This is a genomic window from Laspinema sp. D2d (assembly GCF_025370755.1).
In the GTDB taxonomy this organism is placed as follows: Bacteria; Cyanobacteriota; Cyanobacteriia; order Cyanobacteriales; family Laspinemataceae; genus Laspinema.
Genome location: NZ_JAMXFC010000041.1, coordinates 1 through 56789, shown reverse-complemented (window position 1 = coordinate 56789; position 56789 = coordinate 1). Strand labels below are relative to the sequence as shown.

At 45.8% G+C, this 56789-nt stretch carries 49 protein-coding genes, 1 tRNA gene, 1 rRNA gene and 1 pseudogene; 24 read left to right on the top strand and 28 right to left on the bottom strand.

All coding sequences use genetic code 11. The features are described 5' to 3' along the window. Positions 1–108 (top strand): 5S ribosomal RNA (rrf, locus tag NG796_RS22295); the annotation flags it as partial. Positions 109–183: 75 nt separating this feature from the next. Here the strand turns inward: rrf and NG796_RS22290 are convergent. The 3 genes from NG796_RS22290 to NG796_RS22280 form a co-directional block, all read right to left on the bottom strand. Beyond that, entirely contained in the window at positions 184–1395 is a 1212-nt protein-coding gene (locus tag NG796_RS22290; RefSeq protein WP_261209342.1) for a M20 family metallopeptidase, read from the bottom strand. Between the two features lie 165 nt (positions 1396–1560). Further along, entirely contained in the window at positions 1561–2259 is a 699-nt protein-coding gene (gene bioD, locus NG796_RS22285; RefSeq protein ID WP_261209341.1) for a dethiobiotin synthase, read from the bottom strand. Positions 2260–2305: 46 nt separating this feature from the next. Then, complete coding sequence (locus NG796_RS22280) at positions 2306–4441, bottom strand: serine/threonine protein kinase (RefSeq protein ID WP_261209340.1); 2136 nt, start codon at positions 4439–4441, stop codon at positions 2306–2308. Between the two features lie 42 nt (positions 4442–4483). On the opposite strand from NG796_RS22280, the gene NG796_RS22275 reads away from it, so the two are divergent. Further along, a complete protein-coding gene (locus tag NG796_RS22275) occupies positions 4484–4693 on the top strand; it encodes a hypothetical protein (protein ID WP_261209339.1) in 210 nt (69 codons plus the stop codon). 21 nt (positions 4694–4714) lie between these two features. Here the strand turns inward: NG796_RS22275 and NG796_RS22270 are convergent, their stop codons facing one another. Together NG796_RS22270 and NG796_RS22265 are read right to left on the bottom strand one after the other, a co-directional pair. Next, positions 4715–5194: a hypothetical protein gene (locus NG796_RS22270; protein WP_261209336.1), complete on the bottom strand. Its 480-nt coding sequence runs from the start codon at positions 5192–5194 to the stop codon at positions 4715–4717. Positions 5195–5435: 241 nt separating this feature from the next. Further along, complete coding sequence (locus NG796_RS22265; protein WP_261209335.1) at positions 5436–5900, bottom strand: GatB/YqeY domain-containing protein; 465 nt, start codon at positions 5898–5900, stop codon at positions 5436–5438. Positions 5901–6378: 478 nt separating this feature from the next. On the opposite strand from NG796_RS22265, the gene NG796_RS22260 reads away from it, so the two are divergent. The 3 genes from NG796_RS22260 (at position 6379) to NG796_RS22250 (ending at position 9130) form a co-directional block, all read left to right on the top strand. After that, the gene (locus tag NG796_RS22260; protein ID WP_261209344.1) at positions 6379–7371 is read left to right on the top strand and encodes a ribose-phosphate pyrophosphokinase; all 993 of its coding nucleotides are present in this window, start codon (positions 6379–6381) and stop codon (positions 7369–7371) included. A gap of 253 nt (positions 7372–7624) precedes the next feature. Then, a complete protein-coding gene (locus tag NG796_RS22255; protein ID WP_261209334.1) occupies positions 7625–8008 on the top strand; it encodes a hypothetical protein in 384 nt (127 codons plus the stop codon). Between the two features lie 60 nt (positions 8009–8068). Continuing rightward, positions 8069–9130, top strand: a complete 1062-nt coding sequence (locus tag NG796_RS22250; protein WP_261209343.1) for a YgfZ/GcvT domain-containing protein — start codon at positions 8069–8071, stop codon at positions 9128–9130. A 132-nt stretch (positions 9131–9262) separates the two neighbouring features. Here NG796_RS22250 and NG796_RS22245 read toward each other — a convergent pair whose 3' ends face one another. Together NG796_RS22245 and NG796_RS22240 are read right to left on the bottom strand one after the other, a co-directional pair. After that, positions 9263–9544, bottom strand: coding sequence for a (2Fe-2S) ferredoxin domain-containing protein (locus NG796_RS22245; protein WP_261209333.1), 282 nt, complete (start codon positions 9542–9544; stop codon positions 9263–9265). Further along, on the bottom strand, positions 9534–10376 hold the full coding sequence (locus NG796_RS22240; RefSeq protein WP_261209332.1) for a class I SAM-dependent methyltransferase: 843 nt from the start codon (positions 10374–10376) through the stop codon (positions 9534–9536). Before NG796_RS22240 ends, NG796_RS22245 begins: the two co-directional genes overlap by 11 nt. 324 nt (positions 10377–10700) lie before the next feature. On the opposite strand from NG796_RS22240, the gene NG796_RS22235 reads away from it, so the two are divergent. Then, on the top strand, positions 10701–10967 hold the full coding sequence (locus tag NG796_RS22235) for a hypothetical protein (RefSeq protein WP_261209331.1): 267 nt from the start codon (positions 10701–10703) through the stop codon (positions 10965–10967). A 14-nt stretch (positions 10968–10981) separates the two neighbouring features. Here the strand turns inward: NG796_RS22235 and NG796_RS22230 are convergent, their stop codons facing one another. Then, positions 10982–11938, bottom strand: coding sequence for an MDR/zinc-dependent alcohol dehydrogenase-like family protein (locus NG796_RS22230; protein WP_261209330.1), 957 nt, complete (start codon positions 11936–11938; stop codon positions 10982–10984). Positions 11939–12027: 89 nt separating this feature from the next. Between NG796_RS22230 and NG796_RS22225 the strand changes: the two genes are divergently transcribed. Further along, positions 12028–12558 (top strand): heme-binding protein, encoded by a 531-nt coding sequence (locus NG796_RS22225; protein WP_261209329.1) that lies wholly within the window; start codon positions 12028–12030, stop codon positions 12556–12558. Between the two features lie 35 nt (positions 12559–12593). Here the strand turns inward: NG796_RS22225 and NG796_RS22220 are convergent, their stop codons facing one another. The 4 genes from NG796_RS22220 to NG796_RS22205 form a co-directional block, all read right to left on the bottom strand. Then, a complete protein-coding gene (locus tag NG796_RS22220; protein WP_261209328.1) occupies positions 12594–14969 on the bottom strand; it encodes a PAS domain S-box protein in 2376 nt (791 codons plus the stop codon). 70 nt (positions 14970–15039) lie between these two features. Further along, positions 15040–15456 carry a secondary thiamine-phosphate synthase enzyme YjbQ gene (locus NG796_RS22215; protein WP_261209327.1) on the bottom strand — a complete coding sequence of 139 codons (417 nt, stop codon included), beginning with the start codon at positions 15454–15456 and terminating at the stop codon, positions 15040–15042. A 20-nt stretch (positions 15457–15476) separates the two neighbouring features. Further along, complete coding sequence (locus tag NG796_RS22210) at positions 15477–16589, bottom strand: glycosyl transferase (protein WP_261209325.1); 1113 nt, start codon at positions 16587–16589, stop codon at positions 15477–15479. A 174-nt stretch (positions 16590–16763) separates the two neighbouring features. After that, complete coding sequence (locus tag NG796_RS22205) at positions 16764–17963, bottom strand: aminotransferase class V-fold PLP-dependent enzyme (RefSeq protein ID WP_261209323.1); 1200 nt, start codon at positions 17961–17963, stop codon at positions 16764–16766. 1045 nt (positions 17964–19008) lie between these two features. Here NG796_RS22205 and NG796_RS22200 point away from each other — a divergent pair. From NG796_RS22200 to NG796_RS22190, 3 genes are all read left to right on the top strand, one after another. Then, positions 19009–20499 (top strand): TM0106 family RecB-like putative nuclease, encoded by a 1491-nt coding sequence (locus NG796_RS22200; protein ID WP_261209321.1) that lies wholly within the window; start codon positions 19009–19011, stop codon positions 20497–20499. Positions 20500–20636: 137 nt separating this feature from the next. Further along, on the top strand, positions 20637–21791 hold the full coding sequence (locus NG796_RS22195; RefSeq protein WP_261209319.1) for an esterase-like activity of phytase family protein: 1155 nt from the start codon (positions 20637–20639) through the stop codon (positions 21789–21791). A gap of 82 nt (positions 21792–21873) precedes the next feature. Beyond that, on the top strand, positions 21874–22590 hold the full coding sequence (locus NG796_RS22190; protein ID WP_261209318.1) for a Uma2 family endonuclease: 717 nt from the start codon (positions 21874–21876) through the stop codon (positions 22588–22590). A gap of 59 nt (positions 22591–22649) precedes the next feature. Here NG796_RS22190 and NG796_RS22185 read toward each other — a convergent pair whose 3' ends face one another. Next, positions 22650–23213 carry a Uma2 family endonuclease gene (locus NG796_RS22185; RefSeq protein ID WP_261209316.1) on the bottom strand — a complete coding sequence of 188 codons (564 nt, stop codon included), beginning with the start codon at positions 23211–23213 and terminating at the stop codon, positions 22650–22652. 236 nt (positions 23214–23449) lie between these two features. Here NG796_RS22185 and NG796_RS22180 point away from each other — a divergent pair. The 3 genes and pseudogenes from NG796_RS22180 to NG796_RS26610 all read left to right on the top strand — a co-directional run bounded on the left by NG796_RS22180 (position 23450) and on the right by NG796_RS26610 (position 25549). Further along, positions 23450–23523 (top strand) — tRNA-Asp (locus NG796_RS22180). Between the two features lie 94 nt (positions 23524–23617). Then, positions 23618–25048: pseudogene (gltX, locus tag NG796_RS22175) on the top strand (glutamate--tRNA ligase); the annotation flags it as partial. A 108-nt stretch (positions 25049–25156) separates the two neighbouring features. After that, positions 25157–25549, top strand: a complete 393-nt coding sequence (locus NG796_RS26610) for a CAAD domain-containing protein (RefSeq protein WP_263012290.1) — start codon at positions 25157–25159, stop codon at positions 25547–25549. A 220-nt stretch (positions 25550–25769) separates the two neighbouring features. Here NG796_RS26610 and NG796_RS22170 read toward each other — a convergent pair whose 3' ends face one another. Then, positions 25770–25994, bottom strand: coding sequence for a hypothetical protein (locus NG796_RS22170; protein WP_261209314.1), 225 nt, complete (start codon positions 25992–25994; stop codon positions 25770–25772). A gap of 270 nt (positions 25995–26264) precedes the next feature. Here NG796_RS22170 and ftsH2 point away from each other — a divergent pair, with 270 nt between their 5' ends. Next, positions 26265–28151, top strand: coding sequence for an ATP-dependent zinc metalloprotease FtsH2 (ftsH2, locus tag NG796_RS22165; protein ID WP_261209313.1), 1887 nt, complete (start codon positions 26265–26267; stop codon positions 28149–28151). 236 nt (positions 28152–28387) lie between these two features. Here ftsH2 and NG796_RS22160 read toward each other — a convergent pair whose 3' ends face one another. Beyond that, a complete protein-coding gene (locus NG796_RS22160) occupies positions 28388–28882 on the bottom strand; it encodes a universal stress protein (RefSeq protein ID WP_261209312.1) in 495 nt (164 codons plus the stop codon). Positions 28883–29392: 510 nt separating this feature from the next. Here NG796_RS22160 and NG796_RS22155 point away from each other — a divergent pair. After that, a complete protein-coding gene (locus NG796_RS22155; RefSeq protein WP_261209311.1) occupies positions 29393–29710 on the top strand; it encodes a hypothetical protein in 318 nt (105 codons plus the stop codon). Positions 29711–29881: 171 nt separating this feature from the next. Here NG796_RS22155 and NG796_RS22150 read toward each other — a convergent pair whose 3' ends face one another. Continuing rightward, positions 29882–30100, bottom strand: a complete 219-nt coding sequence (locus NG796_RS22150; protein WP_261209310.1) for a hypothetical protein — start codon at positions 30098–30100, stop codon at positions 29882–29884. 405 nt (positions 30101–30505) lie between these two features. Between NG796_RS22150 and NG796_RS22145 the strand changes: the two genes are divergently transcribed. Then, positions 30506–32557, top strand: coding sequence for a ShlB/FhaC/HecB family hemolysin secretion/activation protein (locus NG796_RS22145; protein WP_261209309.1), 2052 nt, complete (start codon positions 30506–30508; stop codon positions 32555–32557). Positions 32558–32670: 113 nt separating this feature from the next. On the opposite strand, the gene NG796_RS22140 is transcribed toward NG796_RS22145, so the two are convergent. From NG796_RS22140 to NG796_RS22100, 9 genes are all read right to left on the bottom strand, one after another. Beyond that, positions 32671–35649, bottom strand: a complete 2979-nt coding sequence (locus tag NG796_RS22140) for a type I restriction endonuclease subunit R (protein ID WP_261209308.1) — start codon at positions 35647–35649, stop codon at positions 32671–32673. A 34-nt stretch (positions 35650–35683) separates the two neighbouring features. Next, positions 35684–36001, bottom strand: a complete 318-nt coding sequence (locus tag NG796_RS22135) for a DUF433 domain-containing protein (protein WP_261209307.1) — start codon at positions 35999–36001, stop codon at positions 35684–35686. 34 nt (positions 36002–36035) lie between these two features. Continuing rightward, a complete protein-coding gene (locus NG796_RS22130; RefSeq protein WP_261209305.1) occupies positions 36036–37310 on the bottom strand; it encodes a restriction endonuclease subunit S in 1275 nt (424 codons plus the stop codon). 2 nt (positions 37311–37312) lie between these two features. Continuing rightward, positions 37313–37687 (bottom strand): PIN domain-containing protein, encoded by a 375-nt coding sequence (locus tag NG796_RS22125; protein WP_261209304.1) that lies wholly within the window; start codon positions 37685–37687, stop codon positions 37313–37315. Continuing rightward, positions 37674–37904 (bottom strand): hypothetical protein, encoded by a 231-nt coding sequence (locus tag NG796_RS22120; protein WP_261209301.1) that lies wholly within the window; start codon positions 37902–37904, stop codon positions 37674–37676. Before NG796_RS22120 ends, NG796_RS22125 begins: the two co-directional genes overlap by 14 nt. 19 nt (positions 37905–37923) lie before the next feature. Next, positions 37924–38139: a hypothetical protein gene (locus tag NG796_RS22115; protein WP_261209298.1), complete on the bottom strand. Its 216-nt coding sequence runs from the start codon at positions 38137–38139 to the stop codon at positions 37924–37926. 68 nt (positions 38140–38207) lie between these two features. Continuing rightward, entirely contained in the window at positions 38208–38732 is a 525-nt protein-coding gene (locus NG796_RS22110; protein WP_261209296.1) for a hypothetical protein, read from the bottom strand. Next, positions 38719–39831 carry an XRE family transcriptional regulator gene (locus NG796_RS22105; RefSeq protein ID WP_261209294.1) on the bottom strand — a complete coding sequence of 371 codons (1113 nt, stop codon included), beginning with the start codon at positions 39829–39831 and terminating at the stop codon, positions 38719–38721. The genes NG796_RS22110 and NG796_RS22105 overlap by 14 nt, the downstream gene beginning before the upstream one ends. Before the next feature lie 83 nt (positions 39832–39914). After that, entirely contained in the window at positions 39915–42251 is a 2337-nt protein-coding gene (locus tag NG796_RS22100) for an N-6 DNA methylase (RefSeq protein ID WP_261209292.1), read from the bottom strand. 619 nt (positions 42252–42870) lie between these two features. Here NG796_RS22100 and NG796_RS22095 point away from each other — a divergent pair. Continuing rightward, positions 42871–43167: a hypothetical protein gene (locus tag NG796_RS22095; protein WP_261209291.1), complete on the top strand. Its 297-nt coding sequence runs from the start codon at positions 42871–42873 to the stop codon at positions 43165–43167. Continuing rightward, positions 43164–43574, top strand: a complete 411-nt coding sequence (locus NG796_RS22090) for a type II toxin-antitoxin system VapC family toxin (protein WP_261209290.1) — start codon at positions 43164–43166, stop codon at positions 43572–43574. Before NG796_RS22095 ends, NG796_RS22090 begins: the two co-directional genes overlap by 4 nt. Before the next feature lie 205 nt (positions 43575–43779). Here NG796_RS22090 and NG796_RS22085 read toward each other — a convergent pair whose 3' ends face one another. Both NG796_RS22085 and NG796_RS22080 read right to left on the bottom strand, forming a co-directional pair. After that, positions 43780–44604 carry a DUF928 domain-containing protein gene (locus NG796_RS22085; protein ID WP_261209289.1) on the bottom strand — a complete coding sequence of 275 codons (825 nt, stop codon included), beginning with the start codon at positions 44602–44604 and terminating at the stop codon, positions 43780–43782. Between the two features lie 20 nt (positions 44605–44624). Beyond that, positions 44625–44807 (bottom strand): hypothetical protein, encoded by a 183-nt coding sequence (locus tag NG796_RS22080; RefSeq protein ID WP_261209288.1) that lies wholly within the window; start codon positions 44805–44807, stop codon positions 44625–44627. Positions 44808–45039: 232 nt separating this feature from the next. On the opposite strand from NG796_RS22080, the gene NG796_RS22075 reads away from it, so the two are divergent. The 3 genes from NG796_RS22075 to NG796_RS22065 all read left to right on the top strand — a co-directional run bounded on the left by NG796_RS22075 (position 45040) and on the right by NG796_RS22065 (position 48134). Then, complete coding sequence (locus NG796_RS22075; protein WP_261209287.1) at positions 45040–46734, top strand: transglutaminase domain-containing protein; 1695 nt, start codon at positions 45040–45042, stop codon at positions 46732–46734. Between the two features lie 107 nt (positions 46735–46841). Next, positions 46842–46979: a hypothetical protein gene (locus NG796_RS22070; protein ID WP_261209286.1), complete on the top strand. Its 138-nt coding sequence runs from the start codon at positions 46842–46844 to the stop codon at positions 46977–46979. 345 nt (positions 46980–47324) lie between these two features. After that, a complete protein-coding gene (locus NG796_RS22065) occupies positions 47325–48134 on the top strand; it encodes an ion transporter (protein ID WP_261209285.1) in 810 nt (269 codons plus the stop codon). A 393-nt stretch (positions 48135–48527) separates the two neighbouring features. Here the strand turns inward: NG796_RS22065 and NG796_RS22060 are convergent, their stop codons facing one another. Further along, on the bottom strand, positions 48528–48710 hold the full coding sequence (locus tag NG796_RS22060) for a hypothetical protein (protein WP_261209284.1): 183 nt from the start codon (positions 48708–48710) through the stop codon (positions 48528–48530). A gap of 23 nt (positions 48711–48733) precedes the next feature. Between NG796_RS22060 and NG796_RS22055 the strand changes: the two genes are divergently transcribed. From NG796_RS22055 to NG796_RS22045, 3 genes are all read left to right on the top strand, one after another. Beyond that, positions 48734–51226, top strand: a complete 2493-nt coding sequence (locus NG796_RS22055; RefSeq protein WP_261209283.1) for a PAS domain-containing protein — start codon at positions 48734–48736, stop codon at positions 51224–51226. A gap of 436 nt (positions 51227–51662) precedes the next feature. Beyond that, positions 51663–54836 carry an EAL domain-containing protein gene (locus NG796_RS22050; protein ID WP_261209282.1) on the top strand — a complete coding sequence of 1058 codons (3174 nt, stop codon included), beginning with the start codon at positions 51663–51665 and terminating at the stop codon, positions 54834–54836. A gap of 264 nt (positions 54837–55100) precedes the next feature. Continuing rightward, positions 55101–56561 carry a CHAT domain-containing protein gene (locus tag NG796_RS22045; RefSeq protein ID WP_261209281.1) on the top strand — a complete coding sequence of 487 codons (1461 nt, stop codon included), beginning with the start codon at positions 55101–55103 and terminating at the stop codon, positions 56559–56561. Positions 56562–56789: the final 228 nt, after the last annotated feature.

The window sequence follows — 56789 nt, the reverse complement described above, 5'->3', positions numbered from 1 at the left end:
ATGGCTTCGTGGCCCCACGCCGATTCCTTCCCGAACTCGGACGTGAAACGCGACTGCGGCGAAGATACTTGGAGGGTAGCCTCCTGGGAAAATAGCTCGGTGCCCGGTCACTTTTAAACCAAAAAGCCTCCTGTTTCTCTTCATAGAACCGGAGGCTTTTTGCTTTTTAGGGTGGCGTTGGAATTATGAACAAAACTGTTCGACACAGCGCACGAAGATTTCTACACCCATACTCAGAGCGGTTTCGTCAAAATTAAAGCGAGGATGGTGATGGGGATAGGCTAAGTTTTGAGAGAGATTAGCTCCGCCTAGAAAGAAGTAACAGCCGGGGACTTGTTGTAAAAAGAAGCTCATATCTTCCCCACCCATTGTTTGGCACTCTGGTACAATTCCGGCGGGAGTTTCAACGACATTTTCTGAGACCGATCGCACTAATTGAGCGATCGCCGGATGATTAATCACTGGGGGATAAAGTTTTTGGTAATCTAATTCATAGCTGGCCCCATGACTATGACAAACCCCTGCAATGATCTGCTCAATCCGTTTAGGGATAGTTTCTCCTAATTCTGGATTAAAATAGCGCACGGTTCCGCTCAAGTGGGCAGAGTCAGCAATCACATTTAGCGCCTTTCCAGCATGAAGTTCCCCCACGGTTACTACGGCGGATTCTAAAGGATTGACATTGCGGGCGACAATAGTTTGCAGGGCCTGAACGATTTGGGCGGCGACTAAAATTGAATCCACGGTTTGATGAGGCATGGCACCATGTCCGCCTTTGCCCTGAATATGACAGCGGAAAAACTCGGTTGCTGCCATTAAAGGACCGCTTCGCACCCCAACGGTGCCGAGGGGAAGGTTATTCCATAGGTGCAATCCAATGATGGCATCTACTGTCGGATTTTCCAAAACTCCGGCTTCAATCATGGGTTTTGCACCCCCTGGCCCTTCCTCTGCTGGTTGAAAAATAAATTTGACGGTTCCCGAAAATTGCTCTGGGTGTTGGGAGAGGTAGTAAGCGGTTCCTAGGGCGATCGCCACGTGTCCATCATGTCCACAAGCGTGCATTGTCCCAGGATGCTGTGATCGATAGGGAATCTCATTCTCTTCAAAAATTGGCAGTGCATCCATATCGGCGCGAATCCCCATCGCCTTGCCCGGATTTTTACCTTCAACAATAGCAACAATCCCTGTTTTAGCAATCCCCGTTTGATGGGTAATTCCCCATTCTTGCAATTTTTGAGTAATGAATTCAGCACTTAAGTATTCTTTAAATGCTAGTTCGGGACGTTGATGTAACCATTGACGCCATTCAACCAGTTGAGGCTGTAAAGCCTGGATTTCAGAACGAAGGCTAGATTGATTAATTCCCTGTGGATTAAGAGAGGTAGAAAACATGAGTTAAGCTTTTGACAAAAATAGAGGTTTGAACAATAATTTACGTTATTCACTTCCATCAAAAAATCCAAAGTTTTGTGGGAGTAAGACCCAGGAAATATTGTGGGTTTTAGATGAATAATTGGCTTAATTTAAAATTCTTAATATCCTTATTATTTGATTATTTTAATAATTTACTCTAGGTAAACGGGGTAGAAGTAGCTCCAGGTCGAGATTAGAGGCGACTTGAACCAGTTGGTCTAAATTCTGGGAATCCTCCAAAAAGGGAATAGTCCCCAAGATGCGAGTTTGAGTTAAAGATTCGATTAAATCGATCGGAGTTAAATCAGCAACTTCGGATTCTGAACAAGGGTGGACACAATTGAGGATAATTCCGAGTAGTGGGACTGCGGATTGTCGGGCGAGAGCAACATTAGCAACAGCAGCGGCGATCGCCCCTAATCTCACGGGGACAACTAACACGGTGGGAATGCGCCAATCGTGGGCTAAATCAGCTACGGTCAACTCCCAAGAAATGGGGGAACCCAATCCGCCAACGCCTTCGACGAGGACGAAGGAAGAACGCTTTTGCAGTCGGCTAAACACCGGCCAGAGTTCTTTGAGGTCTACGGAACGACCTTCCCTTTGGGCAGCTACGGGGGGTGCAAGAGGAGCCTCAAAATAGAGGGGCGTAATTTCTTCTGGGGATTGTTTTAACTCAAAAAGCCGTTGATAGAGTTCCCGATCGCCGGTTCCCGACTGGAGCGGTTTCATCAGGGCCAGGGAACCCTGGGGATAATACCGTTGCCAATAAGCGGCGATCGCTGTTGTCACCAGGGTTTTACCCGCATCGGTATCCGTTCCAGAAATCAGTAATGCGTTCAATTTGTTCTCCCAGTCTTTGCTCATCAGTTTGGCAATCCCTTACGTTCTAGTCGCTGATGCTAATCTCAATTTCATAGTTGATCCCGGCTCCTGCGGCTACATCAATTTTATAATCTCCAGGGACAGAAACTGGAGCTTGCCATTGCACTAGCATTGCACCGTCTTCAACCATTTGACCGTTGGGATCGTGGATATCGAGACCGATCGCCCCAGAAACAACCGATACCTTCAGAATCTGCCCGCTATTAACATTCACCAGATAGCGTTTCTGTTGGCTTGTCGTGCGTCCAGTTATTTGCCGACTACTCCCCCCTGAAACCTGAACTCGTTGAATTTCTATCCCCGGAGTTGGATCCGAGGTCGGTGTTGGGACAGGTATCGGTCTGGAATCAGGGGTGGGTTCGGGTCTGGACTGGGGACTTGGACTCGGAACGGGTTCGGGTCTGGACTGGGGATTGGGTCTCGGAGCCGGACTGGGGATAGATTCTAAGCTTTCTGGAGGAACAGGAGACGGCTCGGCAACGGAACCCGGAGGACCCGATTCCGGGATGGAGGCGGCGCGACTTGCCCGAGTGATCCGAAGCTGAAAATTACTGGGAGAGAATCCGGGCAAGCTAAATAACTCGATCTCGTATTCCCCAGTTTCTTGTAACCTTCCCGTCCATTGAGTGACCCCTCTGGATTCCCCAAGCGCCATCCGGTTGGGACCCCATACGTTCATTAAGATCCCTCGGTTGGCAAGGCTGGCACTCAACACTTCACCGGCAGTTCCTGGAACGATGTATTTAATAATTTCGTTCTCTTCCACGGTCCCTTCTACCGCAGTGGTTACTCCATTAGCAATATTCAGGGGAATGGTAGAAATAATGGGGTCTGCTGGGGGTGGGGGTTCCGTTTGTTGGGAACCTGGGCGGCGAATGCCGGGAATAAGCAATGGGTTCGAGGAGGTTGCAGGACGAGAAGGGGTGGAGTCCGGATTGGGTGAGGGGGTTGTAGGGGAGTTTGGGAGAGGGGAGGGAATGGGGGGAATGGTTGGCTCAGATAGTTCCGATTCAACATTGGAAAATAAGGGAGCAGGATTCTCCTGGACCTCGGGACGATCGAGCTTTAAGAAAGAACGGACGACATTCCAAGAGCCTAGTCCACTCAGCAGAATGATTGCAAAGATGCCCAAGGCGATCGCAATGGGGTGATCGAATAAAGAATCAGAACTGGGAGAGATCCCGGGTCTAGGAGAATTGGGGTCTAGGGATGGAGAAGCCAAGGGGTTCCGCCCCACGGCAATTGTAGCTAGTTCCGAGCCAGTGGGATTGTTATGTTGAGGAATAGGCCGTTGGGTGGTCAGTTGGGCGAGGACCAGTTGAACTTCCTTGGCATATTGGTAGCGATCGCCAGGTTTATAACTCAACATCCGATTCAGGACTCGTGCCAATTCTGGCTGTACAGGATGTGGAACAAATCGTTCCCAGTGCCACACCAGCTTGACATCATCAAAAAGGTCTTGGGGTTCTCGTCCGGTGAGCAAGACTACAGCCGTCACCGCTAGGGCATAGAGATCGCTACTGGGATAAGCTCGACCTGTTTGCATTTGTTCACTGGGAGCATAGCCTAATTTTCCCACCGTTGTGGCGGCAGTCCTCTGTTCTGGAAACTGAATTAGGGTAGCCAGTTCTTTTACCACCCCAAAATCAATCAAGACTGGCGATCGGTCGGATTCGCGGCGAATGATATTTTCCGGAGAAATGTCGCGATGAATAATTCCTTGGCTGTGGATGTAATCCAAGATAGGTAAAAGTTGCTGCATCAACTGCAACACTTCCGTTTCAGAAAAGCGCTTGCCTGCGGATTTATACTCTTCGAGCAGGGTCCGATAGGTTTTTCCGGCTACATAATCTTGGACTAAAAACAGCCGTCCTTCTTGTTCAAATGTGGCTCTAAACTGGGGAATTTGAGGATGTTGAATTTGATAGAGAATGGCGGCTTCTCGTTGGAACAATTCCAGGGATTTGACCTGGGCATGACTGCCATTTTGAGCGGGAATAAATTCTTTGAGGGCACAGCGTTCGTTAAACCGCCCTTGATCTTCAGCAAGATAGGTGCGGCCAAACCCTCCCTGACCTAAAAGACTGAGTATATGATATCGGTTTTGTAAGATGGTTCCACTAAAAATTGCGGTTTGCATAAAAGTTAAGTTTTAGTTTAAATCAGAGGGATTGAGGTTTCTTTGATAGGGTTGAACCTAAGAGAGGCGATCGCAGCGATCGCCATTCCAGAAGTCACAGAGGGGTTGCGATCGCCCCTTATTTATAGATACCAGGTTGATTCAGCCAAGCCGGTTAAGCGATATGAGTCTTGTCTTTTATTCAGTCTCTTCAGGTTGGCTGCGATCGGCAGTTCAGCTTACCCCCTCCTGAGTCCCCACTCTGCCCCCTAGTGCTGACTGAGTTTCCTCTATCTATTCTGGCAAAGTTATTTTAGGAGGACTCTCCTGAGAAACCCGCTCAACCTCAAAATCCTCGATATTTGATTCATAACGATTAAAGATGACGCGCATTTCATCATAAGCCAAGGCCGCAGACCGACCACGCGGGGTGGGACATTGGATCTGTAGCAAGGTTTGAAAACCGCCAAACTCTTCATTGATATAGAAGGTTTTGGGGCACTCGAAACTGATAAAGCCTTCTAAAGCTAACTGATTGAGGGCTGCAATTCCTAAGGGCGAGTTGAGAATATATTCCCATTGTTGCGAGACTTCTGAATCGTTCATGGGACGCCACTGCTGGGATTGAGCTTGATGGGGATTAGGGGTTTGGCCGAAGTTAGGGGAGGCTCCTAAACAACTGGCGATCGCCACAGCGACTCCGACTCCTGTATAACGGGCAATCCGCATAATGGCAGCGCGAGCAATTGCTTGGATTTTGTCAGTTGTATTCATGAAAAACTCGGGTTTTAAAGTGGATAAAAGTTAAATGGGGCTAGAATTTATGACGCTTATCAAAGCCCCCAACGACTGGTCTGGGAATTTTCAGGTTCAACTGGATATCAATCGGAATCCTATAACCTCCGTCCATTAAAGGTGAGAGCACAGAGTTTTTCTCCTATCTCTGGACAAAAGACAAAAAATCTCAGACAAAAATCCGGTTTTTTGTCCTACCCATTAAGACGTTATCCCTATTTTAGGACTGGCCGGAAAGCTTGGCTTTTACCATTTCTTGAACTTTTTTGCCTTCTACCTTGCCTTTAAGCTGTTCCATAACCGGCCCCATAACCTTGCCCATATCTTTGGGAGAAGTAGCACCCACTTCAGCCACAATTCGCTCGATTGCTGCACTCACTTCTTCATCAGATAATGGCTTGGGCAGGTATTCTTCCAGAATTGCCAATTCCTGGGCCTCCTGTGCGGCAAGTTCCTCTCGACCCCCTTGCTGATATTGTTCGATGGACTCTTTGCGTTGCTTGGCGAGTCTGAAGAGAATTTCTAGTTCTTGTTCTTCAGTTAAGGTATCCTGCCCCAAAGGTCTGACGCTTACTTCCTTTTCTAAAATCAATTTTTTGATACTGCGTACTGTTTCCAGACGAATTTTATCTTTAGATTTCATCGCCGTCTTGATGTCTTCGTTAATTCGTTCCTTTAAGCTCATAAATCCTCACTTTTTTTAATGATTAACCTTTAATTTGGGCAAACCGAGTCAGGGAGGCAAAGGAGCAAGCCAGCCTACTTCTAGCCTAGCCGCAACCTAGGGGAGTCGGCAATGATCTGGGGACATCTTGGGCTAGAGGGGAAGTTTATAGGACAAAATAGGGCAGAATGCTCAATTGCTCTAGCTGAAGCAAAAAGGGATCCTAGGGATTTAGCCTATCATTATGCGGGGTATGGGCTTGGCGATCGCTCTAAGTGCTCTGACTCTCAGTGAATCCATATTCCTGGGTAAATATAGCCCCACAAACCCGATGGTGCATAGATTAGAGGGTCATCTGTTTCCCTCAGCTCGATTGATTAATTTAATTTAGCCCCGAATTTCTTTCTTGCTTTGGGTAGAGATCCGAGAAAATAATGACGAAAAATTCCGATTGAGGTGATAAAATTTGAACCAATGAACGTCCGATAAAGTGCCTGCCGTGATCCGTTCTGCTACTTTAACCCTCCAGCCATCTCTGGCTACCTTTGCTGACCATAGCCGTCTGCGACTGTTTTCAGGTTCTGCTAATGTCCCTCTATCCCAAGAAGTGGCTCGCTACTTGGGAATAGATTTGGGACCAATGGTCCGGAAGCGGTTTGCTGATGGTGAACTTTACATCCAAATTCAGGAGTCAATCCGGGGATGTGATGTTTACCTGATTCAGCCGTCTTGTTATCCGGTGAATGACCACCTGATGGAATTGCTAATTATGATCGATGCCTGCCGACGAGCCTCGGCAAGGCAAATTACCGCCGTAATTCCCTACTATGGCTATGCTAGGGCCGATCGCAAAACAGCGGGACGAGAGTCCATTACCGCCAAACTGGTTGCAAATTTAATTACCCAAGCCGGTGCAAGTCGGATTTTGGCAATGGATTTGCACTCAGACCAAATTCAGGGTTATTTCGATATCCCCTTAGACCATGTTTATGCCTCGCCTGTCGTGTTGGACTACCTCGTTAGTAAACAACTCTCTGACATTGTGGTAGTTTCCCCAGACGTGGGAGGCGTGGCGAGAGCCCGAGCATTTGCCAAAAAGTTAAACGATGCGCCATTGGCGATTATCGATAAACGTCGGCAAGCTCATAATGTGGCCGAAGTCATGAATTTGATTGGTGATGTAGAGGGCAAAACGGCAGTGCTGGTCGATGACATGATCGATACTGCTGGCACGATCTGCGAAGGGGCTCGCTTACTCCGGAAAGAAGGAGCCAGACAGGTTTATGCCTGTGCAACTCATGCCGTTTTTTCTCCTCCGGCAATTGAGCGCCTTTCTACAGGGGTGTTTGAAGAGGTGATCATTACCAATACAATTCCGATACCTGAGGATAAACGCTTTAAACAGTTGACTATCCTTTCGGTTGCCAATTTATTGGGGGAAACGATTTGGCGGATTCATGAAGATAGTTCTGTTAGCAGTATGTTCCGCTAAGTTGCAGCGGATGGACTCCCCGGTGAAACCAACCGCATAAGTGTCAACGCAGGTATCAGCCTGCGTCTTTTCATGCCTTAGCCCGCCTGTGCGGGCTTCTTTGGGTGGCGTTGCAGTCAATCAGTCAGGGGTAGGATATCTTAGGGAAATCCAGTGATTCAGATTACTTAAGCGGATACAGATTTTTATCGGGTTATTAAAGCAATTTAGATGCGCTTTTTCGGGCAGTGAACCGATTAATTTTTCATAAAAAATGAAGCCTACATTTAAAGATACTCTGGCATGGCAGCAAGCCGAAATCCTGATGCAACCGGCTTTGATTCGCGTCCTAGATAATATTCGTAAACAACTAGAAGATTCGACGTGGGAAGGCACTTACGAAGATGTGCAAACCCCTTTTCCCGGCTACCTGCTTTGTTTAAAACAGGGAGAAGTGGAACACCAGTTTAATGTTTGGGAACTCTGCTTTGAAATTTGCTTTCAAAATTATAGCCCGACTCATGCCGCTGAGGAAAGTTGGGAGGTGGAAATTGATAGCAGTTTGATTGATGAAACGGGGGAAGTGGATTGGAATCGATTGGATGAAAAAGCAAAACAGTTGGTTCAGGAAATTTTTGCCAATTTGCCCAAGCTGTAGGAAGGTTGGATCTGTCTGATAGCCTATGAACAGGTAATTTACAGAAAACCAGGGATGGCTATGACTGAGGAATTGCGTAAGCTTCAGGCGGCGAGTGGTGCAGTCTTTGCAGATTCGGACTCGGAAATTCAGGTTCCAGTCAGTTATGGGAACGACCCAGAGGCGATCGCCTCGGCATATCAGGGGGTGGCATTGTTTGATCGCTCAGATTGGGGCCTTATCCAAGTCAGTGGGGGCGATCGCCAGCGCTTTTTACATAACCAAAGCACGAATGAGTTCCAAAAACTCCCACCAGGACAAGGATGCGATACGGTTTTTGTCACCTCTACGGCAAGGACCATCGATTTAGCAACGGCTTATATGACGGAGGATACCACTCTGTTGTTGGTTTCTCCGAGTCGGCGTCAGAGAATCTTGGAATGGCTCGATCGCTATCTGTTCCCTGCCGATCGCGTGGAGTTGCAGGATATCACCAACTCGATGGCGATGTTTAGTTTAATCGGTCCCGGAAGTCAGGCTCTATTGGCCCCTTGGGGACTGGTAGGCGATCGGCCCCATTCCAGCCATCAACTCCTCTCCTTGGGTGAGATTGAGGTGCGAGTTGCGGTGGGGAGTGGATTGGCCCTCCCCGGCTATACCCTGATTTGCGATCGCAATGATGCACCATTCCTGTGGAAAATCCTCACGGATGGGGGTGCCGTTCCCTTGGGAACGCAGGGGTGGGAACAACTGCGAATTCAGCAAGGACGTCCTGCACCCGACAGCGAATTAACAGAAGATTACAACCCCTTAGAAGCTGGGTTGTGGCACAATATCTCCTTTGATAAAGGCTGCTACATCGGACAAGAAACGATCGCCCGGTTGAATAGCTACAAAGGGGTGAAGGTCCAACTGTGGGGGGTAAAACTCAACGCACCTGCAACACCGGGAACCTCGGTGACGATGGGGGAAGAGAAAGTTGGAACCCTTACCAGTTACACAGACACTGCGGAAGGACCTTTTGGATTAGCCTACATTCGCACGAAGGCAGGAGGTGCAGGTTTACAAGTGCAAGTGGGTGAAGCAACTGGGGAGGTTGTAGATATCCCCTTTGTCACCCGAGGATATTTAGCTGAGGAATGAAGTTAAACCTTTGGGTTGTCCCTCCGAGGAACTCCAAAAAATAAACTTTTCTCTTCAATTCTTCCCTGTTGGTAAGGATAAGGCATTGCCTTGTCCTTACCGTTAAATACAGAACTTTTATGTTGGAAATCCCTAATGGAGGTGAAATTTGGGATATAGCATTCCTTTAACAGGAATGCCTCCCTGAAGATGTCTCTCAACTACTGCCCTGACTTCGTTAGGTTGCACCTGAGAATACCAAATTTCTTCAGGAAGGATGAGGACCATTGGTCCATTTCCACATTGTCCTAAGCAGCTACTACTTTCAATGGTAACATCAGCAACAGGTAAGGATTGAAAGGCAGCGAGGACTTTTTGGGACCCTTGTTTTCGGCAGGTGCGATTTGTACAGATTAGGACTCTTTTAGGGGTCAATGGCCTCAAAGGAAAGGATTAAATAGCGGGTAATTCCTAATTTGCTAACTAACTCCGCACCGGCGGTAATTTTTTCGGTTTCGGCTGCGCCATTCTCGCGAAAGAGTTTACGAACTAAGGGATAAGTCGGTAAGGTATTTCGGGTGATATCTTCTTCTATTCTGGTTATAAATCCCGTTTTTTGGGCGAGTTGTCGATAGGTGGATAAGGAAAAATTGCTTTTAATTGTGCCATAAGTGTTATGGACTGAAGTTGTCAAAAATTTACCAATTAAGTGAGTGAAAGGAAGGCTGAATTTTAGGGGAACAAAATCGCAGATGGCGAGATATCCCCCGGGCTTTAAAACGCGGCGTGCTTCTTTAAAAAAGGTCTCGCGGCTGGGAAAATGAAAGATGCATTCTACGGCGAGGACGACATCAAAGGAGTTATCTTCAAAGGGTAAGTTGCAGGCATCGGCACAGACGAAGGAGATGGAGTTTTGATTAAGGGGATGGACTTGCGATCGCGCCCGTTCCAGTTGGCGTTCGTCGATATTGACTCCCACCATCTCTAAGTTAGAAAACCGTTCGTTGAGACTGGCGATCGTGCCCCCAAACCCACAACCACAATCGAGAATTTTCAATCCGTCGGTGATTTTAGCTGCATCGCAAACTCGTCGGGATAGTTGTTCGGCAGCGTTGGCAAAGTCGGGAATGGAACCATCGGCGCTGCTGGGGTCTTCCCAGTACCCCCAATGAACGTGCCGACCAAATGCAGCGATCGCCGTTTGATTTTGGTCCTTTAAGAGTTCCAAAAGGTGGTCAAAATACGGAAGATGAACTTTAGATGTCATAAGAGTTCAGACTATTGATTGGACAAATGATCTAGCCAGTTTTTGCTCGCCCCATTTTATCGTGAACCGGGTAAAATTTCAATTCTGATTTTTGCCGTTGCTAACTAAGTAATTAAGTGGATGAGGGATGAAGAGATGGAAATTTTTGATTCAGTCTTTAGAGAGTAGACTTCTAGCTTTGATTATAAACAGTTAATTGGCGTTTTGAGGGCGGGTGGGGGACCGATCCACGATGAAAGCAAAAGGTCTAATCTTTTGGAGATTAACCTGTTGCGATCGTATAATCAGGATTTATAGCGTTGTCCTTGATTGGGGTATGGGCCTGTGTTCCAACTGCTGTACTCTCTCACTCGGGCTATTGAACCCTTTTTAGTCCCGATTTGCTTTGTCAGTGCGTGGGTTCTCGTAATGTTGCTGGGGTGGAGCCTTTTTAGTGCGATCGCATCGGCAACGACCAACGCCAAGCGAATGCACCAGATTCCCTGTGCCTATTGCGTCTTTTTTACTAATGACCCTCGTTTGAAGTGTCCCGTCCATCCCACTCGGGCGATGTCCGAAGAGGCGATCAATTGTGGCGATTTTCGGAATTGAGCGATTGGTCATTATTAGGGGCTAATTTCTAACAACACTTTTAAAACCCCTCGGCGTTGGGCGTGTTCAAAGGCGGCGATCGCTTCGTCAAGGGGATATTTAGCTTGAATTAAAGGCTTGACATTTATTTTGTTTTCTGATAAAAGCTCTAAGGCTTTGGGAAAGGGACCGCAACGGGACCCGATTAGGGTAATTTCATCCACCACCAGGGACGAAATATCGAGGGTGAGGTGACCCGCATAGGTGCTTTTAAGGACGAGGGTGCCCCGGGGACGTAAGGCGCGACGGGCGACAGCAAATCCTTCAGGGTTGCCGGTACATTCTACGGCGATATCAAATTGGCGGTCCGTAACCGCATCGACAAATCCCGTTTTAATGCCTAGGGACTCCAAATTCTCCAGTTTGTCCCGATGTCGCCCGACTGCGAGTAAGTCACAACCTGTTAGGGCCAGGGTTTGGGCGACTAATTGCCCTAATTTGCCATCGCCGACGACTAAGATGCGATCGCCTGGGGTAATGGAAACTTGTTCCTGAATTTCTAAGGCAGCGGCGATCGGTTCGGTGAAGGTTGCCATATCGGTTGTAATGTTATCTGGCAACGCATACAGGTTTTTAACCGGCAGGGTCAAATATTCGGCAAACGCGCCATTTCGATTGACAATTCCCAACACGGTGCGATTTTCGCAGTGGGTAGGTTGTCCTTTCCGACAAAAGCGACAGTCTCCGCAATAGGCGTTAATTTCTCCGACAACGCGCTGATTTTGCAGGGATTCGGGTCCTTGTTCCACCACACCGACGAATTCGTGACCTAAAATGCCACTGTAGGGATAGTAACCCCGCAGCAGTTCGAGGTCGGTATTGCAAATTCCCGCCTGTAAAACTCGGATGAGGGCTTCGCCTTCTGGGGGTTCGGGAATGGGAAGTTGCGATCGCAGTTGTAATTGCTGATTTTCTAGCCAGAGTCCTTTCATGGTTCTCGGTCCTGACAACAGAATTAGATTCTATTGTACCTGGAATTGCTCGTTCTCAAATCCTGAATTTTTCAGTTTAAAACTCCATCATGTCTGCATCTTTACCGCATAATTTTCCGAATCCTACTCCACCCGAGGCGATCGAAGTGAAAGATTATCCCGAGTATCGGGCTGTGACTTACAGCCATTCGGGGAATGTTCAACAAGCCAGCCAAGTTGCTTTTAATCCGTTATATCAGCATATAAGCACTAATCAAATTGCCATGACAACCCCGGTTGAAGTGCGATATTTGGATGGGTTAAGTCCGGAAGTAGAAACGCCACAAACTGCCGAGGTTTCTTTTTTATATCCTAACCGGGATATTTGGCCGAAAACCTTGACCGATGAGGTTAAAGTTACAGATTATCCCCCCATGACTGTGGTGAGTATTGGCATTCAAGGGGCTTATAGTTGGGCGAGTTATGAACAGCATTTGCAACGGTTGCAAGGCTGGCTGAAAGATCATTCGGAATATGTTATTATCGGTCCCCCGCGTCGGTTGTTGTACAATTCTCCGATGACTCCGGAAGCCAGTAAACTCAGCGAGGTGCAGATTCCCATTGCCAGGGTTAATGCTTAGAAAAAGTGGGTAAGGTTGCCAAATTTTTGCCTATTTTAAGTCAACCCTTGAAAAATGGGAATTTCTATAGAAAATTCTGACCCTAAATCTGGCATGGCATGACAGGATAGGTGACCTTTATGTTTTTCTACAATAATTTGATAGCAAACAGAAAGTCCTAATCCGGTCCCTTTGCCTACGGGTTTTGTGGTGAAAAAAGGGTCGAAGAGTCTCGCTTGAATTTCTGGGGTCATGCCGGGACCATTGTCGATGATGCGAATGGTCACCCGATCGCCGGTGACGGTGGTGAGAATCCGAATCGTGGGGGAATCAAAATCGGGGGATTGCGGTGACGTCTCTCGTAAGTTTTGGCTGTACTTTTCCTCTAAAGCATCGATCGCATTATTCAGGAGATTCATAAACACTTGATTCAATTGTCCGGCATAACATTCCACCGCTGGCAGTATGCCAAATTCTGGGATAATTTGGATTTCGGGTCGCCCAACTGTGGCTTTTAGTCTGCCTTGCAAAATTAACAAAGCACTTTCGATGCCTTCGTGAATATTCACTTCCTTCATTTCGGCTTCATCGAGGCGGGAAAAGGTGCGTAACGATCGCACGATGCCGCGAATGCGATCGGTTCCCACTTTCATTGACCCTAAAATTTTCTGTAAATCTTCTTGCAAAAAATCCAATTCTATGTCTTCGAGTTTATCGGCAATTATTGGGTCTGTTTCCCCATACTGTTGTTGGTAAAGTTCGACTAAATCCAGTAAATTTCCCAGGTAATCGCGAACATATCCCAAATTTCCGGAAATAAAATTAACGGGATTATTAATTTCATGGGCAATCCCTGCAACCATTTGGCCCAGGGAGGACATTTTTTCCGATTGAATTAACTGGGTTTGAGTTCGTTGCAATTGAGTCAGGGTAGCTTCAAGTTGCTGATTTTTTTCTTGCAACTCTCCCGAAGTCCGATGCAGTCGTTCTACAGTGTCCCGCAAGGCGGTTTCCGCTTCAACGCGATCGCTAATATCTCGGGCGACGCCAATTAATCCGATCGCATAACCTTGGGCGGAACGATAAACGGTTTTTGAGGTTAAATAGGTCCGGGGTTGAGATGAAGGAGAATCCCCATTCAAGGGCATAATTTCTTCTTCTAAAAGTTGAGTTTCTCCTTCTAACAAAATCCGATGATCATTTTTCATTCGTTGCCTTGCAGTTTCTGGAGATAATAAGTCTGTATCATTTTTTCCTAAAATTTCATCGATGGGCTTGCCCATTGCTTTCGCCCCAGCCGAGTTAATAGAGAGATACCGACCTTGGAGATCTTTGACAAAAATACTATCAGTTGTCCCTTCGGAGATAGCTTGCAAAAGATTGTAGCTTTCTTGCAATTTCTCTTGGGCACGTTTGCGTTCGGTGATGTCGCGCACAAACAGGGTGTAGAGTTGCCCTTGGGGTAATAAAACATGAGCGATCGCCAGTTCAATGGGAAAGGTCGTCCCATTTTTACGCTGTCCGACTAATTCATAAGCTGAATTACTTTCCCCGGGCATTTTACGCGTATTGAGAAAGAGGGTCAAATAAGCATCAATTTCTTGGTGCATTAACCAGGGCATCAACAGTTTCAAATTTTGTCCTTGTAATTCTGATTCGCTATAACCAAAGAGTTCTAAAGCCGCCGTATTCATCCAATGAATTTTACCGCCATCGGTGATGGCAATGGTCCCCTCGGGGGCTGCTTCTAACATGGCTTGATATTGTTCAGAATTGCGCTTTTCCCGGTGTAAAAGTCGGTTACTTTGGTAGACAAAAAGTATTCCGGCGGCACCAATCATGAGAGAGGCGATTCCAGTCGCGATCGCCGGACCCGGTAAGTAAGATAAGCGAATTTGTTGGACCTCAAGCTGGGTCAAAACTGCCCCATTTAATTTGGGAATCGGGGCATAGGCGACGATCGCGGGAATCCCTTTTTCATCAGTAATTAACTGACTGCCGGTTTCCCCGCCGATCGCCTGATGGATGGCATAGGCAAGTTCTGAGTCTGGGATGACGGGAATCCAAGGGCGATCGCGGGCTGTTCCCTGTTGCCACATCACCGGGGATTCGTTGCTTTCTACCCAGGCGATCGCCACCCGCATCCCTGAAGGTTGAGGGAGTTGATACGCTTGTTGGGCGGACTTCCAGGCGGTTTGTGGGGTATCCGTGATCATGGCAATCCCCTGGATTAATTGCACTTGAATCTGGACGATTTGTTCTAAGTGCGATCGCCCTTGGAAGAGGACCATCCGATCCAGGAGATAAATCCCAATTCCCGCCACCGCCATTGTGATCGCGGTGAATCCAACGGTCCAGTAGACCAGTTTCTGGCGGTTATTCGGGCGATCGGCATTGTCACCTATTTCCTGATTCTGGGAAACACCCCTCATGGAATTCCTCACCGGGACTTGCTTGAATTTTTAGCCTTTACTGCCTCAGTTTAAGCCACCTGACGGGGAATTATTCTCCCTGAATATGGACCACTAATTCTCGATAATGACCCTGTTGCCGGTGTTCCCAAATATAAATTCCCTGCCAGGTTCCAAGCACTAATCGACCTCGATTGATGGGAATTTGCTCACTGGTGTGGGTAAGGGCTGTCCGAATATGGGCGGGCATATCATCGGGACCTTCGGTACTATGGCGGTAGCGGCGTTGTTCGGGTACTAAATCAGAAAAGAAATGTTGTAAATCTTCTAAGACATCCGGATCGGCATTTTCTTGAAGCAGTAAGCTGGCGGAGGTATGGCGTAAAAATAAAGTACAAAGACCCGTTTGTACTCCGGATTTTGCCACGACTTCCTCCACCTTATGAGTAACTTTAGCTAAGGATTTTCCCGTGGTTTTCAGTTGCAAGATCTGTTGATAGTACGTCATCAATTTAATCAGTAAAAGGGTTAAGGTTCAGAGGTGGATGAGGTTTGGAAATAATCGACCACGGCTTGGGCGATCGCTTCTGTCCCATCTTTGAGTAAGGGTTCGGTTGATTGCGGAGGGAGAGGGGGTTCTCGCAAAAAGTCCCAATTCCCCTCAAAAAACTCTTCAGCGGTGACAATTCTATGATGAGAATGGTGTTGAATTCCTGATAGTAATAAGGGGGCTTCAGCAAAGCCTTCCCGGGTGAGAGAGATAATTGGCACATTTTGGCGACAAGCTTCTGAAAAGGTGCTAAATCCGGGTTTGGAAACGACTCGCCCACAAACTGGCATAAAATCGACGGGACGCAGGCGATCGCGATCGGTTTGATTGTCAATTTTAACTAAGTTCGGCAAATCTGGCGCATTGCGGTCAAAGGTGATAAATTGCCAGTCGGGAAAGTCCTGCAAATTATGATACGGAATTTGTTCTAGTCCCAATCCACCAAAGGTCAGTAAAATGGTTTGTTCACGGGGGGATTTTAGACCCCAGTCCTTGCGGAGAGTTTCCGGTTGGTAGCAGGGAGTTCCGCCGGTTAACCCAACATCTTTGATGATAGGAAAGGCACTCATAGGTTCGTGAAAAGGGAGACGAAATAGGCAGTTACATTGACTGAAACAGTCGGCAATCCAATCGGCGATCGCCTCAAATTCTCCTCCCCAAGGACGGTAAATAAAATCCCACCCAAAATTGCTCATCATCCAGACGGGAATGCCTGCGGCTTTACCAATTTTGGCCGCTAAGGGGGGAATATCCGCCAAAATTAATCCCACCCGATTGAGGTGAATAAAGTTCACTTCCCCAGCGGCGATCGCAGATTGCCGCTTGCGAATCTCTTGCAATTTTTCTAAGGTAGCTACTTTATCCATTTTCAAGCTATCTGCCTGAATCACTCCCACATCTAAAGCCCTTTCCCGTAAGATAAAATCTCCGGTAATATAACTCTCTAGTAACCAACGGGGGGCAGTGGTGACTAAAATTAACAGAATGTCCGGATTTAGCCTTTGAATTTCTGCCGCAACTGAGGCGGCGCGCACTGCATGACCAAAACCATGATTCGTAATGGCAAGATAAACAACGGGTCGATTTTTCACGGCCTATATCAGCTACAAAAGAACAACAGGATAGAGGTGAAATCACGCTTAGAGACCCCAGGTTTAGGGTCCCTACTGCCATCCTCAGACAATTTTAGACTATTTTTCCCCGGCTTCAGAATTAACGGGACCATTGGGGAAACTGCCTGACTCTTTTTGGGAAGTTAAATGGGATTAAATCTGATGACAATAATCTTGAATTCCCTGAATTAATTGGTCTATTTCCGATTCGGAAGTTAAATAATGAACACAAGCCCGCACACAATTAGGCTGAAGAATAGTCCGAACCATAACCCGATGCTCTTCAGCCAAAAATTTTACTAATTGTTCATGAGTTGCACCAGATTTCAGGCAATTTTCTTGAAGTTGAAAGGAGACTAAACCCGCTTCCGGGGGAGTTGACTTTAAGCAAAAAATCTCAGGGAACTCTCGAAGTTTTCCCCAGAGTTTATGACTGGAAGCTTGGAGGCGATCATAGCGTTCTTCAGAGGTTCCAATACTTTTATGAAATGCGATCGCATTCCGTAATCCCGCTAATAAGGGGTAAGCCGATGTTGCTATTTCAAAACGCCGTCCATCGGGTTGAAATTCTAACCAATCCCCGGTAGAACTTAAGGTAATGCTGCGCCAACCAATAAAAGTAGAATGGAGGGTTTCAGCGGCATCAGGACTGACATATAATCCCCCTAACCCCTCGGGTCCACACCACCATTTATGGCCCGTAAAGGCATAAAAATCCACGCCTATTTCTGTGAGGTTTAGAGGTAAAACTCCTACAGATTGGGCAGCATCCACGAGGACTCTAATTTTTGGTGAAAGAGAGTTTTGGTTGAATTCGTGGCAAACTTTAACAATATCCGTTAAGGGTAAAACTTGTCCGGTATTCCAAAGGATATGACTGACAACCACTAACCGAGTATTCGGATGAAGATGAGAGGCGATCGCCAAGGTAGGATTCCCCTCATTTAAAGTTTCCATCAAGGGACAAGTTGAAACTTGTAAATTGAACCGACGGGCGACTTCATCAACAGCAGCGACAATTCCCGGGTGTTCACAGTCGCCGATTAAAATGCGATCGCCCGGTTGCCAATCCAGACCCCAGAGGGGAATATTACATCCAAGGGAGACATTTTCTGTGAGGGTAATCGTATCGGGAGTGACCCCAAGTTCGGAGGCGATCGCCTGTCGAGTTGCGGCGATTTCTTCAAAGACCCAGACTAATGTTTCTCGGTTAAACGGTCCTTTTTCTTGAATCGATTGATACGATTGAAAAATGGCATTTAATGCCGATTCAGGCATCGGTCCTTGTCCACCATAGTTAAAATAAGTTTTATTTTTTAGAGCAGGAAATTGCTGGCGATCGGTTTCTTTCACAGGAATTTACCTCATGTTATAATTACGCTTCCAATAGAGTCTATCTCTCAAGTTAGTCCAATTTGAATAATTGAAAACCCGCCCTTAAAGATAGGGGAAATTTGCGGGTTTTAAGCAATCGATTACAAGATGTTCCCACTTCTATTTTACAGGGGATTGTCCACTTCATTCAAATTGGAGTTTTCAAGGTAAGGGATTAGTATATCATAATATTGTAAAAGGGGGGGCGGAGGTTTAAACCCACTGGTGTTCAAAAATCCCCCAAGGCTCAATTTTATCCCAAATAAACAGTCATAATTGCTCATTGACCTTAACCGGAGTAATGTTGAGAAGGGAGGTAAGGATGGGTGATTTTTAGGGGACTTACCGGGAAAAATCAATTCTGATGGACATATTTTGGGTGTGATATTCTTCAGAATTTTCTGAAAAATGGTAGCTTTGAGCCGCTGAGTCCTAAACTCATCTCTACCTGCGGCTAAACCATCGAAGGCGATCGCCCTTCCATTGCACCTGCCGTCATTACCAGACACAATTTGAGGGGACTGGGTTGGGGACCACTCCTGGCAAATGTTGCGGGTAGCTTCTAATCTATCAATTTTTGACATTTGAGTATCCATCAACACCACATCATAATGATGTTGATGCAATGCAACTTAAGCTTCTATCCCGTTATTAGCGACATTGGACCATTTAGGGGATAGATAGAAGACCTATAACAGGTATTGAGTGAGCCAGTAGATTATGATGGAGTCTTAGGGCGCAATTGAGTAATTTTTTATTTCAAGTTTTCCCTAAATTTTAATAAGAGATTCTTTATAATTAAATCAACCTTTACTAAAAATTCTATCCAATAATGTTTTTTCCCTTTGGGCTGTTTTTCTTTGATGCGCCATTTCTGAGCGATCGCCCAACCCACTGAAAGAGGGGTCAAGCTTGGATTGCTACAGATTCGGATCATAACCTCTGCCTGGGGAACCCAAAGCGATCGCGAGGTTGTTCATGCCCCTGAGTATTTTCTCCGACTGATTCTTGGTATGTTAAAGATATGCTGCTAACTGACGACCTTTTATTTGATTACCAACGCTGCGCACGCCTGTCATTCCTCAATCGATATGGAAATGGCAGCCCTCAAGAACCTGCCAGTGATTTTGCCAACAAACTGAAACGGGATAGCGAAGTTTACCGACATAGCGTATTGGCAGAATACCCCGCGCAACGCCCGAGTTATCCCTATGGAGACTGGGTAAAGGGTGCTGAGGCAACCGTGGCGTTAATGCAACAGGGTGTCGATCGCATTTATCAGGGCGTCTTAATGACTCCAGGACCCCAGGGAGTCACCCTCGTGAGTCGTCCTGATTTATTAATCAAAAAACCCGGTGGATCGGTTTATGGGAATTGGTCCTATATTCCCGTAGATATTCGCTTCAGTAAACGCCCAAAGGGGCAACATCAAGTTATGGCAGCCTTTCACGCCCTAGTGCTGGCGGGGGTCCAGGGGGCGTGGCCCCAGGATGCCTGGTTAGTTTGCCGTGAAACCGGCGAATATTGGGTGAATTTAGAGAAATATGTCCCTCAAATGCAGAAGGTATTAGACCCTTGCATTAAAATGTTGACCGATCGCCAGGAACCGGAAGTATTTATGGCACGGCATCCTTGCAGTATGTGCCAGTGGCAGAGTCATTGTTATGCGATCGCCCAAGAAACACAGCACCTCTCCCTCCTGCCTGGAGTCACCCCAATTCGCTATCAACAGTTAAAACAACTCAATTTGACCCAGCTAAAATCCCTTGCCCATGCGGATGTAATGACTTTAGCAAACGGTCTAGTAGAAGTTTGTAATAATCAATACGAACCGGAAACCGTCGCCCGTGATTTGATCATACAAGCCAAAGCCACTCTAAATAATCAACCGATTGCTCTACCCCAAAAATTGCCTCTTTCTCCAAAGTTTCTACCCGTGTCTCCCATTGAACTCTATTTTGATATTGAAGCGCAACCGGAATTAGACCTTGATTTTCTGCTGGGCGTATTAGTCGTTGATCGCCGCAATCTTTCCCCCGGAGAAGCGCCAACCCAGAAATTTTATGCCTTTTTAGCCGAAAAACCCGAAGAAGAATACCAAATTTGGGAGCAGTTTTTGGAATTAATCTGGACCTATCCCATTGCTCCTATTTTTCATTTTTGTGACTATGAAATTCAAACCCTCAAAAAACTTGCCCGACGCTATAATACACCTTTGCACCGATGGAAAGTGATTCTCAATCGGTTTGTGGATATTCATAAATTAGTTACCCAATCCGTAGTCATGCCAGTAGAAAGTTATGCCCTCAAGTCAATTGCTCGATATCTGGGATTTGAGTGGCAAAATGCATTAGCCTCCGGCGCGCAATGTGTGGTGTGGTACGATCGCTGGTTAGAAACAGGCGATCGTCACTATCTTGATTTGATTTTAACCTATAACGAAGATGACTGCATCGCTACCTTTGTCGTCAAAGACTGGTTAGTTAATTTCTCTCAAAATATTCCCTCTCTTTAAAATTCTCCAGTTTTTTTTTTAATTTAAGCTAAAATTAAAAATTAATAGGTTTAGAAATCGATTAAATTTCCTATTATTAGCTTTTTTTAAAACTCTTTTACTTCCCTAACCCTCAAACTTAATTGTATCAAACCTCTATGGTTCGCCGTAAAATTCATCCTATTTTATGGATAACTTTGGGATTGTCTTGTACTTTTGGAATGGGTTGTCAACCCCCAACCATTCCAAAAACCTTTGCTAGTCCTGACAATTCGGCGATTTCTAATTCTGCCTCGGTGATAACTTCTCCTATTGAATATCTAGGAGAATTCAAAATCCCCACCGGCTTTATTTTTCAGGATACCCCCCTCGGAGGATTCTCAGGAATCACCTATGATTCTCAGCGCAATCTGTATTATGCCCTCTCAGACGATCGCGCAATCCAAGGACCCGCAAGATTTTACAATGTAGAAATACAATTAAATCCTCTGGTTGTTACCCCCATTGGTGTTACCCCCTTGGTGGATCAAAGCAGTCGTCCTTTTCCCACTTACACCGTAGACCCTGAAGGGATTGCCTTAACCCGTCGCGATACCCTATTTATTTCCTCCGAGGGAGATGTGGTACAAGATATTCAACCCTTCATCAAAGAATTTTCCCGTGAAGGAAAAGAACTCCTATCTCTCCCCATTCCCGATAAATTTCTCCCCCAAAATGGTCAAGGAATTCGGGATAATCAAGCTTTTGAAAGTCTAACTTTAAGCCCGAGTGAGCAATTTTTATATACCGCCATCGAAACAGCTTTAGTTCAAGATGGAGAACCCGCTAATCTGGAAACAGGAACTCCTGTGCGCATTTTGCAATATGATTTAACCACCGGACAACCCGTCCAAGAGTTTTACTATCTTACCGAACCTGTACAGACTGAACCTAAGTATCCCGATGGATTGGCAATTCATAGCTTAGTCGAATTACTCGCCTGGGATGAAACAAAATTACTTAGTTTAGAACGGGGCTTTACCGAAGATGTAGGAAACACAGTTTTATTATATGAAGTTTCTCTGGAAGGTGCAACCGATATTCAGTCCATTGACAGTCTAAAAGAGGTCAATATTCAAACTATTCAACCCGCTCAAAAACGCCTGTTGCTGGACTTGCAAACTTTAGGGATTCCCGTAGATAACTTAGAAGGAATGACCTTCGGTCCAAAATTAGCCGATGGACGGCAGTCGTTAATTTTAGTCAGTGATAATAATTTTAATCCCTTGCAAGTGACCCAGTTTTTAGTTTTTGCCCTTACCCTAGAAAAGTGAAGGCGACTCCTGGACAATCGCGGGAGAAATCTTTGATAATAAAGACAGTAATTTCCCAAAGTAATTCAGGCAGACTCCCATCATGAGTAGACAATCATCCGTGGGAAAACCCAATAACAGAACTGAACAACAACTCCTTCCTTTAGAGAATGGCGATCGCCTGACTCGTCCTGAATTTGAGCGCCGCTATCACGCCATGCCAAATTGCAAAAAAGCTGAACTAATCGAAGGAGTCGTTTATATGCCATCCCCCGTCCGTTTTAGCCCTCATGCTGAACCCCACGGACTCTTAATCACCTGGTTAGGCGTATATCGGTCGATGACTCCTGGAGTCAGACTCGGAGATAATGCTACCATTCGTCTGGATTTGGACAATGAACCTCAACCCGATGCCTTACTCAGATTAGAAGAAAGTCTTGGGGGAGAGTCGCGCCTTACGGATGATGATTATGTTGAAGGTCCACCGGAATTTATAGCAGAAATCGCCGCCTCAACTGCCACCTACGATTTACATGATAAAAAACAAGTTTACCGTCGTAATGGAGTGCAAGAGTATCTGGTTTGGCGCGTGTCTCAAACTCAACTGGATTGGTTCCGACTCACGGAAGGCGAATATATCCCCATCGAACCAGATGAAAATGGAGTTTTGCGAAGTCTATTCTTTCCGGGATTATGGTTAGACTCTTCCAAATTATTATCGGGAAATTTTTCGGGCGTCCTCGCAGTTTTGCAGGAGGGATTGAGTTCACCCGAACACGCGGATTTTGTCAAGCAATTATCGAAAACCCCCCAGAATTGAGCGAGGGGCGGTTTTAGCAAAGATTAGCCTAAAACCGCTCTATTTTTGAAATTTTACCGTCACAGTTCTACCTCATCATAGATGTCGGAAAGAGATAGCTGTAATCCCAGAGATTGAAATTCAACGATATCGTTTTGTAAAAAAGTTGCTAAACTCCAATCGCAGGGGCGATCGCCTCGCCGATATACCTCCACCTTCTTTTCTGTTTGGGATACCAATACATACTCTTGAAGGCTATCTAATTCCCGATAATTGATAAGTTTCTCGTGACGATCTATCCGTTCCGTACTCGGAGAAAGCACTTCAAAAATTAGACAAGGGGAGTCCAAAAAATACTTTTGCCGGTCTTGAGGATTACAGCTAATTGAAACATCAGGATAATAAAACAAATCCAGTTGTTTAATTCTGACTTTCATGTTGCCAGAAAAGACGCGACAACCACTCCCTCGCAACTGATTTTTTAGGCCAGTGATGATATTAACCGAAATTAAATCGTGTTCTTGGCTACCTCCGGACATGGCATAAACTTGACCTTTAATATACTCGTGACGAATGTTGCTGAGTTCTTCATAGTGGAGATATTCTTCGACCGTCAGAACAGATTTTAAGGCTTGATTAGACATGATTTTGCCTTCCCTTGAAAATTTGGGGGGGTGATGGCGGGTTTAAGGTGGCGATCGCCCCTGACTCTAGGATAAATCATCCTTTAGCGCGTCATGACAGCAGCAACACCCACGAGTCCCCAATTGGCTGAGATTACAAAGCTGTAATCTGCCCCTTCCCTGGTCAAAAAACTTTTTTTAAAAAAGGGGTTGACAAATCCAAAAGCATCGTGCAAGATATAAAAGGCTCAAGGAAAGGGACTGTAGTTCAATTGGTTAGAGCACCGCCCTGTCACGGCGGAAGTTGCGGGTTCGAGCCCCGTCAGTCCCGTTTAAAATATGAATCAGGTTACGCGCCGTGTTTTCCTAATAATAGGGGACACGGCGTGTCTCCTTGCAAACGAAGTTAATTAGAGAAAATAATTGTGACTGTTCGCGTAAGAATAGCTCCTAGTCCGACTGGGAACTTACATATTGGAACAGCCAGAACGGCTGTGTTTAACTGGTTATTTGCCCGTCATCAAGGGGGCCAGTTCATTTTACGGGTCGAAGATACTGACGAGGAGCGATCGCGCCCGGAGTTCACCCAAAATATCCTGGATGGACTCACCTGGTTGGGTTTGAACTGGGATGCAGGGCCGGTTTTCCAGTCCAAGCGTCTCGATCTCTACCGGGAACGAGTCAAAACTCTCATTGATAAGGGTCTCGCCTATCGGTGTTACACCACAGCCGAAGAACTCGACGAAATGAGAGAAGCTCAAAAAGTCCGGAATGAAGCCCCCCGCTACGATAACCGTCACCGAGATCTAACGGTGGATCAAATCGCCAAATTTGAAGCGGAAGGACGACCCTCGGTAATTCGGTTCAAAATCGACGACGATCGCGAGATTGTCTGGAATGACTTGGTGCGCGGTGAAGTCTCCTGGCGAGGCAGTGACCTCGGCGGTGATATGGTGATCGCGCGGGGTTCCAGTGGTGCCGACATCGGAATGCCACTCTATAACCTCGCTGTTGTTGTCGATGACATTGACATGAGAATCACCCAAGTGATTCGCGGTGAAGACCATATTGCCAATACCGCCAAACAAATTCTGCTTTACGAAGCCTTTGGCGTCGCGGTCCCCGAGTTTGCCCATACGCCGCTGATTTTGGATATTTCCGGCAAAAAACTCTCCAAACGAGATAACGTGACCGGCATTTCCGAATTTCAGGCGATGGGGTTCCTTCCCGAAGCCTTGGTCAACTATATGACCTTGCTGGGTTGGTCCCCGCCGGATAACCAGGAACTGTTTACCCTGGATGAAGCGGCAAAGCAGTTTAGCTTCGATCGCGTTAATAAAGCCGGGGCCAAATTTGACTGGGATAAACTGGATTGGATTAATAGCCAATACCTCCACCAAATGTCCCCGGAAAAACTCACCGAAAAACTGATTCCGGTGTGGCAACAAGCGGGATACTCCGTTGATCCAGAGGGCAATCGTCCTTGGTTGGAACAACTATCGGCCTTAATTGGTCCGAGTTTAACTCGCTTGACTGATGCGGTGGAACTCAGTCGGATGTTCTTTGTGGATGAGGTCGAACTCAGCGACGAAGCGGCAGCCGAACTGGAAAAAGAGGGAGCCTCCCAGGTTCTCGAAGCGGTAATCGGACATTTACAAAGTCACGAAAGCCTGACAGCAGCAGATGCCCAAGACATCATTAAACAGGTCACCAAACAGCTCAATGTCAAAAAAGGGCTGGTCATGCGATCGCTGCGGGCCGGATTAACCGGCGAACTGCACGGTCCTGACCTGATACAATCTTGGGTATTACTTTATCAGCGGGAGCTGGACAAAGCGCGCCTGCACAAAGTCTTAAAGGTTGACGAACAAGAGGGTAGTACCTTGACTCAAAATCCTGAACCAGAAACACCCCAAGATAAGATTGTGGTAGAAATTCCTACTTCTGAAATCCCTGTGGACGAGATGTCTGAACCATCCACGGTCCCAGTGGTGACCACCGGAGTCCCCAGTACAGGGGCCACAAATGAACAGTTAGAACGGATCGGCAAACAAGTTCGCGAAATCCTCTCTTATCTCCCGGATTACGTGACTGGGTTTGTTAAAGACAACCAAAGACCCTTAACCACCGTTGGTTTACTGATTGCGGCTTTGGTCTCTTTGAGAGTATTGGTTGCTGTCTTGGAAGTGCTCAACGGCATTCCCCTAGTACAGCCAACCTTTGAAATCGTGGGTATGGCTTACTCCGGCTGGTTTATTTATCGGTATTTACTCAGTGCAACGACTCGTAAAGAGTTGTCGGTCAAAGTTGAGGAAATCAAAGAACAAATTACCGGGAACCATTCCCCTAACCCCTAGGCTATTGAACTGTCGGTTAAGGGTCCCAGCCGTGTCCTGACCCTTCCTAAGACTGTTCCCCGGTTCTATTTTGCCTTGTGCATTCCGCGTTTCGTTCCACACACTCCTTTAAAGATGGGCGTAGCTGGGGGGTTCATCCCCAGGAGGGGCTCTCGGCTGGACATCTAGCTGTCCCCTCCCATGCTGCTAAACCGCATCGCCGTTCTAGCCATCAACTTTGCTAAGGAATGGGGACAGTCTGGGGGACATTTAAAAAAAACCGATTGATACAAGATTCTAAGATGGGCGCACCGAAATGCGCCCATTTTTGCATTCTGGCGATCGCCTCTTTTACCCCCAACTCAATTTGTGAACTCAGGAGAAAGCCAAATTGTGAAATTGTCTTAACATAACTTAAACTTAAAGAACGGTTTTCCGTACCATTCCGCAAATTAGTGGAGTACATGAGTGGTCGGTTTACCTGATTCTGAGCGGGTTTTACCGACTTTTAGGCGAGTCAGTTGCATCGATCCTGATAATTAAGTTAAATTTGATTAAGATTCTGATCGGGATGAACGGTTTTACTCTATACCGGAACTCCACCCCTAGGGGTAGGAGCGGAAAGCGGAAATAAGAGAACCCCCCGACTGCCCTCAATCAACTCGCTTGGGTCTAATTACACCCAATTTGCTTTTAATCTCATTGTCTGAATTTGTACTAGAGGCCACCGCATCCTATGAAATCTTCCTGGAGAATAATTTTACTTTGGGCATTACCTGCATTAGTAATCGCCTTTGTCGTGTGGCAGGGAGTCTTTTCCTCCCCCGCCATGAATATGGGAAATAATGCCGCCAATACTCGCATGAGCTATGGTCGGTTTTTGGAATACCTGGACGCCGATCGCGTAACCAACGTAGATTTATATGAAGGTGGCCGGACGGCGATCGTTGAAGCCGTTGATCCGGATCTAGACAACCGAGTGCAGCGTTTGCGAGTCGATTTGCCAGGAAATGCTCCCGAACTGATCGCCCGCCTCAGAGACTCGAATATCAGTTTTGACTCTCATCCCATCCGCAATGATGGCGCAATCTGGGGACTGTTGGGTAATTTAATTTTCCCGGTCCTGTTATTGGCTGGCTTATTCTTCCTCTTCCGTCGTTCCAACAATGTTCCTGGGGGTCCAGGACAAGCGATGAACTTCGGCAAGTCTAAAGCTCGTTTTCAGATGGAAGCGAAAACTGGGGTGATGTTTGACGATGTGGCAGGCATCGAAGAAGCCAAAGAAGAACTCCAAGAAGTGGTGACGTTCCTGAAAAAACCCGAACGCTTTACCGCTGTTGGGGCGAAGATTCCTAAAGGCGTGCTGTTGATTGGACCTCCGGGAACCGGGAAAACCTTACTTGCTAAAGCGATCGCCGGAGAAGCAGGCGTCCCCTTCTTCAGTATCTCCGGGTCTGAATTTGTGGAAATGTTTGTTGGGGTCGGTGCTTCCCGCGTCCGGGACTTGTTCAAGAAAGCTAAAGAAAATGCCCCTTGTATCATTTTCATCGATGAAATTGATGCCGTAGGACGTCAACGGGGTGCAGGTATCGGCGGGGGTAACGATGAACGGGAACAAACCCTGAACCAACTCCTCACCGAGATGGATGGATTTGAAGGCAACACCGGCATCATTATTATTGCCGCCACTAACCGTCCTGATGTCTTGGATTCCGCCCTGTTGCGTCCCGGTCGTTTTGATCGCCAAGTGACCGTTGATGCACCGGATATCAAGGGTCGTTTGGAAATTCTCGATGTCCATGCACGCAATAAGAAGCTATCGGATCAAGTTTCTTTAGAGGCGATCGCCCGTCGAACTCCTGGTTTTACCGGCGCAGATTTAGCTAACTTGCTCAATGAAGCCGCAATTTTAACCGCCCGTCGCCGCAAAGAAGCGATTACCATCCTGGAAATTGATGATGCAGTAGATCGGGTGGTTGCTGGGATGGAAGGCACTCCCTTAGTGGATAGCAAGAGTAAGCGCTTGATTGCTTATCATGAAATTGGTCATGCGATCGTCGGGACCTTGGTTAAGGACCATGACCCGGTGCAGAAAGTCACCTTAATTCCTCGGGGACAAGCCCAAGGGTTGACTTGGTTTATGCCGAATGAAGACCAAATGTTGGTCTCTAAATCCCAGTTAATGGCCCGGATTATGGGGGCTTTGGGTGGACGTGCGGCTGAAGAAGTCATTTTTGGCGATTCTGAAGTGACCACAGGTGCTGGCGGTGACTTGCAACAGGTAACCGGCATGGCGCGTCAGATGGTGACTCGCTTCGGGATGTCCGATTTAGGTCCGATGTCTTTGGAAACTCAACAAGGGGAAGTGTTTTTAGGTCGCGATTTGATGACGCGATCGGAATATTCCGATGAAATTGCTTCTCGCATTGATGCACAAGTGCGTTCCATTGTGGAACATTGTCATGCTGAAGCCAAGCGCATTATCCGCGAAAATCGGATCGTGATTGATCGTTTGGTGGATCTGCTGATTGAGAAAGAATCAATGGACGGGCAAGAGTTGCGCCAAATTGTGGCGGAGTACACAACGGTTCCAGAAAAAGATCTGTTTGTGCCAATTTTGTAAGGCAATTTAGGGGATAAAGTTCGGGTTATTTGAACTCGTTCCCCTGGACTGAAATCAAAAAGGAGGGGGTAAAACGCCCCCTCCTTTTTTTATACGCCATCGTTTTTATATGAATGCCTTGTTTAAGATAACCTTTACCAAAGGGGGAAAGGTTTTAAAGTTTTTACCCTTTCACAGGGAAGCATTATTAAGCCCTATCTGAATAAAAAAGATGAGGTATGATGGATGGGTTTCGCTTAGGTTGCAGGTAACGCGCCTTGGACAATTAAAACGGAGCAAGGTGCGTTATGGGTAATGTAGTTACTGACGCTGCCTAAAAAGAGTTCAGTCATCCCTTTACGACCTCTGCGGCCTACTACAATTAAGTTAGCGCCCCAGCTTTTGGCTAACTCACAAGAGAGGACACCGGGATCGCCAACGGTATGATGGCAGATGGTGGGGATATTCCGGGCTATTGCCATTTCAGCATATCCCTGGAGTATTTCTTTAGTTTGTCGGACTTGCCCTTCGAGTCGTTGTTGCTGCATTTCGGGGATTTCTCGTCCGAGAGATGGACTTAATCCCATGCCGGTTCCCACCATTGGGGAGATCTCGGCTAGGGCTTCAACTTGAATGGCATGAAATAGCATGAGTTCTGCTTTTTCTTTTTCCGCTAAATCAATCACTTGATCAATGACAAAATCAGATTGGGGTGAACGATCAATCGCAACCAGAATTTTATGATAAGTCATGGGGAATTCTCCAAATGTCGTGACTGGGGCGATCGCCCCAGGGAATTGGCTTCCGTTTCAAGCTAACCCAATGATTAGGTTGGGCGCATCTTCTCCCAGGGCGATTTGTGGTTTCAGCCCTGATTGGTTTCCCCATTCCTTGGCTTACCCCTATCAGACTTCTTGCAGAATGATAAAAAGCTGATTGGCGTTTGATCGGGTGGTTAGGGGGTATCGATCATTGACTGAAAGCAAGCGCTCTACTTATCTTCTCTTTATCACTTTTTAAGGATTTTGTCAAGCTAAAATGCTCATAGCATTCCCAAATCCGGTGTCTTGTTGGCTTGACTCCTAGGGATAGGAGGTGCTTCAAAAAACTTAACTGAAAATCGGACAAATTGGACTAAGTTATACACAACTCATACAAGACGCAAACGCGATCGCAAACATTCGGGTGATAAATTGAAAACTAAGTTCAGATTTCCCGGCATTCAAAAGCCCTCTTAAAGATTTGTGATGGAGAGTAAAGATATGTTAACGAATCAGACTGGCAATTCGGATACCCCTTCCCCCCAACTCCTCGTCGATTTTCAGTGGTTAAGGTTAGGGTTTGCGGGGGGGAATGAGTGGAGTCGGGTGATTCAAGAAGACTGCTTGCAAATGCTGGAAGCTCCGGTTCAAGAGTCTAAAAAAAGTCACTTACCCTCAAAATTCAGTCTATTTGGAACTTGGTTATTATTAATCCTATCCATAGGGGCAATGTTAACTCCTATTTCTAATGTTTGGAGCCAAGAGCCTTACCCTAATGAAATGCGAACGGAAGACCGGGCGTTAACCCTTCCCGAATAAAGGCGATTGAGCGGCTACAAAAACTGAACTCAAAGTTGATAAAGATTGGATTTTTTTAAAATAAAGATGGGATAATTTGAATACAAATTTTTAAGGTAAGCTGGAGGAAAGGAATAGATTTTTTTAATTAAAATGCCGATGAAGGAGTGGGGGTTCCTGATTTTTATAAATTCAAGGAACTTGATAAAGGTCAGAAGTTAAAACAAGAAACCTTTTTGGGCTGCCCGCTGGGTCGGTGAAATTGAATCCAATCGCCACAATTTGATATCTGGATGATTCCCCCGATCGCATTTCACCGGGTAGTCCAAACCCTTGAAACAACAACCCTAGGCACTTGGAACGGGCAAGGCGATCGCTGAGAGTTAGGCTATGTTGAATGCCAATACTCAAAAGTCACTCCCCGTTTTGGTCGGGCAGTAATACGGGAAAGCGGTTTCCACCATCAACCTCAATTGAGGTTGATTTCATGCTTTTTTAACCGGAAGTCTGAGCGATCGCATCTCAATTGGTTTGGCATCAACAAAGCGAACTTGATGTAAAGGCAGCACCCATAGGACCAAGAGCGAACGGACTCCAAAGCGCTTAGGGCTAAATCGATGGTTAAATTCATTGAGGGTCGCTATATATTTAGGATAGTTTTTGAGCCTAGGCGCTCTTGCCGATGGCAAAATCAATAGATACACTGGCATTTGGGGCCGATGCACGTTTACAGTTGCTCCAATAACCAAGGGAGTTAAAAAATAAATGCTCTGGAAGAATAGGCTAGATCAAGTGGGTTGGCACGGTGATGGTTCGATGCAGAAGCACATAATATTAAACAGTCTGCGGTATGGGGTGTCGATTCCAGTATTTTTGGCGATCGCCAATTTTGCCGGGGGTCAAGCCATCGCAGCGGACATCGAACCCTTATTTTCCAGGGAATCAGCAGATTTTGTGACTGGAGATCCCCAGGAAACAAGCCCGGAAAAAGCCCTCAACAGTAGCGATCGCTTTCAGATATTTGGAACGGCGGGAAAAGCAGCGGATGCAACAACCCCTCCCCAGGAATTGGGACATTTGGGATGGGTAGAGGAGGGGGAAACGAGTTGCGATCGCGAAGCGTTTCGGAACGAGAATCGCCCCTGTAATGATGACAGTCAGGCAATCAATTTACAGAGCATAGCATCTCAGAGCCAACCTACTAGACTGAGCGCCGGGATGCCAATCGCCCAAAACCCGCCCTCCCAGCCGCCGCAACCTCCTACCCAAGAGCCGTTACCCCCCCTCCCGGAAGTAGAGCCGACCCCGCCAGAAGACCAGCAACCCCCTGTATTGACTCCCCCCGAAGAACAACCCACCCCCGATCAAGCTCCCGAGGTAGAAATTCCTATTCGCCAGGTGAACGTAACTGGCTCTACCGTACTCACCGATACAGAGATTCAAAACATCGTTGCCGAGGTGGAGGGACAAACCGTTTCTCTCGATCGCCTCCGACAACTCGCGGATCAAATCACCCAAATTTATCTCGATCGCGGTTATATCACCTCTCGCGCCGTACTCGGAGATCAAGTTATCGAAGATGGCATCGTCGAAATTAAAGTGATTGAAGGGACATTGGCCCAAATCGAAGTCGAAGGGAACAACCGGGTCAGAGAGTCCTATATCCGCTCTCGCATCGAACTTGGAGGGGGTGCGCCCTTGAATACCGCCCGCTTGGAAGATCAGTTGCGGTTACTGCGCCTCGACCCCTTATTTCAAAATATTGAAGCCAGTTTGCGTGCCGGTGATCAAATTGCTCAGAGTATTCTTACCGTGCGGGTACAAGAAGCTAATCCCTTTGGGTTGAATTTAGGGGTGGATAATTTATCTCCTCCCAGTGTTGGTTCGGAACGCTTAGGAGGAACCGTGCGCTATCGCAACGTGACGGGATTTGGGGATGAAATTGCCGCTAGTTATTATTGGGGAACCGGAGACTCACAAATCTACGATCTCAGCTATCGAATTCCGGTGAATGCGATGAATGGAACCCTGGGTTTTCGGGTGGCTCCGAACCAAAATGGGATTATTCAAGAAGAGTTTAGAGAGTTGAATATTGAAGGGGAATCTGAACTGTATGAAGTAAGTTTTAGACAACCTTGGGTGCGATCGCCTCGTCAAGAATTTGCCACTTCTGTGGGGTTTACGTTTCAAGAAAGTCAAACCTTTGTGGACGGTGAACCGTTTGGGTTTGGCAGTGGCCCTAGTGAAGATGGGATTACCCGGACTAGCACTTTCAAGATTGGCGCTGACTATCTGCGCCGGGATGTTCAAGGTGCTTGGTCCGTGCGATCGCTGTTGAACATTGGAACGGGTTTATTTGATGCCACTGAAAATGATGACCCCATCCCTGATGGAGAATTTTTGAGTTGGATTTCTCAGGTGCAGCGCGTTCAACGGTTGGGTGGGTCTCAACTGTTAATTATCCAAGCGGATTTACAGTTAAGTCCCCATAGTTTGCTCTCGTCCCAGCAGTTTGTGATTGGGGGGGGTCAATCCTTACGGGGGTATCGTCAAAACGTGCGATCGGGGGATAATGGCTTTCGCTTTTCCGTAGAGGACCGGATTGTGATTTTCCGAGATACATCCGGAATTCCAGTGTTTCAATTTGCCCCATTTTTAGATGTGGGAACGGTTTGGAATCATGTCGATAATCCCAATGAGTTACCGAGACAAACCTTTTTAGCTGGCATAGGGATGGGTATTCTTTGGCAAGTTTTTCCCGGGTTAAATGTGCGGCTTGATTATGGCCGTCCTATTTTTGAAATTGATGATAAAGGGACGAATGCTCAGGATGATGGGTTCTATTTTACGGTGAATTATCAATTGTAATTCCAGAATTGGGGTGTATAACGATTCCGAGACTCATAAGTTAGAGAGGCTATTAAGGAAGGCGAGCATCTTGCTCGCTGTCTTTATAGAAAACTGCAGCAAGATTGCTTATATTAAATGGCTTCGTCTGAAAATAAGTCAATATCTGGATTATTGAGGACGGTTTCTAAAATGCGGATGATACTGTTGTCAAGCGCTCGTTGAAAATCTGAATCTTGGGAGTAATTTGTGTACAAAGTTCGTTCTTTTTTCCGCTCATTAGTCACCGCTTGTTTGATGAGTTTACCGATCGCCATTCTGCTATTCTGCGGGTCTGGATTGTTGACGACCTGGGTTTGATAGTCGGTATTTTGGGCGACATTACGCGCCAGGTTAATCAGTTTAATTTTTTGTTCTTCGGGAGTGGCGTCCCATTGAGCAAAGTGAGTTTGATTAAACTGGGCAATGATTTCGTCTAGGGGATGATATTCTTTTTCCGATTCAGGGTAACCCCGGGGATTGGGATTCTGGGGTTTAATTTCGCTGCTAGATTCATCTAAGGCGATCGCTGCATTCAGGGTGACTCGTTCAATGCCGTAGGTACTCAGATCCACGCTATTAAGCAGTTCATCGAGTTGGTCCTGTTGGGGATTTTTGACGATGAGTTTAGGGATGAGGAATTTTAGGAACCAATGGAGTTTTTCCCAAGCCAGATTATGAAAGGGAATTAAGCAGGCAAGTTGGGCATAAACCTTGACAAATTGTTTAGCTTTAATTTTAAAATCTATTTTGTCCTCTTCACTGAGTTCTAGTTCCTGGTTAAAGCGTTCCGCTGCGGTGTCGATAATTGGACTCAGTTGATCCGCTTCTACACCATCAAAAAATAGTTGATTAAATTGGTTGATTTCGTGGGTTTCGTAAACGCCTAATCCGTCTAGGCTTTCTTTCAAGTCATGGAGAACATTGACATCGGTGGCTTCGCTGAGTTCGGTGGCGGTGTAGAACGGATCGAAGGCAGTTTTAATCTCGCTGGGGCTGTTGGCGAAATCGAGGATAAACGTATCATTTTTGCCCAGTTTGTTGTTACAGCGATTGAGGCGAGAAAGGGCTTGAACTGCGAGGACTCCCTGTAATTTTTTATCCACATACATGGTGTGCAGGAGGGGTTCATCGAAGCCGGTTAGGTACTTATTGGCGACGACTAAGAGGCGGTAATCAGGGGTTTGAAACTTGGCTTCGATATCCTTACTGGGAAAGCCGTTTAGGGAATCTTCGGTTTGTTCAATGCCATCTACTTTCTTTTTGCCAGAGAAGGCAATGATCGCCCCAAAGTCGGCATTTTTAGCTTTCAGTAGTTTTTGAATCTCGCCATAGTACCGAATCGCAGTTTTGATATTGCGCGTCACCACCATCCCCCTAGCTTGCCCTTGGAGTTTTTTCGGGTTCACCACTTGTTCGAGGAAGTGATTCACCATAATTTCGGCTTTGGTAGCGATGGTTTTGGGATTGCTTTCCACATAGGCTTTGAGTTTCTTTTGGGCTTGGGCGGTATCGAATAGGGGATTATCTTCGGTGGATTTTTGGATTTCGTAGTAGCTTTTATAAGTGGTGTAGTTGGCGAGGACATCGAGGATAAAACCTTCTTCGATCGCCTGTTTCATGGAGTAGAGATGATGGGGGGTGAATCGTCCATCGTTTTGACGTCGCCCAAATTTTTCGAGGGTGGTGTTTTTCGGGGTGGCAGTAAAGGCAAAATAAGAGGCATTTTTACTGAATTTACGCCCCTGCATGACCTTCAGAATTTTATCTTGGTTGTCTTCTGGTTCCGCTTCGTCCTCATTTTGGTTGAGGGTCATATTCAGGGAGTCGGCTGAACTTCCACTCTGGCTGCTGTGGGCTTCATCGATAATCACAGCAAAGCGCCGATCGCCTAATCCTTCGATGCCTTCTACAATAAATCTAAATTTTTGGATGGTACTGATAATGATTTTTTTGCCCGATTCTAGGGCATTTTTTAAGTCTTCCGCGCGGTTGGCATAAGCAATAATATTTTTGACTTCGGAAAAGTTTTTGATATTGTCCCGGATTTGTTGGTCAAGGTTACGGCGATCGGTGACAACAATTACCGAATTAAATAAAGGTTCACTCTGTTGATTTGGGTAAAGTTGGATCAGTTGGAATGCCAGCCAGGTAATTGAATTTGATTTCCCGGACCCGGCAGAATGTTGGATTAAATAAGTTTGACCGGGACCATTCGTTTTAGCATCGCTGAGGAGTTGGTTAACGACATCCCTTTGGTGATAACGGGGGAAAATCAGGGTTTTATCCGAGAGGGGGTCATTGAGTTTGCCTTCGAGTAAGACGAAATGTTCCAGAATATTGGCGAGGCTGGTCCGGCTTAAAATATCTTCCCAGAGATAGCTAGTTTTGTGTCCATTGGGGTTGATGGGGTTGCCTTTGCCGTGGTTATTTCCTTGATTGAAGGGTAGGAAATAGGTGTTTTTTCCCGTGAGTTTGGTGGTCATCCAAATTTCATCGGTATCGGCGGCAAAGTGGACTAAACAGCGACCAAAGTTAAGGAGGGGTTCTTTGGGATTGCGATCGCAGTATTGTTTTTTAGCGTGGTAAACGGTTTGGTTTGTCCAAGGATTTTTGAGTTCCAGGGTTGCGATCGCCAAGCCATTGAGGAAAATCACCAAATCAATAGACGGCGCGTTATCTGTGGCGGAAAAGTGGACTTGGCGGCTAATAGAAAAGATATTTTGCTCGAAGTTAGCGGCAACCTCGGGATTGAGGTCATTGTAGGGATGACTATAGTATAGAGTCAGTTCGGCATCATCGATCGCCACACCTTTTTTAAGTACCGAAACAACGCCGTTTTTCTTGATTTGGCGATCAATCCGTTCCAGAATCATCCGTTGCCAGTTGGGGCGATCGGCTAACTTTTGAAGTTCTTCCGGTTGGGTCATTTCCAGGAATTGCCAAAATTTTTCGGTATCAATGGCAAATTCGGGGTCAAAGTTTTTGTTACTACCCTGCTGATAGCCCGCATCATTCAGCAAGCGGTTTTCAATGAGGTCTTCAAGAGCTTTTTCGTTGGTTTTACTGACCATAATAGCTTAATACTCCTGGGTTATATTGCAAAATCTAAATCTTATCTTCTTGGGCAATAATTGTCTCTATTTCTCCTCGATTCTGTTGATAATAAATCCAGGCAGCAGTTAGATCGGTGGGCGTGAGGCTGGGATAATTTTCTAAAATTTCTTGTTCCCCTACGCCTTGTTGCTGAAAGCTAACTAATGTCCAAACGGGAATACGGGTATTGCGGATATGAGCATAGCCGCTACAGACTGAAGGGGTTTTCTGGATGCTTCGTTGGGCGAGGCGTTGTTGTAGCAGGGTATAGTCTTCGGTATCGAGGGATTCAATTAAATCGATTAGGGAGTCAACTAAGCGGGTATTCATGAGCAAACCTCTTTTTTTAGGGAAATTTTTTCATCTAAACTTTGATTTTTCCGGTAACGGCTTCGGCAATAAGAATTTGTTTGAGTTCGGTCAATTTTTCAATTTGATTTGTGTTTATGACTGAAAATTTTTCTATTTGTTTTTTTATTTCATGAATAAAATCAACTATTATTTTTTGTTCTTCAATCGGAGGAACGGGTAGAATTAAAGGGGAAAAATTGCTATATCTCATTCTTTTTCCTCTTTGTCTAACCGCTGGACATGAAACTTCAATAAATCCTGAAAATGCCATTTCTCTAATCAAATAAGAGTAATAGTAGGGTAAAACTTCATGATTATTAACTGGATCACAAATGACATATTCAGGAGAACACTTTCCATTGGAGTCAGAAACACCTATTGAGCCTGCAAAAGCATCCATAGAATTAATAACAAGTTGACCCACTCTAATTCCTTGATAACCTTGCTCTAGGATAGCAACTGTATAACCATCTAAGCGACGATTAGAGCGTAATGTAACCTCTCCATCTCGATAACAAGTGACGACACCATCATCTTTTTTTATAGGTAAGTGACTTTGCTTAAATAGAAATTTTGCTCTTTTAAGGGTCCAATGTTTAGGGATTTTTCCTAACCACTCTATGCCGCTATCTTTCATCGGTACATCAGAGTTTAAGCCTTTGGTGACGGCTTGGTTAATGAGGATAGTTTTTTGTTCTTCGAGGAGTTCGATTAGGCGTTGTTTTTTGCTGATGGCTTCGTCGATTTCTCCACACTTGCGATCTAAAAATTCAACTATTCGATTTTGTTCTGCGATTGTTGGTACTGGAGACTTTATGCTTAAAAAAGCCTCTCTTTTAATAACTTTTCTTAACCCTGTATATAAAGGTTGTAACCTCTTATCCAAATCCAGAAATAAATAATAATAGTAGATATATTTACTAAAAATTTTGGAATTGCACTTATAAATATCATAAGCCCCCGTAATCATCCCTTCAAAATCGGAATGACCAATAGTTCTAGGAGTTTCTTCAATATCAAATAAACAAAAAATTAAATCATTAGGTTCTACGATTTTATAACTGTTGAACTCAGCAGGAAATTTCCCTTGAGGATTTTCCATGTCTCGTTTAATGACACCATTTAAAGTAAGAGATAAAAGCGTAAAATTAACAGAATTTGTGCTTACAGTTTCTTTTTGTTCTTTGAATAAAAACTTATTTTTCAATAAATCCCAATGTTCTGGAATTTCACCCAACCACTCAACGTCAGTATCCTTGTATTTTTCATATTTCGGCAAACTCACCATAACTAAATACCTCTTTTAATATAATTTTCTAGTTTTTTATCAAAAGTAAAGATAGATTCTTGATGAATTTTACAATAGGCCCCTAAAATACAATCTACAAAATCAAACTTGGTTTCGCTATAAATCTTTAAAGCTTTTAGCAATAATTCTGGATTTTCCAGATAAACTAAATTCTCGTCAATTAACTTGCTTAAAACCTGTTGAATTTTCTCTCTTTCAACCTGATAAACTTTTTGGAGTACAAATACAATTTCGCAAGCTACTTCAATCGGCAAATTTACCTTATTCTTTTCAAGAATCTCCGCTGCCTTTGCTGATAATATCTCATGGTCATTAAGGATATAGCGAAGAATAATATTTGCATCAACTATCGCCATATTTTTCCCCCACTGCATTTTCCCAAGCCGTAGATTCTAAAGAGATTAAATCCGGTTTAGCATAACTTTGTAAAACTCCTTTTAAACTTTTCCTTTCAACCGGGTCCGGCTTTTTAGTAAACACAACAATTTCGACTTGTTGCCCCGAAAGTTCCGGAGGTAATTCTAATAAAACTTGACCATTTTTAACCGTTTTTACTGTGCGAATAACTTCCATAATTTAAACTTTTCTACAATTAGGATAACAAGATTTCTTCTAGTATTTCTGCCGTTAAACCCCCTTTTTCTGCATTGGCAGCAATTGTTTCCATAACTTCAATTAAATTTTTATTTTTCCAGTCTGACCCCAAAAACACAGAAACCAAGTTACTCAGTTCCTTTTTTGTCTGGGGATCTGCTGCCATGAAAGCCGCTTCTATCTTATCTTCTACATCAATAGAGATTTGTCCCATTGTTTTCCTCCATCACTTAATCAAAATTTAGAGCCTACATCCCTAGCCCTAATCTCAATCCTTTCGCCCTAAATTTTCCCCAAATCCTGATACCAAGTATTTAAAACCTTGGGAGAAATATGCTTGCCTCTTTTTTCAATTAACATTTTAACATATTCTTTGACCTGAGTCACAGTTTTATAATTATTTTTCACCATTTCGGTTAGTAGCCTCAGTGTTCGGGTATAGGGAATATTATGTTTTTTACAAGTCTCAACCATTAATCCATCATCACTGGCACAGAGTAAAACCCGATGTTGAGCTAGAGCCAAAGTAGAGCGATCGGCGATACTCAACAGAGGAGCTTCAAGGGAAAAATTCAGAAAACTTTTAAACATTGCCTCAGTCTCTAAGCATATTGGCGTGAGATGTTTTACCGCCATTTCTCTTGTTTCTACTTCCAGATTATCTGAATCAAGCAATTCTTGAGCAATATACAGCGGCCCATACTGTTTTTTGAGCCATTCCCAATCCCCTAGATAAACAAAATCAATTAGCGCAGTTGCATCCAAAATAGTCCCCTCCAACTGATTCGACATTTCAAGCAAGGGCATAAATCTCTAATTTAGCGCGTTCAAGGCGTAGAGCCTCAATGGTCATGTCTAGCAGTTCTGCTGCCTTAAACTCTGAGATTTTTTCCTGCTCTAAAGCCTCAAAAATTAACGTGTGATAACGTTGGTTAAGTGGAAAATCCTGAGCCTGAAGTTTTGGCTCCAACTCAATATCTTTCACTAAAGATTGCCCGGTTTTGCGTTTGTACCGCCACCGTAACTCTTTAATCATTGAACTATAATCCTTAATTCCCAATTCATCAAAGCGTTTTAAAATCGTGGCATAACTCACCCGAAAATAGGCTTTGAGCTTTAATAAATCATCGTGCATATTCTGACGAGACTGCTCAAAAGCCGATTGAGAAATAAGTAAATGACTGGCAAAATAATTTGCTACCGCCTCCCGCGCCTTTTCCTCATCACCATCTGTACTCCCTAAAAGCTGATCTTGGTATTCATCCCGATGAAAAATAAGATGCCCGATTTCATGAGCCAGGGTGAATAATTGGCGCTCAATGCTAATATTATGGGTATTAATCAATACAAATGCCCCTTGGGTAGCACTACAGGCACTCACCCCAAAGAAATCCTTTTGCTCAATGGGTAAACGTAGAACCTTTAAGCCAATTTCTTCCACTGCCTCAAATAGGTTAGCAATGGGTGCATCCCCAATTCCTAACCGGGCACGGAATAATTTGGCAATCTGCTGAATCCGGTTTTCATTGCCTTTGAGTTGGGTACAAGGGGTACTTTCCGGCGCATAAGGCGGTAAACCCACAGCCGTTTCCAGGGCGGTATAAATCATTAATAAGTTCTGGATAGAGCTGGCAAATTGAGGCTTTTTGGTAAAGGTTGAATGGGCTCTAAAACAAAAATGACTGGTTGTTTTAGAAAGTTGATCCATCGGACGCAACAAATCATCTAAGGTGACCCCTAGATGTTTAGCAAGTAAGGATAGGCTTTTACTATCGGGTAAAGTTTGAGCTTTTTCATAGTTAATGATGGTTTGGCGCGTCATGCCAACCCGTTGGGCTAAGGTTTCTTGGGAAATACCTAGCCCTTTGCGATACCGGATCAGATTTTGGGCGATCGCCTCTTTCATGGGGATGCCTCCGCAGCTCTACATTTTTACATTTTAGCAAAAATCTATACCCTTTTGTAAAAAGTATTTTACATTATTTCGGTCTACCCGTTGAGGCTGAAAGTCACCAAATTTTTTAATAACCCCTCAGTTTCTGCCTCTAGGTTCAGAATTTCGGCGGTTACCTCTTCCAGCGATCGCAAAGGCTGATGTTTGTAAAAATACTTATTAAAACTCAGTTCATACCCGATCGCCGTTTTGCTCAAATCCAGCCACGCATCCTCAACATGGGGCCGCACTTCCTGTAAAAAATAGCTGTGAATATCTTCATTTAAAGGAATATTTTCCGTATCCCGGAGATTACTATCGGTTTCATACTCCACCCAAACTCCGGCTTTTTCTGTAGGAAAATACCCAAAATCCGCGAGATTTGCCTCCGTGGTATTCAGTTGCGCCAATAATGCCGCTAACTTCTCCCCTTTGAGTTTATGATATTTTTTCACCACCCGCGCTGCTGAGTCTTCCGCCCAACTCATGGCGCTGACAATCTGCTTTTTCTCTGTTGCCGATAACTTCAGTTTCAAGTCGGCGATCGCATCATCCACCGCCGTAGAAAATTGATTAAAATCTCTCCACAACTCATCCCCAACGGTATAGGCTAATTTTTCCGCAATCTCCATTAAATCCCGTTGCTCTAACCATGCCTGAGTTGAAAGTAAACTCTTTAAATTTTTTGGAGAAAGGGTAATTTCTTCCTTCTCTATATAGGCTTTAATCTCTTTTTCATGCTCTTTAAGGTTACTGTAAACCTCGTCTCCCCACTGTTCATAAACCCACCTCATAGGTTCTGCGATCGGCCCGATAAATCGCAAACTCGCAATTCTTTCCGAGGTGAACTGCGCCGCCAATCTTAACGGACGTTCCACCGTCACTTTATAAAACCCAAAGTCTTGATTATTAAAAACCTTCGAGATGCCTTCATCCTTCATCGAAAGATAAAGTTCGGTAATTTGCTCAATATGCTCCGGGGCCAATTCACAATTTTTTGCACCCAGATTTTTCCGCAATTTTCGGTATAACTCAGACCCATCAATCAGTTGCACTTTCCCTTTGCGTTCCGGGGCTTTATGATTCGACAACACCCAAATATAGGTACTAATTCCCGTATTATAAAATAGGTTTTGCGGTAACTGGATAATCGCCTCAAGGTAATCATTTTCAATAATATACCGGCGAATATTACTTTCCCCGCTCCCCGCATCCCCAGTAAACAAAGCCGAACCATTATGAACCGAGGCAATCCGCGAACCCCAAGGACTCATCTCCAAAGGCTTCATTTTGCTGACCATATCCATGAGAAACAGCAATTGCCCATCGGAGGATCGGGGTACGGCATTTTCGGTTTTGACTTCCCCAGCAAAATCCCGTAACTCCACCTGAAACCGGGGATCTAAAACCTCTTTACCATCCATAATCAATTTTTGCTCAGTCTTCCAGGACTTCCCATAAGGCGGATTTTCGAGCATAAAATCGAATTTGATACCGGCAAATTCATCGGTTGCCAGAGTTGAGCCAAACTTGATATTTTCCGGGCTATTCCCCTTAATCATCATGTCTGATTTACAAATGGCATAAGTTTCGGGGTTAACCTCTTTACCAAACAGAGTAACCGCAGCTTTTGAGGCGATTTCCCCCTCGGTGTCTTGGATAAAATTTTGGGATTCCGTGAGCATTCCCCCGGAACCGCAAGCGCCATCATAAACCAATATGGTAGGGGGTAATTTATCTTTAACTGGAATAAATAAAAGATGCACCATGAGGCCAATCACCTCACGGGGGGTAAAATGTTCCCCCGCTTCCTCGTTATTCTCCTCATTAAACCTACGAATTAACTCCTCAAAGACATAACCCATACCCAAATTGGTTAGACCCGGGAGTTTCCGCCCATCGGGGTCGATCGCCTCTTCGGGACTGAGATTAATAAAGGGACTGGTAAACTTTTCCAGCACATCCAGCAACACATCCGATTGACTCATTTTCCGGATCTGATTGCGGAGGTCAAATTTCTCGATGATTTCCTTCACATCACTGCTAAATCCATCAAGATATGCCTTCAAATTGGCTTCTAAAATTTGGCGATTATTGGCCGCAGTGCTGACTAATTTTTTAAGTGTCCAGTCTGAAACGTTATAGAACACACAGCCAGAAGCATCCTGTAACCCACCGGATTCTAATACCGTTAAACCAAATTCCTCGCGCTGAGAGCGAACTTCTTCTAAAACCGCTGCTTTAGTCGATTCCAGGAGACAATCGAGCCGACGCAACACAAACATCGGGAGGATCACATCCCGATATTTCCCCCGGACGAAGACATCTCGTAAACAGTCATCGGCGATCGACCAGATAAAGGAAACGAGTTTGTTGTGGGTACTGTGATCCATTGATATCAAAAGGAGAAAAGGGTTTAACTCAGCATACCCTATAGGTGGCTCAGAGGCGATCGCCACGGTCTCTGTTGAAAATAGCCGAGGGAGAGGATAGGGACAATGCGATCGCCTCTGGGTTAATCCATAGGCTTAATTGGACCTAAAATAGGTGGTTTTAGGGAACTCCAGAAAATAAAATCTTCTAGGGGAGATCCCCCCAACCCCCCTTGGAAAGGGGGGCTTTTTCCTGGTGACTGGGCTCAAGTGAGTCACGCAATCTGGAGGCATTGCCTCCAGTCCTTATACAGGCAAGGAAAAAAAAGCCGATTGGCGTTCTTAAGGGGGGTTGGGGGAATCAAGCCGTTTTGTTGCCAAAAATCTACCGGCGATCGCGGGTTGTGGTTTGCTCCTGCTGCCAATTCAGTAAAGGGGCCTGAGCAATTTCTGAGAGATTGACAGCTTGTAGGAGGGCCTTGCATTAGTAGGGGGGCTAGGGCTTCTCCAGATGATTTACTCTTAGCAAACAGCCCAGTGACCCAGAGTACCCTACAAACTCGGCTATCCCCTTTGTCGGAATTTTAAGAGAGAGCGATCGCTTTTTAGGGGTGGGCGTTTTCAGTATAGGGTCGGCTTCATGGGTGGTATAATAGCAACAAATACAACCAGCGATTCAACTATGTTAAAAAAATTAACAGTCAATTACGATGGTTCAGCGTTTTATCCAGAAACACCCCTAAATTTACAACCCAATACCCGTTATACAATCCAGATTATTTCTCAAGAAAAATCCACTGAAACAACGCAGAAAAATGCTTGGGATCTACTAGAAGATATGGCAGGAACTTATGAAGCACCAGAAGATTGGTCTAGTGAACCTGATCACTATTTATATGGGACCCCAAAAAGAAACAGTCAAAACGATAAGATATGAGTCAAGATAGACTGTTTTTAGACACCGTTTTCATTCAAGCCATTCTTAATCCCCGTGACCAATATCATGCTGCCGCCCTGGAACTATTCCCTCGGGTCAAAAATGCACAAGAAGTCTGGATCACTGAAGCCATATTTATGGAAGTGGGTAACGCACTCAGCACCTATGATCGTCGTAAAGTCGCGGCTTTTATTCAAAAATGCTATGAAACTAATAATATTTTAATTGTAAATATCACCCCTCAACTCTTTGAAAAAGGATTCAATTTATATCAATCCAGAACCGACAAAACCTGGGGATTAGTCGATTGTTTTTCATTTATCGTCATGGAACAGCAAAACTTAATCGATGCTGTTACCTCAGATCTTCATTTTATTCAAGCTGGTTTTCGGGCATTATTGCGATAAAGGCTTGAGGGAACTCCAGAAAATAAAATCTTCTAGGGGAGATCCCCCCAACCCCCCTTGGAAAGGGGGGCTTTTTTCTGGTGACTGGGCTCAAGTGAGTCACGCAATCTGGAGGCATTGCCTCCAGTCCTTATACAGGCAAGGAAAAAAAAGCCCCCCTTTCCAAGGGGGGTTGGGGGGATCAAGCCGTTTTGTTGCCAAAAATCTACCGGCGATCGCGGGTTGTGGTTTGCTCCGGTTCCAGATTGATTAAAGGGGCCTGAGCCACTTCGGAGAGGTTGACGGATTCTAGCAACGCATTCCATTTTTCCTGTAAGAAGGGGTCGCTCGGGTTGTCCTGGAGGAGTTGCGCCAGGGTGCCGATCGCATCAAACCACAGCAGTTCCCGCTCATAGACGGCAATGCGATCGCGGGAGGGTAGTGCTTCGAGTTCTTGGGTTACGGTGGGTGAGGGTTCCACCCGTTCTATCCAACCCCCTAGGGATAATATGGAGGGGTCGGATGCTTTGGGATTGCAAATCAGTGAGAAGTACCAACTATAAAATTGATTGACTTGCAACGGAGGGAGATTCTCGTCATTTGGTAGAGTTAGGGCGATGGTTCCTCCGCCCGTAGGTAAAGGAACTCTCTGGTGATAAAGTTCTTGGACGTTTTCTGGGTCCGATTCATCCACCAGAACAAATTCCATGTCAATTTGCCCGGGATTGGCCCCATCAATTTTGGGGACGTAAAACAAGAAAGTAGGGGTATTCGAGAGGGTCAATCCCAGGTTATTCTCGGGGACTAGGGCAATCATGCCGGATGCACTCTTCGGACAGGTCCCCCGAGTTCCGCCGCCAATTCGTCGTCCGGGTGCACCTTCGGGGGTCTCAAATACGTTCCAATCCGTGGGTAACTCATTTTGGGCGATCGCCCTGGAGAAGGAACCCGGGATCGCAGGGTTGGTAAAACCGGCACTCCCACCGAATCCAACGGAGAATGCCATCGATAGAGAAATTAAAGCAACAGAAGACTTTCTCAACATCATCATAGAGGGGCCTTGTGGTGAATTTAGACAGTAAAAGCACGCGGAATAACGAGATTGACCCGTCCTGCCGAGAGGGAACCGCTCTCTCTGAACACATTGAATCCCACTAAAATTGCTAAATTAGCAACCGTGCACCCCAAACCGTAGCGATCGCGGGGTTCTTTAACCCCCACTCGCGCGGTTTCCCAAGGATTTGCACCCTTCAAGAGACATTACCCTGCTCTTAATATGGGGTGGCGATCGCGGATTCACACCGAGCGCCGGGTTAAACCTTTCGATAAGTGTTTAAATCCATCATAACCGCTCCCAACCCAAGGGCAAACTTTCCGTCTCTTCTCGGAGACAAGTTAACGAACACTTGAGAAAGCGACTGCCATGACTCTACCCCTGTTATCCGTTGATCTCCTCTCCCTTTTAGCACCCTTAGATTAGTTTTCTATGAGCTTTGATTCACCTGTTCTTTCCCATCAAATCGACCCCTGGTTACGCACGATTAGACCTTATAGCGTTTATGAGTTGCACTCTATGGCGTTTGTCGGTGATGCACTGATTGCCATTGATTCCGCCCGGGGCTATCTTTTAGAAATTGACTGTACGAACGATAACACCAAAATTCTCAATCCTTATCAGGCTTCTGAATTTGTTGATACCACTGGCCTTTGCTTCTGGGAAGATACCCTCTGGCTCACCCGAGAAAACAGCGTTTATTTTTGTGAAAATGCTCGTTCGGGTTTGGGAAAACAAGCACTCAATCCTCAACATTTTGTAACCTTGCCCTATCCGGCGAATGGGGTAGCCGTCTGGGGTTCTACGGTTTATGTCAGTTCTCAAAGAACGGGCTACATTTTGATTTTTAACCGCAAAACGGGGGAAGAAATCACCCGGTTTTATGCGCCGGGAATTGGGGTAGAAAGTTTAACCGTCCAGGCAGAATACCTCTGGGTTTCCGATTCTGAGGAACAAACGGTTTACTGTCTTGATCGCGCCACGGGTACTTTACTGTTTAGTGTCCTAACTCCCTTTGAACGTCCCTCGGGTTTGGCCTTCCATCGCCATCCAGAAACGGGGGAAGAAATTCTCTATGTGGCCTATGCTTCGGAAGAAATCTATATTCGGGATGACCCGAACTCTGCGGATCCCCATCAATTGGCTTTTCGCGATCGCACGTTTATTCATCCGTTGCATTTTCACTACCATGAAGATGAATATTTTGCTTTATCCAACGGATATCTCATGGAAATTTCCTACATTGAGGAACTCTCTCCCCTGGATGAGTTGGACTTGAGTGATTTGGAATGGCGGATTGCTTTTCCCGCTGAAACTCCCCGGCAAAAATTAAAGAAAATTGAGGCGATCGGACTGCCGTTTGAGGAAGAAATTCTCGATGGACAACGGATTGCTGTCTTTAAATTTGACAGTCTCAAACCCCACGAGGCGCGGGTTTTTGGTTGGAAAGCACTATTAGAGGTGCGGAGTATCAAGTACCGTCTTTCCCCTCGGGATGTGGAAAATCTGCCGGAACTGCCGCCGGAATTTGGCGATCGCTATTTAGTCGATAATGACAATCTGGCAATGGATACAGAGATTGTTCGGAAGGCAGCAGTTGAGGCGATCGGGACCGAAACCAATCTCCTGCGAAAAGTCCTGAGTATTCGCGATTATGTCTATGAAAAACTCGACTACGGCATCAAACCCCATATTGATACCCCGGATATTGTCCTCGAACGCGGAGTCGGGTCCTGTGGGGAATATGTGGGGTTAATGCTGGCCCTGTTGCGGTTAAATGGCATTGCCTGTCGCACTGTGGGACGTTATAAATGCCCTCCCCACCCCGATCGCCAAGGGGTTCCCATGCAACCGGACTACAATCATGTCTGGTTGGAATTCTATATTCCCGGATTGGGTTGGATCCCAATGGAATCCAATCCCGATGATAATCAAGATAGCGGCCCTAACCCGATGCGGTTTTTTATGGGATTAGCTTGGTATCATGTGGAATTGGGCAAAGGGATCCGGTTTGAAAGTCTCAAACTCAAGGGAGTCCCGTTACATAAAAGCGAGATCCGTCTGGGGGATTTGGCAATCAATCATGTCCGATTCACGATTTTAGGTGAACTGCCACCACCAAGGTAAAATAGCCCCCTCAGCGGCCCTCTGTTCAGGTGACTTCCAACAGGTAGATGACTGCCATCCCTTAAACTCGGACTCTGTTAACACTGATTTTTGATTGGGGAGGATTTGTGGATACGACTATCTATACTGTTCTAGCAACAGGAACCCTAGGGTTGATGGTCCTGGTAACGGGAGGAATTGTCTATCTCACCGCAGCGGAATGGCGCGATCGCCGTCGTCAGGAAAAGGAGAAACGCTCTCGTTAAGTTCTCAAGAACTCTAGCCTTTCTCTTGTGGGTGAAGTCCATTCACCGATCCCCCTAAATCCCCCTTAAAAAGGAGGAATTTCTAGGTTCCCTCTCGGGTTGGGGAAGCCCATTAAAAATCCCCCTAAATCCCCCTTAAAAAGGGGGACTTTCCAGGTTCCCCCCTTTTTAAGGGGGGCTAGGGGGGATCCAATAAACGTACCTCATAAATGTGAAAATTGCTATAAAACATTCAGGTATCACAATCTAATCCCAGACTCTCGAAGGACGCGGGAAATTAAACCCCCTGCCTCCCACTGGAAGTCTCGATGCGGTTTAATTTATACTCCTTTTATCCCTAAAGACTTGGCTGAAAAACTCGCTTTTTATTTAGACGATATTCAAACCCGGGCTGGAAAATGGATTAACCTCATTTTGACCAGTCTGGTTTTACTATCTTCCGTCATCTTTGTTATTGAAACTTATCCCATTCCCGGTGAGTTAACCTTAATTTTAGCTCGGGTCAATACTGCTATTCTAATTGTCTTTTTTGTTGAATATATTATCCGATTTTGGGCGGCAGAGCAGAAAATCAATTACTTATTTAGTCTCTATTCAATTATTGATTTAATCGTTATTTTACCGTTATTTATTGGCAATTTTGAAATTAGCTATTTGCGGCTATTGCGATGGTTTAGAATTTTGCGGTTGTTGCGCTTTGTGGAAAGTCAAGTTTTTTTTGACCGCACCGAGGGGGAAGACCAATTAATTATTCGCCGGATTATCTTTACCCTGTTTACCATTGTTTTTGTTTATTCCGGGTTAATTTATCAAGTGGAACATCCCACAAATCCCCAGGCATTTCGCACGTTTATCGATGCGGTCTATTTTTGTGTGGTCACCATGACAACCGTGGGATTTGGGGATGTGACGCCCTTATCTCAAGGCGGGCGATTACTGACTATTTTGATGATTATTTCAGGGATTGCGCTGATTCCCGGACAACTGGGGGCGTTAATTAAAGAATTAGTGAGAAATGCTAATCGGGTGGAAACTCCTTGTGGTGGATGTGGATTGTCTCGTCACGATCGCGATGCTCAGTTTTGTAAAGTGTGTGGCACTTTGTTAAATTCATCTCCCTTGAATCCTTCGCGATCGCCGGATGGAGAAAGTTAAGGCGGTGTGGTGAGGAAATCGGCCAATTTTTAGGCACCGTGGGGAGGATTGAAGGAGACCAATTCCGGGGAATTTGCTACCCGGACAACAGTAGCGATCGCCGCTTGACTTTAGCGCTTTTGCTTCATTCCTGATGAGAACATAGGTGGTCTCAATTGTCAAGTTTTTACAAAACTTAAAATTCCCGGAAAAATATGCTACAAATTGTTAAAGATTTTGGCTAAAATGCCAAAAAAATCACGTCGCCAGAAACTACCGCTGAACCAAAATAGACTAACAACTCATCAGGAAAGCTACCCGAGAGTATCTCGATTTGGACAGTCGAGGGCCATGCTCTCCACTGGCATCTATCTCTCAAATTTTAAGGGGTTCGGCGAATGGTCGGGGTTTGCATCACTCTATTCCAGGCGGCACAGTCTCATTCGGATATGTGGGTTCCGAGTAATACAGTCCAACTCGGTCTTTCTGCGATCGCGGTGCGGAACTTTTGAACCTGGAAAAAGACCAGTCAAACACCGGACCTCGGCGATCGCATGAGGGCACTCCACTCCACAACTCCGGAAACCCTATCTGCATTCCATCCCAGGAGGATTCCCACCATGCAACAGATTTCAGTTCATCAATCTCTCAAGGTGCAACCCAACCCCAACCTGAGTAGCAATCCCAAAACCCCGCGATCGCCATCGGCAAAAATCCCACCTCCTCTCCCGCAAAGCGAAGGGTTCTTATCCCAATTTGTGGAATATGTACCCGCAGCAGTAGCAATGGTTGATCGCCAAATGCGCTATTTGGCCTGGTCAAGACGGTGGTACAGTGAATATAGTTCCGGCGATCGCACCTGTGCCATTGGGCGATCGCATTATGAACTCTTTCCCCATCTGTGCGAATCTTGGCAACAGCACTATCAACATTGTATAGAAACCGGAGAATCCTTGTCCCATGAGGATTGTCTCCTTAAACCCAATGGCAAAGAGGAATGGGTAAAATGGGAGATTCAACCCTGGATCGCCGCTGATGGTGAAATTGGCGGGTTGATGTTGTCGGCTGAACTCCTCACTGAGCGCAAACAACTCGCCGATGCCTTACAACTCACCCAGTTTGCAATGGATAAAGCGGCAGATGCCGTCCTCTGGATGACCCCAGACGCCTGCTTTAGCTATGTCAATGAAGCTGCCTGTCAGTTACTCGGCTATACCCCAGAAGAGTTACGCGCCCTCACCGTTGCTCAAATTGACCCCGCCTTTTCTCCCCCGATTTGGGCCGAACATTGGCGTGCCATCAAACAGTTTCAAACCTTTACCTTTGAATCGAATTATCTCACTCACCAAAATGAGTTAATTCCGGTGGAAGTCCGGGTCAATTATTTAACTTTTAATGGTCAAGAATATCATTGTGCCTTTGTGCGCGATATTAGCGAACGCAAACAAGCCGAATCCGACCTGCATAATGCCAATGAGCAACTGCAAGCCGTCTTGGATGCAGTTCCCGCTTTAGTCTCTTGGGTGAGTTCAGATTTACGCTATTTAGGGGTAAATCGTCATTTAGCCGCAACTTTTCAAATGCCAGTGGATAGCTTTGCCGAGCGCCCGGTGGGATTTTTGCAAACCAGTCCTAAATTCTCGGAAATGGTTCAGGATTTTTTTGCCAGTCCCGAACTCACTCAATCTACAGAAATCACCCTAGAATCCCAGGGTGGAACTCGCAGCTATTTAGTGGTTTCTCAGAAATATCAAAAAGGGACAAAAGCCGTTTTTATCGGCATTGATATCAGCGATCGCAAACAAATGGAAGTCGCTTTACGCCGAAGTGAAACCCTCTATCGCACCCTGGCAAAAAACTTTCCCAATGGGACAGTTTGCCTCTTTGATCCGGACCTCCGTCACACCCTAGCCGAAGGAACTGAACTCCCTAAAGTTGGCTTATCTAAAGAATTAATTGAAGGCAAAACTCTAGCAGAAGCCTTTCCCTCGGATATTGCGGCGCTCTATGAACCCCTGTATCGTGATGCACTTGCCGGAAAAGAAAGCGTAACTGAAGTTCCCTTTGCCAGTCGTCTCTATCTGGCGCATACTTTACCCCTGAAAAATGAACAGGGAGAAGCCATTGCCGGAATGATTATGACTCAAAATATTACTGAACGCAAACAAGCAGAAGATGCTTTGCGCCGTTCAGAAGAACGATTTCGACAAAAAGCTGAAGAACTCAAACATACCTTACAGGAATTAAAACACACTCAAACCCAACTGATTCAAACGGAAAAAATGTCGAGTTTGGGTCAATTGGTGGCGGGAGTGGCTCACGAAATTAACAATCCCGTGAGCTTTATTTATGGCAATATCGCTCATGCTCGTCAATATGTCCGCGACCTTTTAGAGTTAGTGCAACTCTATGGTAAAGAATACCCAGATCCAACTCCTACGATTCAAAAGCATAGTGAAGGAATTGGTCTGAATTTTTTAATAGAAGATTTTCCCAAGCTCATGTCTTCCATGCAAGTGGGAGCCGATCGCATTCGGGAAGTGGTCCTATCTTTGCGAAACTTTTCCCGTCTGGATCAAGCTCAGAAAAAGTCGGTGAATATTCATGAAGGGATTGATAGTACCTTACTGATTTTACAAAACCGTCTCAAAGCCAAAGCTGGAATATCTAGTATTGAAGTGATTAAAAACTATGGAGAACTTCCTCTCATCGAATGTTATGCGGGACAACTCAACCAGGTTTTTATGAATTTACTCGGAAATGCGATCGATGTATTAGAGGAAGAGGGGAAAGAACAGCTTCAAAACCGGGGCAAAGTACCGACCCTGACTGATAGTTCTCCGGGACAGTTTACCCCCAGAATTAGCATTCACACCGAACAAGTGGGGGACTGTGCCGTGATCCGAATTTCCGATAATGGTCGGGGCATGACTGCCGAGACTAAAAAACATATTTTTGAACCCTTTTTTACCACCAAAAATCCCGGAAAAGGCACGGGATTAGGTTTATCGATTAGTTATCAAATTGTTGTTGAAAAACATAGCGGACAAATTGAGTGTAATTCTGTCCCGGGATTGGGAACGGAATTTATTATAACCTTACCCATTCCCTAACCTCAATTGGGGAATTACATTGGGCTGGGAAATTGGATCGGCCAGGGACACTGTATTTCCGTGTCCCTACGGTTGACAAGGTGTTGTGAGTTGAGTTAATCCAGCCGGAAAAGTTTGAATAACGGGGTTGAGAGTGAGTGAACAAAATCAGTCTTGTGGTCACGTTTGGAGGCGGGTTTTTAATTTTTTTAAATTTTATTAAAAAAAATTAGAGTGCGCCCTTCTTCTGATATCTTTTATTTAAACCCTGGTAATAGAGATGATTGAAGGAGTTACAAATATTCACAATAACTCAAAACTACCTCAATCAGAAGTCAGACCAATTTTCGGGAACTTTTGTGTCGGAGCAAACAACGGTTAATCGGAAACAAGTCCTAAACTATAAACATGATGGGTGGGGAATGGGGTAAAAATGAAGACTCAGAGGGGGCAAAAAATGAGCAGGATAGGCGTGGCCCTGGGATTGTTGGCGATCGCCTGGGGTGTGCTTGGACTGGACCAACCCGCTGTAGGATTGGCTTGGGACTGGCAACCGACCCAGACCCTAGGGCCAGTCCCTGGGGTGGCGATCGCGGCGACTCCCCTAGGCTTCTCCCCGGTTTCGCGTCCTCCCGATTCTCTCTGGACTCAGAATAGGCAGGGGACGCTACAGCCGTTAGAAACTGAGGCATTTCAATTAATAAAAAATCCGGGATTTCTTGATCCACCCCCGATCCAATTGCGGGAATTTATCCAAATTTTAAGCTCTTTTTTGCCCCCCGTCCCTGCTTCAATTTCGGGGGAATTCATAGAGGCGGCTACAAAAACTCACGTCCGTTCTTCCCCCTCTCACCCTTCTCAAGAGGTTTCTGAATCCTCCTTTCTGGTGGCAATGAACCCCTGGGGAACGGTTCAAAAGCCCTATCAAATTGCCCTGTTAATCTTGCTCAGTACCACCGGAACCTTCCTGATGCTGCATAATATGAGCCTAAGACTGCACAGCCAGTTCAAAGCGCATCTCACTCAAGAGGAAGCGTTGCCCGTCGCCTCAGACGGATTGTTGAGTCTACTCGACACTAACCCAGCCTTTAACTGTGCCATCAAACCCAATGGGACGGTTTTCTTTATGAATCAAGCGATGTTAGAACGTGCCGGTTATACTCGCCCGGAAGCCTTGGGACTGAATTATATTAATACATTTATCCCTGAACTGGACCGACCCCTAGTCGCTCAAACCTTAGAGCAGCTCACTAAGCATACTTGTTCTCAACAAATTCAAAACCGACTGCTCACAAAACAGGGAGAAGAAATCTGGGCGGAGTGGTGTGTTCGGGCTGTTTTCACCAGCGATCGCCAGACCTTAGATTATTGGATCGCCACCGGAATCGAGATTGAAGACCCCAGTCGAGTCGATGCCCACACGCGTTTGTGGGAGAACATGACCCAGGCGGTGAGTGCAGCACCCGATTTTGAATCCGCCTTAAAAATCGCACTTTGTAGCCTCGGAGAGACCCTGGGATACTCTGCCGGGGAAGCCTGGGTTGCTAACTCCGAGGGAAGCGCTTTAGACTGTTCTGGACTATACTACGCAGCACCGGGAACCGCTTACAGTCCCAGAGGGAGTGGCGTGCGGTTAGAACTCAATCAGGGGTTACCCGGACGAGTCCTGGCATCGGGAGAACCGGAATGGATTGCGGATCTGGCTGCCAAACCTGAGAAAGGGTTTCCGAGGGATGACAGGGCGATCGCCTGTGGACTCACCAGTGCCTTGGGGATTCCGATTCTGGCCGATCGCCGGGTTTTGGCGGTGTTGGTCTTTTTTCAGTCAACTCCCTGGGAACTGGATCTGCGAATGCTGCCGCGCATCTCCTCAATGGCGATCCAAGTCGGGTCTGTCTTACATCGGTTACAAACTTTAAAAGCCCTCCAGCAAGCCGAAGCCAACTATCGCAGTATTGTGGAAAATGCGGTAGAAGGCATTTTTCAGACCACTCCGGATGGACGGTATATGAGTGCAAATCCAGCTTTAGCGGCGATCTATGGGTATGCTTCCCTCCCGGAATTGATGGCGGATTTGTGCGATCGCTCCCATCAAATCTACGTTGATCCCCGCTGTCCAGAGGAGTTTATTCGGCGATTACAGGAACAAGATGTGGTGTCAGGATTTGAAGCTCAGGTTTATCGGGCTGATGGTAGTATGATCTGGATTTCTCAAAATGCTCGTGCGGTGCGCGATGTCAGTGATCAATTGATGTATTATGAAGGGTCTGTCGTGAATATTACCGATCGCAAATGGACAGAGGCGCAACTCCGATACAATGCCTCTCACGATGCACTCACCGGGTTATGGAACCGAGGCTTTTTTATGGATCGGTTGGTTAAAGCCGTCTCCCGCGCTCAAAGTCAAGCAGATTATGAGTTTGCAGTCCTGTTTATGGATTTGGATGATTTCAAGTTAGTGAATGATAGTTTAGGTCATTCCGTGGGCGATCGCTTGTTGATGGCGATCGCCGGACGACTGGAACAATGTTTAGGTCCTAACGATACCCTCGCCCGGTTTGGCGGGGATGAATTTACCTTGTTGTTAGAAGATATTCCCCGGGTTGAAGATGCGATCGCCGTAGCGCACCAAGTCCATGAAACCTTACGCCAGCCTTTTAATGTCGGAACTCACGAAGTGTTTGCCGGGATGAGTATAGGTATCGTTCATAGTACCGCAGGCGATCGGCGTCAGCCTGATTTTCTGCGGGATGCGGATATCGCCATGTATCGCGCTAAAGCCCGAGAAAAAGGCGGATATGTGGTGTTTGATGCCACGATGCGAGAGGAAGCTATCCTGCGCTTGGAATTGGAGACGGATCTGCGCTGGGCGATCGAACGGGGCGAGTTTCAGATGTTCTATCAGCCTATTGTGAGACTCTCCACGGGAGAGATTAGTGGATTTGAAGCCCTGATCCGATGGGTTCATCCTCGCAAAGGGTGGATTTCTCCCAATATATTTATCCCCGTGGCGGAGGAAACTGGCGCAATTGAACGAATCGGGGAATGGGCACTGATTCAAGCCTGTAGTCAGTTAAGAAGCTGGAAAAAGCAATTTCCTACCTATCCTTCTCTGAAAATGAGTGTGAATCTTTCCGGGAAGCAACTTAGTCAGAATTTGGGCGATCGCGTTGAAGAGATTCTCCAAGAAACCGGGGTTGATGGCTGGGATTTGAAATTAGAAATTACCGAAACTGCCCTAGTAGAAGACCCGGAAGGTGCGATCGCCATCTTGGAACGCCTCAAAACCCTGGATATTCAGTTGTGCATCGATGATTTTGGCACAGGTTACTCGTCTTTGAGTTATCTCCATCGCTTTCCCGTGGATGTGTTAAAAATAGACCGCTCTTTTGTTAGCAAAATGTCCCCCCTCAATGACGATTCAGAAATTGTCAGAACCATTGTTACCCTGGCCCATACCCTCGGATTAGATGTGATTGCCGAAGGCATTGAAACCCTAGATTCCCTGCATGAACTCCAAATCCTTCGCTGTAAATACGGTCAAGGCTACTTTTTTTCCGAACCCGTTAATGGTGAGGCGGCTGGTCTTTTATTAACCCGGGGTCAGTTAAGTGACCTAGAGGTGAGTTAAACACCAGGCGGGGGCTCACACCCTCGCTTAGTCTTCCCACAAGTGCTTTCGATGCCGCTTCAACCCAAACCCTCCCTCCACTTCATCTTGAAACTCCCTACCCTTGAACTTGTCACCCCTCAAACAAGTTTGAAGTTTTTTCGTTAGAATAAATGCGAGCCTTTAGGGGAAATCTATGCAAGCGCGATCGCGCTTTTACTTGGGTGACATTCAATCTCATCACCCCCTCAAAAAAAAGCGAATTTAGCGAATAGTAACTTTTCCATGAAACTAACATTTTTCCATTCAAGCTCACAACCCAATTTTTTTATTTCTAGGAAACGATTTTGGTATCTTCTTCCTTTCTTCTGTTCTGTAGGAATCGCCTTATTTCCTTCACTGACTGCTGCTAGGGATACTCAGGGTTCCGCCATTCCTTCCGGAATATCCCGAGTCCATCAGCTTTCTCAATCTCACGACCCAAAACCTGCCCTTAGCCAAGGAAGTTCCCCCAGTGATTTTGCCCAAGCTGTCACAACTATTGAGGGAGAATGGGAAACGGTATTTGAAGATTATTTCGGCAAAAATTTATCAGAAGTGACCCTGAGTGGGGAAGAGATTAGCGAAGCGTTGGCAGGAGTTGAACAAAAAACGGGTCAAAAGTCGGCGGTAATTTACATGATTCCTAGTGAGGATCAACTGCAACTGCTGTTAGTCACTGCGGATGGAGGCGTCACGGGTCGGACGATCGCCGAAACGAATCAAGAAATGCTGATAGAAACAGCACAACAATTACGGCAGCGCATGACGAGCCCTAGTCGAAGAAATACCCGGTCCTATCTACCTCAAGCCCAACAACTTTATACTTGGACGATCGCCCCCTTGCGCGAAGAATTGGAGTCGTTAGGAATCGAAAATCTGTTGTTATGTGTCGGTCCAGGGTTGCGATCGGTCCCCTTTGCTGCCTTACATGATGGGGAAGAATTTCTGGTGGAACAATACAGTATAGCCCTGATTCCCGCCTTTAACATGATTGACTTGAATCCCAGTGACCTCACTAATACAGAAGTTTTGGCAATGGGCGCATCCCTGTTTAAAACCCTCTCTCCCCTGCCTGCGGTCCCCGTGGAACTGTCTCAAATTGCCCGTTCTCTGTGGCCGGGAGAGGTGTTTCTTAATGAAGATTTTACCCAGGAAAACTTGCAGTTGCAATTGCAAGAATCCCGCTATGGAATCGTTCATCTTGCTACTCACGCGGATTTTCAGGAGGGAAACCCGACTCAATCTTATATTCAATTGTGGGATAGTCAGCTCACTTTAAATAATATACAAGAATTGAAACTCAATGAATCAGCGATCGGATTGTTGGTGTTGAGTGCTTGTAAGACAGCCGTCGGCAGCCAAGATGCAGAAAAGGGATTTGCCGGATTAGCGATTCAAAGCGGCGTTCCCTCTGCCTTAGCAAGCTTATGGTATGTGAGTGACTTGGGGACTCTAGCGCTGATGTCCGAGTTTTACAATACCTTCAAAACTGACGACCAAACCCAGCGATCGCTCCTCAAGGCGGAAGCCCTGCGCGAGACCCAATTGGCTATGCTGCGAGGAGAAGTGCGCCTAGAAGAAGGCAACCTAGTTACCAAGCGCGGGGTACTCTCTCTTCCGGAACAATTAGGAGAATTGACGGGGGAAAACTTATCTCACCCTTACTTTTGGGCCGGGTTTACCCTCATTGGCAGTCCCTGGTAAGAAGCTATTGCTGCTTGCGATCGCCTTTCTGGGGAACGGTAAAACTCAAGAAAGGCGATCGTCGCTGAAGCTTCTCTCATTTATCGTGGGATAGGTTCCAGACTCCACTCAATTGCTGAAAAATTTTATGACAGAACCGCCTCGATTTAATCTTACGGTTCGCTCATTTTAAAAAAAGTAAAAAAGATGGCAATTCAATCCTCTCCTTATGACTAGAAAACAACAGAG

Bases quoted from the DNA above. Each gene is read 5' to 3' on its own strand.
- NG796_RS22290 (WP_261209342.1), bottom strand. From the start codon at position 1,395: ATGTTTTCTACCTCTCTTAATCCACAGGGAATTAATCAATCTAGCCTT.
- NG796_RS22280 (WP_261209340.1), bottom strand. From the start codon at position 4,441: ATGCAAACCGCAATTTTTAGTGGAACCATCTTACAAAACCGATATCAT.
- NG796_RS22270 (WP_261209336.1), bottom strand. From the start codon at position 5,194: ATGAATACAACTGACAAAATCCAAGCAATTGCTCGCGCTGCCATTATG.
- NG796_RS22265 (WP_261209335.1), bottom strand. From the start codon at position 5,900: ATGAGCTTAAAGGAACGAATTAACGAAGACATCAAGACGGCGATGAAA.
- NG796_RS22255 (WP_261209334.1), top strand. From the start codon at position 7,625: ATGAAGCCTACATTTAAAGATACTCTGGCATGGCAGCAAGCCGAAATC.
- NG796_RS22250 (WP_261209343.1), top strand. From the start codon at position 8,069: ATGACTGAGGAATTGCGTAAGCTTCAGGCGGCGAGTGGTGCAGTCTTT.
- NG796_RS22240 (WP_261209332.1), bottom strand. From the start codon at position 10,376: ATGACATCTAAAGTTCATCTTCCGTATTTTGACCACCTTTTGGAACTC.
- NG796_RS22230 (WP_261209330.1), bottom strand. From the start codon at position 11,938: ATGAAAGGACTCTGGCTAGAAAATCAGCAATTACAACTGCGATCGCAA.
- NG796_RS22225 (WP_261209329.1), top strand. From the start codon at position 12,028: ATGTCTGCATCTTTACCGCATAATTTTCCGAATCCTACTCCACCCGAG.
- NG796_RS22220 (WP_261209328.1), bottom strand. From the start codon at position 14,969: ATGAGGGGTGTTTCCCAGAATCAGGAAATAGGTGACAATGCCGATCGC.
- NG796_RS22215 (WP_261209327.1), bottom strand. From the start codon at position 15,456: ATGACGTACTATCAACAGATCTTGCAACTGAAAACCACGGGAAAATCC.
- NG796_RS22200 (WP_261209321.1), top strand. From the start codon at position 19,009: ATGCTGCTAACTGACGACCTTTTATTTGATTACCAACGCTGCGCACGC.
- NG796_RS22195 (WP_261209319.1), top strand. From the start codon at position 20,637: ATGGTTCGCCGTAAAATTCATCCTATTTTATGGATAACTTTGGGATTG.
- NG796_RS22190 (WP_261209318.1), top strand. From the start codon at position 21,874: ATGAGTAGACAATCATCCGTGGGAAAACCCAATAACAGAACTGAACAA.
- NG796_RS22185 (WP_261209316.1), bottom strand. From the start codon at position 23,213: ATGTCTAATCAAGCCTTAAAATCTGTTCTGACGGTCGAAGAATATCTC.
- NG796_RS26610 (WP_263012290.1), top strand. From the start codon at position 25,157: ATGTCTGAACCATCCACGGTCCCAGTGGTGACCACCGGAGTCCCCAGT.
- NG796_RS22170 (WP_261209314.1), bottom strand. From the start codon at position 25,994: ATGTACTCCACTAATTTGCGGAATGGTACGGAAAACCGTTCTTTAAGT.
- ftsH2 (WP_261209313.1), top strand. From the start codon at position 26,265: ATGAAATCTTCCTGGAGAATAATTTTACTTTGGGCATTACCTGCATTA.
- NG796_RS22160 (WP_261209312.1), bottom strand. From the start codon at position 28,882: ATGACTTATCATAAAATTCTGGTTGCGATTGATCGTTCACCCCAATCT.
- NG796_RS22155 (WP_261209311.1), top strand. From the start codon at position 29,393: ATGTTAACGAATCAGACTGGCAATTCGGATACCCCTTCCCCCCAACTC.
- NG796_RS22145 (WP_261209309.1), top strand. From the start codon at position 30,506: ATGCAGAAGCACATAATATTAAACAGTCTGCGGTATGGGGTGTCGATT.
- NG796_RS22140 (WP_261209308.1), bottom strand. From the start codon at position 35,649: ATGGTCAGTAAAACCAACGAAAAAGCTCTTGAAGACCTCATTGAAAAC.
- NG796_RS22135 (WP_261209307.1), bottom strand. From the start codon at position 36,001: ATGAATACCCGCTTAGTTGACTCCCTAATCGATTTAATTGAATCCCTC.
- NG796_RS22130 (WP_261209305.1), bottom strand. From the start codon at position 37,310: ATGGTGAGTTTGCCGAAATATGAAAAATACAAGGATACTGACGTTGAG.
- NG796_RS22125 (WP_261209304.1), bottom strand. From the start codon at position 37,687: ATGGCGATAGTTGATGCAAATATTATTCTTCGCTATATCCTTAATGAC.
- NG796_RS22120 (WP_261209301.1), bottom strand. From the start codon at position 37,904: ATGGAAGTTATTCGCACAGTAAAAACGGTTAAAAATGGTCAAGTTTTA.
- NG796_RS22115 (WP_261209298.1), bottom strand. From the start codon at position 38,139: ATGGGACAAATCTCTATTGATGTAGAAGATAAGATAGAAGCGGCTTTC.
- NG796_RS22110 (WP_261209296.1), bottom strand. From the start codon at position 38,732: ATGCCCTTGCTTGAAATGTCGAATCAGTTGGAGGGGACTATTTTGGAT.
- NG796_RS22105 (WP_261209294.1), bottom strand. From the start codon at position 39,831: ATGAAAGAGGCGATCGCCCAAAATCTGATCCGGTATCGCAAAGGGCTA.
- NG796_RS22100 (WP_261209292.1), bottom strand. From the start codon at position 42,251: ATGGATCACAGTACCCACAACAAACTCGTTTCCTTTATCTGGTCGATC.
- NG796_RS22095 (WP_261209291.1), top strand. From the start codon at position 42,871: ATGGGTGGTATAATAGCAACAAATACAACCAGCGATTCAACTATGTTA.
- NG796_RS22090 (WP_261209290.1), top strand. From the start codon at position 43,164: ATGAGTCAAGATAGACTGTTTTTAGACACCGTTTTCATTCAAGCCATT.
- NG796_RS22085 (WP_261209289.1), bottom strand. From the start codon at position 44,604: ATGATGATGTTGAGAAAGTCTTCTGTTGCTTTAATTTCTCTATCGATG.
- NG796_RS22075 (WP_261209287.1), top strand. From the start codon at position 45,040: ATGAGCTTTGATTCACCTGTTCTTTCCCATCAAATCGACCCCTGGTTA.
- NG796_RS22060 (WP_261209284.1), bottom strand. From the start codon at position 48,710: ATGCAGATAGGGTTTCCGGAGTTGTGGAGTGGAGTGCCCTCATGCGAT.
- NG796_RS22055 (WP_261209283.1), top strand. From the start codon at position 48,734: ATGCAACAGATTTCAGTTCATCAATCTCTCAAGGTGCAACCCAACCCC.
- NG796_RS22050 (WP_261209282.1), top strand. From the start codon at position 51,663: ATGAGCAGGATAGGCGTGGCCCTGGGATTGTTGGCGATCGCCTGGGGT.
- NG796_RS22045 (WP_261209281.1), top strand. From the start codon at position 55,101: ATGAAACTAACATTTTTCCATTCAAGCTCACAACCCAATTTTTTTATT.